This window comes from Mesobacillus sp. ABV4_180 (assembly GCF_056158485.1).
Genome location: NZ_JBSWTJ010000001.1, coordinates 1,013,013 through 1,070,683, shown reverse-complemented (window position 1 = coordinate 1,070,683; position 57,671 = coordinate 1,013,013). Strand labels below are relative to the sequence as shown.

Here is a 57,671-nt window from a genome sequence, read left to right as displayed (position 1 = left end):
TGTCAGGGTGCCGGACCCGGTTTGTGTGAAATTTTTAAATTACTAAAAGAAAAGGGAAGGTGCTTTTCAGGCACCTTCCCTCTCTTTTATTTATCACTCGGGAAGCTTACTCCCATTTGCTTTCTTGCTTCATCTAAAATCTTCATCGTGATTCTTGAGTTTTCGAGCGAGTTGTTCATTGATTCCATTTTCCCCTGCTGAATCAATGAGATAAATTCTTCTGCTTCATAAAACATGTTATCAGTAATCTGCTCTCTTGATATGTCTTCTTTCCTGCCGTCTCGATAAAGGATTTCCACTTTTTCAGGCGTACTGATTTTATCGACCCTGATATTCCCGTCTTCGCCATGGATTTCAGATGGAAGTGCAGAGTCGGTAATTTTCGAGAACATGATGACTGCATCCATCTCATCGTATTTCAATAACAGGCTTCCTTCCCCGTCAACCCCGGATTCGAGTACATAGCCGTTCGCCTGAATCGATTTTGGTTCCCCAAACATGACGACAAGCGGATAGATACAATAGATTCCAATATCCATCAGTGAACCTGCTGAAAACTCAGGATTGAAGGCATTCAGCACTGCGCCCTCTTTATATTTATCATAGCGTGAGGAATACTGGCAATAGCTTGCGAAATACCTTCTGACTGTGCCTATTTTATTCAGATTTTCCTGAACAGCCCTGAAGTTCGGCATCAAGGTGGATTTTAATGCTTCCATCAGGACGACATTATTTTCTTTAGCCACCTGGATCATTCTGTCTAATTCTCCGCTGTTAGAGGCAATCGCCTTTTCACAAATTACATGCTTGCCATTTTCCATAAACGTGATTGCCTGGCTTGCATGCATTGAATTTGGGCTGGCAATATACACTGCATCTATCACATCGCTCTTCGCCATCTCTTCCAGGTCGGTAAAAATCGTGCTGACACCAAATTTATTCCCGAATTCTGCAGCTCGCTCTTCTGTGCGTGAATAAACTGCAGCCAGCCTGAAATCGTTATGATGGCTTGCTCCTTTTAAAAATGCTTCTGTGATCCAATTCGTACCTACTACTCCGAAACGTACCATTTTGCTCATCCTTTCAAGTGCAACAATCATTGCAAAAACAGCAAATAACAAAAGCTGAAGGCAATGCCTGCAGCTTCTCTATTCATATTATCGAAATGGGAGCTCAATCACAAACTTTGTCCCTTTTGCATGTTCACTCTCGACATAAATTTCACCATCATGCATCTGGACGAGCTGTTTAACGATGGATAATCCGAGTCCAAATTCGCCGAATGGATTACTCGTCCTTGAAATATCGGCTTTATAAAAGCGATGCCAGATCTTTTCGATTTCCGATGGTTCTATCCCGATTCCTGTATCCTCGATTTCGATCAGCGTTTTGTTGCCTTCGATTTTTCCGCGGAGCCAAATCGTTCCGTTTTCGGTGAACTGGATGCTGTTTTTTGTGATATTGATCAGAATCTGAACGAGCCGGTCATAGTCAGCATGCACCATTGCCGATTCTTGTGCTTCAATCTCAATTTGATTATGGCGTTCCACCGCCTGCAGGTCGAGCTGGTCTTTGATGATTTCAAATACCTCAAGCACTTCAATGTCTTCTTTGAGAAGCTGGACCTGGTTTGAGCGGATTTTATCATAATCAAGATTTTCATTCACAAGCCTGATCAGGCGTTTTGTTTCCTGGCTGACAAGCTGGATGCCTCTGTCTTTTTCAGCTTCCGGAATCATATCATTTTTCAGCCCCTCGATCACTCCACTTATGGTAGTGAGCGGTGTCCGCAGTTCATGGGAAACATCCGACATAAACTGGCGTCGGCGGTTTTCAAGGCTCTCGATTTCAGACTTTGATTCATTCAGCTTGCTGACCATGCTGTTAAAATCGTTCGCCAGTTCGCCGATTTCATCAAAGTCAGAGGATGGAACTTTTACCGTATAATCACCTGCTGATACCATCGAGGTCGCTTCCTGAAGCTTCTTGATCCTGTTGACATGGATTCGCGATAGCAGCCAGCTCAGCAGGAAGGAGACCGCAAGCGCGATCAGGACAGTATAGAAAAGATACTTATTAATTTCGCCAATCATCTCCCGGGTACCGCTGATTGGCGAAGTAAGAAGGATTCCGCCAACGAAACGCCCCTGGTCCAAATAGGGCAATGCAACGAGGGTTACTGCCTTATCATAACGATCCAAGTCGTATTTCATGACAATCGGCTCACCATTTGTTAGCTTTGTCCATTCCTTTTCCGTGAACTCAATGGCCGGTCCCCTCCACCGGATTGGATTCAGCAGCTGAATATTCTCATCAAACACGCTGAACTGGATGTCCCTGCCGAACAGAACCCGTGCATACTGATTGATCACCTGGTCTGGGCGTTCATTTCCACGGTCAAGATCCCGAAGGATATTCTCGCCGTAAGAAATAAGCTCCTCTGTTTTATTTTCATATACCAGGGTTTCAACATACTGAGTGAACACCAGACTGAGAACAAGGAATGCCACGATGATGATGCTGATATGGCTGATGAATTGCTGATAAATATATTTAATCTTCATGCCCATCGACCGATTCATCATATTTATAGCCAACGCCCCAAACGGTATGGAAGAAAGGCTGTTCAGGAGTGCCAAGCTTCTTTCTCAGCCTCTTGATATGGACATCCACCGTCCGTTCATCACCGTAGTATTGATATCCCCATACTCGTTCCAGCAGCTGCTCTCTAGTAAAAACCTGGCGGGGATGCTGGGCAAAAAACAGCAGAAGGTCAAATTCCTTAGGAGTAAGGTTCGTGACGGGATTCCCGTCCAGCATGACTTCACGTGTTTCTTTGCTGATTTTGAGATGGCTTGTGCCGACCAGGCCTTTCTCTTCAGGCTGCTTCTTTTGATATCGCCGGGCAACCGCTTTGATCCTCGCCATCAATGCAAGGGGACTGAATGGTTTTGTCACATAATCATCCGCCCCCATTTCAAGGCCCAGAACCTGATCAGATTCGCTGTCCTTTGCTGTCAGCATGATAATCGGAACTTCACTCCCTTCCTGCCTGATTTTCCTGCAAAGTGTGACCCCATCCATTCCAGGCAGCATCCAGTCAACAATCAGCAGATCCCAGCCGCCATTCTTAAAAGCTGCGTACCCTTTTAGGCCATCGTGAACAAACTCCCCTTCGATCCCTTCTTTCAAAAAGAACATCTCGATCATTGAGCAGACACTTTCATTATCTTCAATCACTAATATTTTCACGTCTATCCCCTCTAATCCGACTTCTGTTATATCTAAATTATAGCGGAATGGAACCAGAATCAACTATTTCAGCCATTCTTACAGATTAATTAATCATTTGGCCATAGTTTGTTCATCTTTTGTAAAAATAGCTTAAAAGTCTCTCTATATAACAAAAAAACGCCAAGCAAAACTTGGCGAGTTTCCTAAAATCGATTGATTAATCCTTTTTAACCGGCAGTCCCTCTTCTTCCCAGGCGGAGAAGCCGCCTTCGAGATTGAGTACGTCCTTGAAGCCATTTTTCAGCAGCAGGCTTGTTCCGATTGCGGAGCGTGCGCCTGACTGGCAATGGGCGATGATTTTCTTGTCCTTCGGAATTTCATCAAGATGATCTGCCAGATTCCCGAGCATCATATGATGTGCTCCCGGTATATGGCCGCTGTCCCATTCGCTCTGGTTGCGCACGTCGATGACAAAGTAATCATCGTCTTCCATCAATTCTTTTGCCTTGCCTGCTGTGACATTCTTGTATCCCTCCAGGTTTCCTGTGAGTTCATTCTGGTCAATGTACCCTGTTACCTGGTCAAGACCGATGGACTGCAGAGATTTTTTCACGGCAGCCAGCTTATCAGGATCTGAGATCAAAACGATGTCCTGGTCGTAGCTTAACAGCCAGCCTGCCCAGTTCGTAAATGACTTGTTGTGTGGAATGTTGATCGTTCCTTCAGCATGTCCCTCCGCAAATTCCTTTGCCGGGCGTGTGTCAACGATCACTGCATCGCCGGAATCCGCTAAAGATACACGAGGAGTTTCTTCGCGGCGAAGCAGTTCCGGACCCTTTTTATTCAGCTTCTTCATCTGGGCGAAATACTTCGGAGGCTCAGGCTGCCCTGCAAGCAGCTCATCAACAAACTGGTCCTCCTCTTTAATTTGGAAAGCCCAGTTGAATTTCTTTTCATATCCCAATGTCGACATCGGGACTGCTCCAAGAGACTTTCCGCATGCACTCCCCGCACCGTGTGCCGGCCAAACCTGCAGGAAGTCCGACAGCTTTTCGACCTTGCGGAGAGACTCGAACATCTGACGCGCCCCTGATTCAGAAGTATTTTTAATTCCTGCCGCTTTTTCAAGCAGGTCTGGACGGCCGACGTCCCCTACAAACAAGAAGTCGCCCGTAAAAATCCCCATTGGTTCATTTGCGCCTCCTCCCTTGTCGGTCAGCAGAAATGAAATGCTTTCAGGTGTATGCCCAGGTGTATGAAGAACCTCAAAGTAAACATTCCCGATATTAAAAGTTGAACCCTCTGTCAACAATTCATGCTCATATTGCTCAACATATTCATACTTCCAGTCCTTGTCGCCTTCATCTGAAACAAATAGCTTTGCACCATGGTGATGGGCGAGCTCTCTCGCCCCTGAAAGATAGTCCGCGTGGATATGAGTTTCAGTTGCACTAGAAATTTTAAATCCTTCCTTTTTGGCAACATCCAGATAAGGCTGGATATTCCTCGCCGGATCAATCACAATTGCCTCGCCCGTTCTCTGGCAGCCAATCAAGTAAGACATATGGGCCAGCTCTTCGTCAAAAAAAGACTTGAAATACATACCAATTCCTCCTCCATTTTCCTAGCTATTGTACAGTTACTATTTACAAGATTACCCCTTCTATACCCCGTACCATATTTTTAAAAAACATTAATTATTGCCAGTACAGGAGGGCTGCCAACTTCCATTTTATACCTATAAGTGTATTTTACTCTGTTAAAGATTTCCTATCAAATATTAAACATGCTCCATATGGAACTGATGGATTCAGTTCTTAAATACAAAATTTTAAAATAACTGTGCTTTTTGCACTGTAATTCGCATTAGAATTAGCAAAATTGGTAACTAAATTAGCAATAAAAAATGCTTGGAGCATATCAATGTCCCCAAGCATGTATTTATATATTATTTTTCAACATTAGCACCCGTTACTTTAAGTGTAATTCTTCACAATCTTATTGTGGTTCTCATTTTAAATAATTTAGGGAATACTGCTCCTTTATAACAAAAACAAAAAAAGCTGAAGCTCAATCAATCTTCAGCTCTTGGACTAGTTCTAATTTGGTTCTATATAGTTTATATGTTTTATTAATAAGAACGATATGAATAAATAATCTAGATTGGAAATATTTTTACTCGATTTTAAGAATAACCTTCCCCTTTGTCCGTCCACTTTCAACGTGCCTATGAGCCTCTACAATTTCATTTAAAGTAAAGCACTTTTCAATTACAGGTCTTAATGTTTCTTTTTCTACTAGCACTCGTAAAAGATCCAAATCACTATCATTTGGTCTTGTAAGATGAATCTTAGCCTTCTTACTACCTAAGATAGAGCCTATCATTAATTGAATTGGATGATACTTGGGGTAGAGTGCGTGTTCTGTTATATAAATACCGTTCTCAGTAAGAGATCGCAAGCAACTGAAAAAGGTCCTCTTTCCAATAGCATCAAGTATGATATTGTATTTTTTTCCGTTGTGAGCAAAATCTTCTTGAGTATAATCAATGACATGGTGAGCCCCTAAATCTCTAATCCACCCAATATTCGATGTACTACAAACGGCTGTTACTTCAGCACCGTAGTATCTGGCTAGCTGAACAGCAAAGTGTCCTACTCCACCTGATGCTCCATAGACTAATATTTTATCGCCAGCTTTTATCTGTGCGACATCTCGCAATGCTTGTAAAGCTGTCTGAGCAGCACATGGTATTGCAGCTGCCTCCTCAAAAGTTGAGTTTTTTGGCATAAGGCTTAAAACATTTTGTCGCGGGCAAACATATTCCGCATGGGAGCCTACACAACTTCCAAAAACATGATCTCCAACCTTGAACTTTTGTACATTTTTACCTACTACTTCGACTATACCTGCAACGTCTATTCCCAGAATTTGAGTTTTTGGTTTTGTAAAGCCATTCTCTAATCTAGTAGGAATATAACCTTTTCGAAATAAATTATCATATTGATTTATTGAGGCGGCAACAACTTTAATTAATACCCTATCTTCTTCTTTGATAGACGGCTTAACAACATCTCTTATCTCCATAACGTCCGGGGAACCATAGGATTCATAAATAGCTGCTTTCATACTGTACAACCTCCCATTAATTATCAATTAATTAGATATCTTTCATTTTTTCAAAATATTGTATTCGCCTCATAAACGTGTTCATTTGATATCTAGTTGATAACTTTTACAGGAAGTAGAGGGAAGCGCATATTCGTTAATAAAATTTACAATCACAAAAATCTCTAATTCTACCGCATGGAGTTGTCTTCATCATCTAAGCGTAAATACAGAGAAGAGGTCTATTTCCAACAAAAGAGAATGAGAGTAAGGAAGAATCGCCCCAGTCCCTATCGCACAAGGTAAAAACATCTGTGTTACGTCAAAGTTATTATGACATTTCCCTTTTTGTGCCCCTTTTCTACATATCCGTGAGCCTCTGCAACTTCTTCCAATGGATATCGTCGATCGATGACCGCCTTGATTTTTCCAGCCTCATAAAGGTTTTTAAGATAGTTCAGATTTGCTTGGTTCTGCATAAGTCCTGCAGTTATAAAACTGGCTTTCTTTCTCCCAAACATCGTAGTCTGTAACATGTCAAATAGAATGGATAATGAAAGTACTGTGGAAAGGTAAGTTCCTCTTTGCGAGAGAGAGCCTTTACATTGTGAAAAGGAGCGTTTACCCACTGCATCAAAAATAACATCATATGTCTGACCGTTTTTCGTAAAATCCTCCTTGGTATAGTCAATGACCTTATCTGCTCCATGCGATTTTACCAACTCAATATTTGTTGTACTGCATACTCCAGTAACTTCTGCACCCAAGTATTTAGCTATTTGTACCGCATATATCCCTACTGCTCCAGACGCACCATTAATCAGAACATGTTGTCCGCGCTGTAACTTTGCTTTATCACGAAGGAACGTCAGTGCGGTAGGTGCACCATCACAGACAGCAACAGCTTCTTCATGAGTCATAGCAGACGATTTGATCGTCAGCGGAGTGTTTTCGTGCAGACACTTGTATTCGGCTTGTGCTCCAAGCGTCCTTGCACTTAACCCAAATACTTGATCGCCTACTTGATATCGAGTTACTTTTTTTCCAACAGCATCAATTTCCCCGGAAAGCTCCGCACCTAGTATTGAGTTTTTGGGTCTATTTAGACCGTAAACAAGCTTAACAATGGGAGATCCTTTTCGAAAGGTACAGTCTGCTGGTCCAACTGAAGCCGCGTGAATTTTAATCCGGACTTCATGATCTTTTGGGATTGGTATATCAATCTCTTGAAGTTGAAAAACATCAGGTGTTCCATATTTGGTGCATACGATTGCTTTCATATGGCCTCTCTCTCCTTCTTTACATCTTTTTACTTATAAGAATTTTTAGAGGTAAACTAATAACTAAAGGAATCTGGAAATCCAGCAGTCAATTGTTGTTGGATTATTTCAAGATGAGGGTAACGTCCGTTATGGGTATGATTAGTGGTTTTATTTTTTATTTAGTAATTGCCTTACATTGAAGTAAACTCATGTTTAGTAATTTCCCTCTTTTAGAGATGGTAGTAACCGCTGTTTCATCAAATCCCTTAATGAGGAGCCAAACTGCTAAAATCATTTCATTAGCTGCTACTGGCACAGCTAAAATAGCACCCCATAAGGAGATTTGAGGAAATACGCCGAACATGACGAACAAAGAACAAGCAAAAACACAAGTTGCCCCTGTCATTCCGAGAATGGATATGAATCTTGGTACAAGTTTGGTTTTATAGAATATATAACTATACATCAACGTATTTATACCTAGCATAAAAAGGGGACCAAGCATGAATGTCCAGTCATGAATTGCTTTTAAGATGATACCTGAAGAATGAAAAGATACGTGATCTGGGGCTTCTGCTGCTACAAATTCCTGGCTTAAGGTTAAGAGGGACAATACACTGATTAAACCAATCGTAATAATAATCGCTTCAAGAAATCTAAAGCAAACATGCCATAGTGCGATTGTTTCATTATACTTTCTTAACAATGGAAACATAGTAGTAGCTGTTCCTATAGCCGAAACGACAAGAATTAACTCCATAAGCGCTCCTACTATCACTTGGTTGGCGTGTTTAGAACCTTTTATTAGGTAATCGGGACCATTTAAGATAGGATCGTATAAATTAAGACCTATCACAGCCGATACAGCAGCTAGTATAAACAGTACACCCACAATTTTTGCAGCTTTTTTGTTTGAATTCATATTTTTATCCCCTCGCTTTACAAATTCAAAAACAATATTTTATCCTTACTGCTTTAGGTCTTCCCCATAATAAAATACCTCTTCTAACGGTAAGTTAAAGGTGTGTGCAATGCGAAAAGCTAGCTCTAGAGATGGGGAATAGTTCCCTTTTTCAAGTGCCACAATCGTTTGTCTTGTTACGCCCACCTTGTCAGCCAACTGCTGCTGCGTCATTTCATCATGGTTGAATCGTAATTTTCGAATGTGATTGCCGACAAGATTTTTACCCATTTTTTATACTCCTCTCCGATAGTGATAAAGTTTTGTTACCGAGCCAATTACATCTGAAATAAATCCTGAAGTAATCAAAATAATGAACATCATATGTGAGGGCTGAGAAACGACCAGTGACCCCATCGAGATAAGAAACCCAATGATAAACACAAAAAATGAATTCCGGTTTGCTTTCAATTCAATTAACTTATCTAATTCATCCGCAAATGTGGGTTCTTTTTCGTTGGTCGTCATTCTAAATACAATGTTGAAAATAATGTTAATGATGATATGTGCAACTATTGAAAACAAAGTCAGGAAGAGGACAAAGGTACCCCAATAACGAAAAGCTTCCATTGACTCCAGTCCGCCTCCTGGAAAACGCGGATACATGTACAAACAATAAGAGACGAAAATGAGTATAGCACTAATTACAGATACGATGCTTTTCTTTTCTTGGTATGTCATAATACACCTCCTTGTTTGATAAATTTTATAAAATGTAAATTTTGTTATACATAATGTAAAATAAACTATACACGAAGTCAAGTATAAATTACAAAAATAGGCAGGAACATTACCTAGTGGGTAATGTTCCTGCCTTCACAAAGAGTTAAGTGTAGAAAATCTTATGAAATTACTAAATCCGATAGACTAATAATAGATCTTATTGCTATTTATTGATGTGGTCCTTCAAATTAAATGACACATTGTAATTACGTTTAGAACTATCCTCTATGTTAGTAATTTAACTAAAAAGAAGACTAATCCTCTAAATTTAATGCTCTCTTAAATACTCTTATTCAACTAACCTGCTCCGTTCGTGCAATAAAAAATTCTACAAAAAAAGGCGGTTAATCCTACCTGGATCACCCCACCCGATAGTTTAAGAAAAAATCTTTAAAGTTGGAAATCTAATCATTTAAAGATTTATCCGAGTTTCTCCGCCAACTCTAAAATAATTCCCTCTGGACCACGAACATAGCATAACTTATAACTTTCTTCATATTGCTGTATCTCACTAAAGATTTCGGTGCCCCTCTTTTTCAATTTTGCAACAATAGCTTCAATATCTTCAACAGCAAAGCAAATATGTCGGATACCCAGCGTATTTGCAAAAAGTTGCTGAATACCTTTTTCATCGGATGGCGTATAAAATTTGACTAGCTCTATCCATGCCTGACCATTTGGCATCCCCAATCCTACACATGCCGTTTTAACATCATTAAGCCCAACTATTCTGTCCAACTGTTCTCCTTCCATTTCCCATTCCGCTTGCACTTCAAGTCCTAAATCAAGAAAAAACGCTTTAGCCTCTGAAAGATCATTTACGTTTATACTTACATGATCTATTCTATTGATCTTCATATCTCATACCTCCTATATTCCTGATATTTTCAATACCTGTATTCTTATTCGCTTAAACTGAAAATATCCTTCTTTATCAAATCTGCACCGTTTTTTCAATAAGGAATTCAACAATAGTATTCATTTATTTCACTCCTTATCCTCACTTGGATACTTTGTAATAGAAATCATCAATACTTACAGGAATGCTGCCCCGATGGTTGAATAAGCTCACCTTGAATATTAACATAAATATCCAATTAACCTTTTATCAATTTCAACAAATCATTTAGGATTGCAAACACATGCGAATAAGCACACGGACAATAACTTCTGTCACCAAGTCAAAATGTATGAGAATCAAGGTGCTAATTTACCCTTACTTTAATTCAAATCTTGATATCTCAACAAAAAGGTGCAGTCCCATTCTGGTGCGAATTGGACTGCGATCTTTTTTGTACTCGAAAACAGAACACGTTAATATTGAACAGGTTTCGGCCTTTATTTAATCGATGGTTTTTTTATCAAATAAAGATAAAGAATGATTGAAACTGAAACAGACAACGCAGCTGAAATATAAATGCTGCCATACCCAAATATGTGTCCGATTTGCCCAAAAGCCATCGCCCCAATCCCTACGCCTAAATCGAAGAAAGAAAAGAACGTGGCGTTCGCCATGCCTTTACGATTCAAAGGAGCATCCTGGACCGCCCATGCCTGCAGTGCCGGCTGGACAGAGCCGAAGCCAAACCCATATAATCCGGCAGCGATGAACATGACGAGGCTATTCGGCAGCCATGCCAGCAGGATCATAGCCGTCATGATCAGGACTGCACCAGGAATGAAAATCGCTCTATGGCCTCTTTTATCATAGAGCTTGCCAGCAAATGAACGTGATAACATAAGGGTCATCGCAAAAATGAAAAAATACCACTGAATCCCCTCGATGCCTTTTTGGGCGGAATAGAGCGGAAGGAATGAGGCAATGCCGCCAAATGTGACGGTAATGAACAATAATAATAAGGATGGATGCAAAGCTGTTTTTTCGTATACATCCCATTTTCTCCGATCAATTCCCTGATTACTTTTTTCCATTTGTTTATAGGAGATTCTCGATGCCAAAAGGAAGGCAGCCAAACCCATTAAAGCACTGAATAAAAATAACTGTTTGAACGTAATCACTTCAGCCAGCGCAAGGCCAAGTGTCGGACCAATTGCCAGGGCAATGTTTCCGGACAGACCAAAATAGCCCATGCCTTCTCCCCTGCGCCGCGCCGGTATTAAATCGGTGGCAATCGTACCAGACGCTGTAGTCGAAAACCCCCAGCCAACTCCCTGGACGATCCTCATCAGAAACAGGAAGGCAATTCCCATTGCGAATCCAAATGAACCCACCGAAATGACGAAAATCATCAACCCAATTAAGTAAACAAATCCTCTTCCCTTTGTTTCAAGCATTCGGCCAGCAATGGGGCGGACCAGCAGTGCTGAAAAAGTAAAAATCCCGACAACAAAACCGATCAATTGATCATTTCCACCCAAGTACTCCACAAACAAAGGAATGGTTGGCAATGTCATTTGAAACCCAAGGAAGATAAAGAAATTGGCGAGGAAAATGAACACAAAATCCTTGCTCCAGATTTTTTCAGTGCCTGGCTTTTGTTGTGCAGCTTCTGATTGATGATTCATTGTATTTCCTTCCCTTCTAAATCAATTTCCTAAACAGGCACTCTGAAAAACTACTTGTTTACCTCTTTTGTGTTAGCGTGTTCAAAAATCTGTCAATTTGTTGTTTCTGTTTTGTGAACTATTTCACATAATCATTATTTTTATTTCGGATTCTGATATATTGTAAGTGTAATAAATAATTACTTATTTTTGAAGGGAAGCGATTTGTATGTTCGCAAAATGGTTAAGAGAAAACAATATTGCTGCTGGCCTATTGACTGTCATTAGGGTTTGGCTTGGATATAATTGGATGACTGCTGGATGGGGAAAATTGACCGGGGAAGGATTCGACGCTTCTGGCTATTTGAAAAATGCTGTTGCCAATCCGGTTAAGGGTCCAGATGGAAACATGGTGTACGGCTGGTACGTGAACTTCCTTGAAAGCTTCGCGATTCCGAACGTCGAATTGTTCAACTTCATCGTTCCGCTTGGTGAATTCCTTGTCGGACTTGGTTTGATCCTTGGTACACTGACAACTGCTGCAATGTTCTTCGGCCTTGTGATGAACTTCAGTTTCTTCCTTGCTGGAACAGTATCTCACAACCCAACTGACATCTTCTTAGGCTTCATCATCCTGGCTGCTGGCTACAACGCAGGCAAGTACGGCTTAGACCGCTGGGTAGTTCCATTCATCCGCAAAACTGTATTCAAAAAGGAAAACGAAGTTGTGCATAGAGCTGTTTAACTAATATCACTTTTATTAGAGCCTGTTCCCAGGCTCTTTTTTTGTTGGGATCATTCTCTGAACCTATTAAAACCTTGCCGGCTCCACTTCCTCTCCGTGTTCAAAATCCTGACAATATGTTATTGCTATTTTGTGAACATCATCTTTAATCCTTCATCTAAACTGAGAAAATAAATATATTGTAGTGTAATCAATAATTACTCATTCTTGAAGGGAAGCGATTGATATGTTCGCAAATTGGTTAAGGGAAAACAATGTTGCTGCCGGACTTTTAACGGTTATACGTTTATGGCTTGGATACAACTGGATGGTTGCTGGGTGGCACAAAATGACCGGAGATGGCTTTGACGCATCTGGTTATTTGAAAAATGCTATTGCCAATCCTGTAAAAGGACCAGATGGAAAAATGGTTTATGGTTGGTATGTATCTTTCCTTGAAAACTTCGCGCTGCCGAACGTCGAGCTGTTTAACTTCATCGTTCCTGTCGGCGAATTCCTGGTCGGTGTCGGACTCATTCTTGGATGCCTGACAACCGCAGCAATGTTCTTCGGCTTGATAATGAACTTCTCATTCTTCCTTGCCGGAACAGTATCACACAACCCAACAGACATCTTCTTCGGCTTCATCCTCCTGTTCGCAGGCTATAACGCAGGAAAATATGGCTTGGACCGCTGGGTGATTCCTTACATCAGGAAAGCTATATTTAGACAAAACGCAACAAACAGAAAGTGAAGACCTATCATAAATAACCTATTGAAGATAAGCCCGGCACCTTTCATAAAATAACCCGCTCGGTCGAGAGAGAGAAAAGAGAAAATTAGAATTAATTTTGCACATGAAAAAACAGTACATTTGCACCCTAAGTAGTAGTAGAAATTGTATATAGAAATGCGCAAGACAATAAGGCATTGCGAATTGCAATGCCTTAAACGTTATTTAGCTTCTTTAACTAAAGCCCACGATCGTTTAAGAAGAATTCTTCACGACCTTTTCTACACCTTATAAATTCCAGTTCACTAAATATGTTGTCTATACAAAAAGCTGCCTTCTTATAAAAGAAAAGCGCACGTTTCCTGAAGAAAGTCCTTGCATTATTTAAGTGTCTTTAATACGTTCAAAATAAAAATACTGCACCTTAAATTGTTAATTTTTTCAAACAATTCGAGTGCAGTTCAAAAGCAGCGTTTATAACTTTTTAACAAATTCAGATTTTAATTTCATTGGTCCAAAACCCTCAATTTTACAATCAATATTATGATCCTCATCAACTAACCGGATATTTTTAACTTTTGTCCCTATTTTTAAGACTGATGAACTTCCTTTAACTTTTAGATCTTTGATCACTGATACAGTATCACCATCGATTAAGACATTTCCATTTGCATCTTTGATAACCTTATGACCTTCACTATTTCCTGTTTCTAATTCTTTAGTCCATTCATAAGAACATTCAGGGCAAATAAAAAGACTTCTATCTTCATAAGTATATGCTGAATTACATTTTTGGCAATTTGGCAAATTTGACATAATACATATCCCCAGTCGGTTATTGTTTATTCTTATACAAACTTGAAATCCATAAAAAAGTAAAATAGTTCTTGATCATTACAAAAATCCGTTCATTTAATCATTTTTGACACTATTTTTTATCCTACCATTTTCACTTACATTTGGATTGTTTTCTAAGGGGTCTACCGTATGCTCATAGGTATATGCTTTGGAAGTTGTTATAACACTTAAGAATAATACAATTAAAACAATTAATACCCCAACAATTATGAAACCCATTAACACATTTTCCACCTAATTTCATCCATTTTTCTCTAAAACCTGTGATTAATGCTATTCAGAACTTTCATTATCATCATTAAACTTGTCTAACATTGTAATCGTATCAACAAGGTGATTATTAAAAATTTGGCGAGCAACACTAAGCAGTTCAATAATCATTGGATCTCTTAACGAATAAATTACACGATTACCATCTTTTGTACCGGTAACGATATTCTTTGCTCTCAAAACGGTTAATTGTTGTGATACTGCAGAACCTTCACTTCCCACTAGATTTTGAATTTCATTTACATTTTTGTCTCCGTCAGCTAAAAGTTCAAGAATTCTTATCCTAAGAGGATGAGCAAGAGCTTTAAAGAATTCAGCTTTAAACCGTTGCATTTCAAGGTTCAAATCATTTACCTCACTTTCTATATAAAATTATTGATAGGATGTAATGAATGTATTTCTTTTTCCTTCTACGTCCTCATGCACACCTGAAAAGACTGCACATTCCCTAAAGGCAAAATGTTTGCACCCAAGACATTTATCCTTATTAAGATGTTTAAGTGCAAAATTTATGGCATCTCCAGTATGTTTGAAAAAATGTTCTTCTCCTATTATGTTAGATAAACCCGTCTTATTTAAAACTGATTTGGGTTGATTTTTAATACCAGATATCAATACGATTCCATGTTTTGAAAAATCTGTAATGATACTTGATAAATAAGATTCGCCAGTCGTATCCATAAAAGGAACTTTCCCCATTCTTAACAGTAAAACCCTCGGTTTGTAATTAATCGTAGTCATGATTGACTGTTCAAATGATTGAGCAGCCCCAAAAAACAAAGGTCCTTCTACGTTATAAATACTAATTTGGGGACAATCATGAGTATCTGTTACCATGTGAGATTCTATCTTTTCATTCTTATTGTTCGGGTTAGGTAGTGCCTTTGCTGTTACCGTAATCTCACTCATGCGTTTTACAAATAAAACAACAGCTAGCAGAAGCCCTACTTCAACAGCGACTGTAAGATTCACAAAAACGGTTAATAAAAAGGTAACCATTAGAACAAGAGAATCACCCGTTTTGGTTTTTAACAAATGATAAAAGCCATGTCTCTCACTCATATTCCAAGCCACTACCATTAAAATTGGAGCCATACTAGCTAATGGAATCGTTGAAGCATAAGGAGCGAACAGCACTAATATGATTAAAACGATGATTCCGTGTATGATTCCAGAAAGTGGAGAGGCTGCCCCATTTTTAATATTTGTAGCGGTTCTTGCAATTGCCCCTGTCGCTGGAATTCCACCGAATAAAGGAGTAATCATATTCGCAATACCTTGCCCCATCAGTTCTCGATTACTATTATGCTTACTACTCGTCATCCCATCAGCGACTACTGCAGATAATAAAGACTCGATACTTCCAAGCACAGCAATCACAAAGGCCGGAACAATTAATTGTCTGATACGTTCAATTGTAATCTCAGGGAACTCAAAATGTGGTAAGGTACTTGGAATCTCACCAAATGTTGAGCCAATTGTAGCTACTTGATTTGGATAAAATAAACTGGCTATTAATGTAGAAAAAAGTAACCCGATAAGAGGTCCAGGAATCTTAGGAAAAAGTTTTGGCGTTAATAAGACTAAAATAAGGCATATTCCAGATGTTAAGACACTATAAAAATTAATGGAATGAATGTGAATGATAATTTCTCGAATGTTACTAAAAAATGATTCATGTTTTTCTACATCTGTAAGACCTAAAAAATTCGCAATCTGACCAACAAAAATGATGACTGCTATTCCTGCTGTAAAGCCTATCGTCACTGGCCTTGGAATAAATTTAATCAATGAACCGAGTCTAAAGATTCCCATAAAAAGAAGGATAATTCCTGCTAAAAATCCAGAAATCAATAAGTTTTCATATCCATAAGTCATAACAATTCCAAATAAAATGGGAATAAATGCTCCTGTAGGTCCACCAATCTGATATTTTGAGCCACCGAAGAGTGAAATTAGAATACCAGCAATGATTGTTGTATATATTCCATATTCCGGTTTCACTCCAGACGCAATTGCAAATGCCATTCCCAAAGGAATAGCAATTACACCAACGACAAGACCAGACAAAAGGTCTTTTTGAAAGTTTTGAAAAGAATACCCGCTAAATCTCCCCGTAAAAACCAATTTATGTTGCATAACCAACCCTTCTCCATTTATTTTACATATTTTTATATCTGATTATTTGAATATACTATTATATAAATTTACTCCGTTTTCTCATTTATGTCAAAGACAACTTTGGAGATTAAAATCAATAATATTTTGGGAATCATCCGTTACGGAGGAGCGAGTAAGTGAATATAGAAATAAAAGGGAGGAAATGATCTGAGGTTTATCTTCTATGAAGCAGAATTACTCGAGGAATAGGAACAATTTTGGGAACAAGTACCGGAGGAGTCTCTAGAACAGATTATACGCCTGTATTTTTCCTATAAAAAGGTGGTGCGGATTCCGATATTCGATCATAAGGTCAAGCTCTTGCAAAAGATTTAGCACGTTTGACTATGAATACTAATTCGGACTATATCCTTACATAACAACAGCGAGTTAGATTGAAATGTAACAAAACTTTCCATAATGCCGGCAATGCTATGTACGTTTTTACTTTTCAATGTTGCCTTCAAAATTCAAATCGGTATCAATTTCCCAGTATCTTGTGAGTGTATTCCCGTTTTTGATTATGAAGCCTATTTCAACTTTTTCCGTATCGTTTTCAAAAGATAAAATGCCATGGTGTAGATAATCGTAGGTAAATCCGTTATCAATTTTGAGGGACCTGGGGCTTTGGTTAATCTCTGCTATGACTCTTTCAATCTCTGTTTGGTCATTAATCGTAACATCCGTCTCTTCCGTGCTGGTAATTGTTAATTTCTCATACTTGCCAGAAATAATTTTGTGGTTAAAGGCCCAATAGAGAATCAGAAGACTGAAAACCGTAATAAGCAAAGTTGCCGACAGCAATTTTTCCCTTTTACCCATGAACTTTCTCCTCCTTTTTACAAAAGACCAATCCATAAACGTGGATTGGTCTTCACTTTAAGAATCACAATATGACAAGCTTGATGATCGTCAGGCCGATGCCAATCAGGAAGCCGCAAACGGCCCCGTTGACTCTGATCCACTGCAGGTCTTTTCCCACATTGTTTTCCATCATGTCAATCAGTGTTTCGGTATCGAGTTTATCCAGGTTTTCTTTTACAAGTTTGCCGATCTTGGAGTGATTCCTTTCAATCAGCCCTGCAAGCTTGGCATGAAGCCAGCTCTCAATTCCGGCCACTTTCTCTTCATCTTGCTTTATTTCTTGGATGAATTTTTTCACGATTGGGATGACGGTATCGTCAACAAAGCTGTCTTGTTCAATGAAGGCAACGGCACGGGCCTTGGCCTTTGCTAATACTTCCTTTATTTGTCCTGACAGGTCCAGCTCGTCGACCATTTTATTTTTCCAGCTTTGGATTTCAAGCATCAATGCTTCCTGCTCGCTAACCTGGCCAAGTTCTTTGCGTATCTTCTCAAGAATCATATGGCGGTAACGATTATCATCCTGTTTGAGGTTTTTCATTCTTTTTAAAATAAAGGATTGCAGCATATTGCCGATTTTTTCTTCGGTGATCATATTGCTGAAGGACTGGATGGCAAATTTCAGCAGCCCGTCTGCCTGTGTCGTTTCGATTGCCTGCTTGCCAAGTTTGCCAAGAACCAATTTCGCTTCATCCTTAGAAGCCCATTTTTCTGTTTCATCTAAGACGTAATTAAACGCAGCGACGTCGTATTCCTTTGCTAAGACATGGTCCGAAGCCTTTTGCAGCAATACGGAGGTATCCGCCGAAAGCAGGAAGCCTTTGATTTCCTGTTCAATTGCCGGAGCAAATCGATCTGTATCGATTTTTTTTACAATATCCAGGCTGAAGGACTGGATGCTCTTTTTTACAGAATCGGAGTGCAGCTCTTTTTCAACCGTGTCGAAGATTTTATCCAGAATATGAATCTGCTTGAACTTATCCATGATGCTCTCTTTCGTGAGCCAATCATTTTCAAGCATATTGATTAACGCGTGAGTGACTTTTTCCCGATTTTTTGGCAAAAGTGCGGTATGCGGAATCGGAATGCCGAGTGGATGCCTGAATAGCGCCGTAACGGCAAACCAGTCTGCCAGTCCCCCTACGAGTCCGGCTTCAAAGCCGCCCATCAGCAGTTTGCCAATCAATGAATCATGAAATGGCATTGTCGCGATAAATCCCGCTCCCATGATCGCCAGCGAAATTGCAGCAAGATGTCTAGATTTCTGATCTCGTTTATTCATATTACTCCCTCTGTTACTGTTTGATTGGTCCTTTTTTGGCGCAGCGTTGCAACGCTTCCTGTGATTAGCCTGAAAAAGAATTCTCTTCTAATATATTAACCAATTTATAGGGGGTAAAGCTATAAAAAAGAAAAGTCCCAGGAGATCATGTCTCCTGGGACTTGTTCGTGCTGCTATTTCATCCACTCTGGCTTTCCAAATCCTTTGAATTCTTCATCGATGACTTTTTCAAATTCATCGGATTCCACTACCTCTTTGATGTCCTTTGCAAATTGTGCATTTTCATCTTTCGTATTGATGACAACGCGGTTGCGGTACTGATCTGGCATGTTTTCAAGCTGCAGCGCATCAAGTAGATCCATTTTTGCTGCAAGCGCAAAGTTTCCTGGTACTGCTGAAAGGTCGACACTTTCCACTGCTCTTGGAAGCTGAGCTGCTTCGATTGGCTTGAACTGAAGGTTCTTGACGTTGTCTTTTACATCCTTCTCAGAAACAGTGAGCGGGTCTGCATTCGTATCAAGAGTGATCAGCCCTGCATCTTCAAGAATCAGGAAAGCACGTGCTGCATTTGTCGGATCATTTGGGATCGCGATGGCAGAACCTTCTGCTACTTCATCCAATGACTTGAATTTCTTAGAGTAGATGCCCATTGGCGCTGTCGGCACGACGATGACTTCTGATAGCTCAAGATTATGTTCTTTCGCGAAGTTTTCCATATAGACTTTGTGCTGGAAAAGGTTTGCGTCAAGGTCTCCTTTGGACAATGCCAGGTTCGGCTGGATGTAGTCACTGAATTCGACGACTTTTACTTCATAGCCTTTTTTCTCAAGGAGAGGCTTGATGCCTTTCGTGACCATATCGCTGTAAGGTCCGGATGTCGCCCCTAATGTTACCTGTTTTTTGTCTGCGCTTGCCTCACCATTTGAGGCAGAGTCACTGCCGCATGCAGCAAGCAGACCGATTGATAATAACAATACTAATGCGAAGAATAATTTTTTCATTTTAACATAACCCCCAATTTTTTTTATCTTTTATCTTTTATCTACTACTCTTGCAATTCTGTCCCCGCCGAACTGAATCAGCTGAACGAGGCAAATCAAAATGATGACGGTCGTGATCATAATGGTATTGTCGTACCTGTAATAACCGAAACGGATCGCCAGGTCACCCACTCCGCCACCTCCGACGATACCAGCCATAGCTGAGTACGCAACCAGGCTGATGATTGTAATCGTGACTCCCTGTACAATGCCCGGCTTTGCTTCAGGTATCAGGACATCCTTGATGATCATCCATGGAGTCGCGCCTGTTGCCACTGCTGCTTCGATGACACCTTTATCGATTTCCCGCAAGCTTTGCTCTACGATTCTCGCAAAAAATGGGATCGCCGCGACCGATAGAGATACAGATGCAGCAGTCGGCCCGATTGTCGTGCCGGCAATCAAATTCGCCAATGGCAGCAATGCAATTAACAGGATGATAAAAGGAACGGAGCGGATCATATTGACGATGAAACCGGCAATGTTTTTGAAAATCTGATTTTCCAGGAAAAGGCCTTTGTCAGTGACAAAGAGCAGCACTCCTGTAGGGAGGCCCACGATAATCGCCACAAGGATGGAGATTCCGACCATGTAGATTGTTTCGAAGAATGCTTTGTTCAATTCCGGCAGCATTGAAATAATGTTATCAAGCAGCATCGTGAATCACCTCCAAGTTTTTCGTCCTTGCTGCGATATACGCAATGGCACGGTCTATCTCATCGTGATCTCCAGAAACCTCCATTATGAAGATTCCTAATGGGATGTCTTGAATATACTCAATCTTCCCGTGGAGGATATTTCCCCTCACCTTGAATTTTTGGAATACATCCGAGATCACGCCCTGCTCGGCAATCTCACCCTCGAAATAAATCTTGATCAGTTTGCCATCCCGTTCTCCAAGAAGCCTTTCCGGAAGCTCGAATTGGAGGATGGAGTTGACGAAGTCCTTTGTGAGCGGCTGCTGCGGATTGGCAAAAACATCATAGACATTGCCCTCTTCAATGATTTTGCCATCCTGCATGACGGCCATCCTGTCGCAGATTGTTTTGACCACTTCCATCTCATGAGTGATCAAGACAATCGTGATGCCAAACTCTCTATTAATCTTTTTCAGTAAAGCTAAAATAGAGCGGGTGGTGCTTGGATCAAGAGCCGAGGTCGCTTCATCGCATAACAGGACGGATGGATTATTCGCCAATGCTCTGGCAATGCCGACACGCTGTTTTTGGCCGCCTGACAACTGAGCGGGATAGACATCTTTCTTATCCGAAAGGCCGACCATATGTAAAAGCTCTAGTACTCTTTCATTTATTTCTGCTTTCGGAGTGCCGGCAGCTTTTAACGCAAAAGCTATGTTTTCACTCACTGTCCTGGCGCTAACAAGATGAAAATGCTGAAAAATCATTCCAATTTTCAAGCGGGCTTTCCTTAATTTACTCTTGTTCAAAGATGTAAGCTCGACACCGTCAATGATAATTTCACCCGATGTCGGCTTTTCAAGGAGATTGAGGCATCTGATCAAAGAACTTTTCCCCGCACCGCTATATCCGACAATTCCATAGATTTCTCCCTTTTCAATTCTCAATGAAACATTGTCAACGCCTGTGACTTTCCCCTTTTTTGTTTCATATAACTTGACCAGCTTCTTTACTTCGATCATGCTTCACACCCCCGGCTCATGATTTCTGAAAAATAAAAAATGCCTCTTTCATTCATAGAAAGAGGCATCGTAAGCATCTATACGACTTATCTTTCAGAATGAAAACATTCTGCAGGAAGTGGCACCTTTCCTAAAAAGGAGGTTGCCGGACGTCATAGGGCCTAATCCCTCGGTCACTCTTGATAAGTTTCTTATTAAATTAATTTCGATAATTGAAATATTAAAACCATCTGATTAGTTTGTCAACATTGTTTTTTCAGTAAATAACAATTGGTATCGCTTACATCATTGGGAGAGTAAGAGGAAAATTTTTTCAGTTGATTGTCATTTGACTGAATAGAACAGCCGGTGATAAAACAAAAAAACCTTGTTCATGATAGAACAAGGGCTCCATAAAGAAGTGCTCCGGCGACGACATAGGCTGGATGAACTTTCATTTTTTCCATCAGGACGAAGCTGATTCCGCCGATGAGGATTGTCTGCAGCATGCCGACTCCTTCATAGGAGGAGAAGAAGAAATCATAGGTCATTATTCCAAGCAGCACGGCAATGACTGGCCTGACAACAATGGTCAGCCTTTTTACCTTTGGCGAATCCTTGAACTTCATCAGCAGGCCAAGCAGGCTGATCATTAAAATCAGGGATGGGGCCACAGTGGCAAAAACACCGACTGCGGCGCCGATCATTCCACCCTCGACATAACCAATATAGCCGGCCATCTTTGTAGCAATTGGTCCTGGCAATGCATTGCCCATTGCTAGAACTTCACTGAATTCATTGACTGTCATCCATTTATAACGGTCTACTACTTCATTTTCTATTAGCGGAATGGAGGCCGGTCCGCCGCCATACCCCAAAATCCCAGGGATGAAAAAGGCCAGAAAGATCTGGAAATAAATCATTGCTGTCCGTCTCCCTCTTGTTTATTTTCAGGTGTGGAAGCGTCTTTTTTAAACAAGGCACCCAGCAGCAGGACGAAGATCAATATTGCAGGATGCAAATGCAGGAACTGCACCAGAACCAGACTCCCAATCAGCGCAACAGCCGTCCATCCCCAGCCAAGCTTTGAGGTACCTGATTTCTTGATGAAATCCCATGTAAGCACAGCCAGCATGACCGCAACCACTGGCACAACAGCGTCTGCCATTCCTTTAACCCAGGGCTCGTCCTTATATGAATTCAGGCCCGTCAATAGCAGGATCATCAGGATAATCGTCGGGATCATCGTGGCTGACAAGGCAGTGATCATTCCCAGGAAACCACCTACACGATAACCAATATAACCGGCCATCTTGGTCGCGATCGGTCCTGGCAATGCATTTCCGAGGGCAAGAATGTCACCGAACTCATCAGAGTCCATCCATTTATATTTTTCTACCACTTCCTTATGCACAAGGGGAATCGACGAAGGACCACCGCCATATCCGAGGATTCCAACACGAAAAAACGCAAAGAATAAATCTGCCTGTTTCAATTCTTCACCTACTCATCTAATAGTCCGTCAAAACAGTCACTAGTTTATGCTTCTTTTTTCTTATTATAGACTCATAAGAGCCCTGCTGCATGACATAAAGCAAACACGACTTTAATAATATTTCCCTGATAGAAAAGTTTCCGTAAAAAAGTACCATAGCGACAAGCTATGATACTTTTTCAAATTACTGATTAAATTTGAAAACAGACACTGAGTCGTTTAAATCATTTGTCAGCTTTCGTAAATCTGTAACCTTGCGAGATAAGTTGCCGAAAGCGGATAATTGCTCAGCAGTGGATGCGGAAATTTCTTCACTTCCTGCAGCTGTCTCTTCAACGACTGCACTGATCGATTCAACATTATAAAGGACCTTAGCGCCAAGTTCTTTTGATGCCTCCATGCCCTTAACCAAGTGTGATATTTTTTCCGAGATGCCGGTCACCTTTGATTCAATGTTTTCAAATGCTGTCATCGTTAAGTTCATAGAATTCATCTGTTCATCTGCGATGATTCCACCCTTATTCACTGCGTCAGCGATTTCATCGAGTCCATTTTTGAGCAAGTTGACCACATCAAATATTTGAGTGGTGGCAGTGTTCGATTCCTCTGCCAGTTTCCTGACTTCTGAAGCAACGACCGCAAACCCTTTCCCTGCTTCACCAGCCCTCGCTGCTTCGATCGCCGCATTTAAGGCCAATAGGTTTGTCTGCGCCGCAATTGCCGAAACGGCTGAAGCCATGTCTTCAATTTTGGCTGCATAGCCGAAGAATTGATCGGTCGCAGCCTGTATTGAATATGAAGCATTCTTATTTTCAGTAATCAAAACCTTCTGCTGCTCGATCGCTTCTCTGCCTTCACCAATAGCATCCACCGTTTCCTTGCTATAGGAAGAGGATTCCTGGGTATGATCCAGGTTAAGCATTATTTCTTTATCCATATCTTCAATCAGCTGGACAGATTGCTGTAAATCCTCTGAAACATTTTGCGCTCCCGCAGACAGTTCATCCGTTGAGACAGCGACCTGATTAGAGATTTCAGTAAGCGAAACATTTTCCTGTTCGATCTCCTCAGCAAAGTTCTCCACTTCCTTGCTCGCTATATTGACCTTTTGCAGCAAAGCAGTCAATTGTTTAGCCATCAATTCGAAGGACTCATTCAATATTCCCAGCTCATCTTTGTATTTATACGAAACTTTATCGATCATTAAATTCCCTTTGGCAATTTCCTGTGCATTCACAGCGATTTGTTTCAGCGGTTTTGTGATTGAACTAGTCAGCCTGATTCCTATTCCCCCAGCAACTACGATCAGCAGAATACTGCCAATGATAGCAGAGAGAATGATGAACTGGATTTGATTCTTCAAGTCCTCTTGTAAGAAATCATAATGTTCATTTACCTGGATATTCAGGAGATGAAGATCATTCAGCACACCCTCGCTGCGAAGTGACTGCCTCTTCACTTCTGCGCTGCTTTTCTCATCAAGAGCTTTTTCTGCTTCTGATTGAAGAGAAGTGAATTTTTCAAATGCCTTGTCCAGCACCTTTTTGCTTTCGCCTTGTTTAATAAGACTTTGTGCCTTAGTAAAAATCTGAGTCGTTTTCTCCATTTTTGCCAGGGCTTCCTGTCTATTGCCTTCTGTAGGGTTAAAAGAAAAATTACTAAGTGATTGCTTCGCAGCTGATGTTTCCGCCTGAAGGTTCTGCACTGTCAGCAATACTTGTACATAATCCTGGTTCGATGCCTGAACCATCAGCATCCTGTAAATGATGAACGAAATCATCACAACCGATAAACCAATGGCCAGTAATAAGTTAAGCAGCAACTTCTTCTTGATTGTCATGTTGGTTCCTCCAGTAGCAGCTGTTAATCCAGCTGGATTGAAACTTCATTCCTTGATAGTTTAGCTTCCAAATCCTTTAAGTTTTTTTCCTGCTCAGGAGTAAGCTTTATCACCCTGATTGGTGCAAGGCCAACTCCTTTTTCGTTTATGCCCAGCTCGATTTGTTTTGCAGCAAGCTTCTTTTCTGACTGAAATTCCTTGACTGTTTCATAGAGCGCGACATCCACATTTTTCAGCATGGAGGTAATGATTGCTTTTTCAGCAAAAAAGTACTGATCGCTATCCACACCAATTGCAAATTTCTTCTTTGCTTGAGCTTCCTTCAATACACCAACGCCTGTAAAACCAGCCGCAGCATAGAGAACGTCCGCTCCTTCATCAATCATCCCCGAAGCGATTTTTCCGCCAAGTTCTGCGTTTCCAAAATCATTTGCATAGACAACCTTCACCTCTGCAGCTGGGTTCACGGATTTCACTCCCTGTTCAAACCCTGCCTTGAACTTATGGATCAGCGGTACATCAGCTCCCCCTATGAAACCGACCTTATTGGACTTTGATGTCATCCCCGCAACTGCACCTACAAGGAAACTTCCCTGTTCTTCTTTAAAAGTGATGGAAGTGATATTATCCAGTTCAGAAACTGAATCAACTAATATAAATTGTTGTTCAGGATACTTCTTTGCTACCTTCTCAAGGTCCTCAAGAACCATGAATCCTAAGCCGATGACAAGATCGTTTCCTTCTTCCACAAGCTCTGAAAATCCTTTTTCATAAGTGCCTACGGCTTGTAATTCTCTATAATCAAAGAGGATGTCAAGTTCATCTCTAGCCTTGGTAAGACCCGCAAATGCAGCATCACTAAACGACTGATCACCTAGTCCGACGTCAGACAACATAATGCCGATTTTAACCCTCTCTTTGGCTTTCATTTCAGTAGTTGTGCATCCACCAAGGGTGCCAATCAATAAAAATAATACTAAAAATTTGCTTATAATCCGTTTCATCTTGTTGTCATGCTCCTCCTATTAATTAAGGCGTGTTCATTAGCTTGTTTCTATTAACTGATAAGCAACAATCAATAATGAATACAGCCTTTAATAAAATTCCCGCATTTATTTAATCGACCATATAAACTTTTTGTTTATGCTGGAATGCAAAGTCTATCTATTGTCAATTTTCTAAATTCCGGAAAATTACAGCTGTGTTTTTACAAAAAGGCTGTGTTAAATTAGACTGTTGATTTCCGTTCCAGGCGCTTCGCTTTCCGCGGGGCTGACGCTGAGCCTCTTCGTCGCAAGCTCCTGCGGGGTCTCATCTGTCCAGCTGATCCCGCAGGACATTGATTTTGCTTCTTTGAATCCGCCCACGCACGATGGAAATGCGTTAGCATTTTCGGAGGAGTCTGCGCGCCTTCCACTCCAATCAACAGGACTTAAAAACAACATTTAGATTTAACACAACCTACATAAAAAAACAGACTGTTGATAAACAGTCTGCCAGATTGGATTATTTAATTTTCGTGAACCGGTTCAAGTCGCCGTTTTCTCCGAGTACAATCAGAATATCCTCTGCTCTCAGGGTTTTCTCCGGATCTGGTGAAATATCGACCTTGTTAGCCGTTTTCACGCCGATAACCGTGATATTGTACTTTGCCCGCAGATTGATTTCAATCAGGTTTTTGCCAGCCATGCTCATTGGGAGTTTGATTTCCTCAATGCTGTAGTCATCTGAAAGTTCGATGAAATTCAATACATTCGGCGATGCCATCAGCTGGTGCGCGACCCTTTCACCCATGTCCCGTTCAGGGAAAATGACTTTGTCTGCACCGACTTTGAACAATACCTGCGCATGGTGCTTATTAAGCGCTTTGGCTACGACGTTGGAAACTCCCATTTCTTTTAGAATTAGAACGGTAAGGATACTTGCCTGGATGTCATCGCCGATCGCAACGATGACTGTATCAAAGTTCCTGATTCCAACCGCTTTCAACGTCTGCTCATCTGTGGAATCCCCGATTACCGCATGGGTCACATGTTCCTTGTATTCCTCGATATATTGTTCCTTCTTATCGATTGCCAGTACTTCATGTCCTTCATTATAGAGGGTCGTTGCTACACTTGAGCCAAAACGTCCCATCCCGATTACTGCGAATTGCCTTGCCATAATTACATCCTCCTACCCAATCATCACTTTTCCAGCAGGATATCGGTAATGATCTTCTTTTCTTTTTCTCGCTACTGCAAAAGCTAGTGTCAGCGGTCCAACACGGCCCGCGAACATTGTAATGGTTATCAATATTTTTCCGTATGATGACAATTCTGGCGTCAACCCCATCGATAGACCGACAGTCGAAAATGCTGATACTGCCTCAAAGAATATCATCAAGAAATCTTTTCCCGGTTCTGTAATGGTCAACACCATTGTAATCGTTATGATTAAAAAAATTGCAATGAGTGTAACCGTCAAAGATTTTGAAACAATGGTGTAATCCAGCCTTCTGCCAAAGAAGGTGACATCTTCCCTGCCGCGGATCTGCGACTTAACGGCACCAATCAGGACAGCAAAAGTCGTTGTCTTGATTCCTCCGCCTGTCGACCCTGGAGAAGCACCAATGAACATCAGGAAGATGATCAAAAATAATGTAGACTGCTTCAAATCAGGGATATTTAATGTATTGGATCCCGCAGTCCTTGGAGTGACCGCCTGGTATAGCGCACCGAATATTTTGCCGGACCAGGACATTGGCTTCAATGTAGATGGATTATTGAATTCAAGAATAAAAATCAGGAGTGCTCCACCAACTACAAGAATGCCTGAAACAGCCAGCGCCATTTTGGAGTGCAATGACAAGCGCCTTGTGCTGCGATATTCAACTAATTCGTTCATGACGATAAAACCGATACCGCCGAGGCTGATCAAGGAGACCAGCGTAATATTGACGATAGGATCATCAGCATAGGCAGTAAGTCCGCGGAAACCGCCCATTAAATCAAACCCGGCATTGTTGAAGTTTGAAACGGCATGGAAAAAGCCAAAATAGATTGCCTTTCCAGCAGCCATATCCTGCGAGAACCTCAATGATAAAAGGATTCCCCCGGCAATCTCGACTACCGCTGTAAAAATCAGCAGTCTCTTTACAAGCCTCACCACACCTTCAACAGTGGTGTTGTTCAACGACTCCTGGATAACCAGACGCTCTTTGAATGAGATCCTTTTCCCCAGAATGAATGCGAGCAAGGTGGCAAAGCTCATAAATCCCAGCCCGCCAATCTGAATCATCGAAAGGATGACCATTTCACCAAACCGTGTGAAGGTATCTCCGGTATCCACTACAACCAGTCCAGTCACACATGTAGCAGAGGTTGCAGTGAATAGTGCATCCAGGAAAGTCAATCCGTTTCCATCGGTTGTAGCTGAAGGCAATGACAGCAGCAATGCACCCATCAGGATGATCGTCCCAAAACCCAGGACGAGTACTTTGGGAGGGTCCAGCCGAAAAAACAATTTCCTGCGCATGATGTTTCCTTCTTTCCTTAGTATGAGGAATTATGCGTTTAATATTTCCTTGCAGGGACTTTGTCTTAACTGGATTCTAAAATAGTCGACATATTTAAAATCAAAGCAAAACAAAAAAGCCCCCAGAGGCTAAAGATAATAGCCTTGTGGACTTTTGAACAGACTCGTCACACAAGCTCCATCTTCCTCTTCTGCAACGCTTGCGAAGTTAGCTGTCGGATTAGGACTGAGAATAGCCCCGCCTTTTTAAAGGCTTCACCCCAAGTGGATTGTATCCACAAAGTTGGTTCCCCCGCTCCAATTGGATTCAGCGATTTAGAAATATGAAACTCATTAAATTTGGCTCTTCCCGTAAACATTAATGCTTTCACATTTTAACGATTTCGGTTACGAAAAGAGTTTTTGTTTCAGCAGAAATCTGAAACTGTTGTAATCATACTCCTCTCCCATTCCAGTTGTAAAGCATGAAAAGTACGCTAAAAATAACCCTTTTTACCCAATTTTAACGGATACCATTGGCTTATCACAGGTTATCTCACTGAATCGCAGTTTTTCTTCGTTTTTTGTTTATTTTACTAAGTATGCAGGACTGAACATCTTGCGCGGTTTATAGTCCATCAATTAAAGGTAAATAATAGGGTTGATAAAAGCTTGAGAATCGAAATGCTGGAGGTTGTCGATGATGAAAGCCATGATCATTATGAATCCATCATCCGGAAAAGAAAAAGCGAACGAGTATGTACAGAAAATAGAGGAAACCCTTCGAGGGAAATATGATGATATAGAAATCAGGAAGACAGAAAAAGAAGGCGATGCTGCCGCTTTTGCAACAGAGGCTTGCATTGCTTTATATGATGCTGTCATTGCAATGGGAGGCGACGGGACGATTAATGAAGCGATCAACGGGCTCTCTGAACAGGAACATCGCCCTGCTTTGGGAATCATTCCACTGGGAACGATCAATGATTTTGCTCGGGCACTTAATGTACCTCTTAATCCATATGAAGCTATTTCGATATTGGAGAACCAAAACCTGCGCCCTGTGGATGTCGGCAAGACCAATGAGGCTTATTTTGCGAATGTATTGGCTGTGGGCTCAATTGCTGAAGCGTCCTATAATGTCACTCCAGAACAAAAAACAAGGCTCGGGTCACTTGCTTATTTCATGGAGGGTGCCAAATCGTTTTTGAGCGGTGATTCTATGGAGTTATCGGTTGAGCATGATACAGGCAAGTGGGATGGCGAGGCCTTTCTATTACTTGCGGCACTGACAAATTCTGTTGGGGGCTTTGAAGCCCTTGCTCCGGACGCAAGTGTGGATGATGGAAAATTCCATGCTTTTATCATTAAAAAAGTATCCATCCCGAAAATTGCCACTCTCATTCCTTCGTTGCTGAAAGGTGAACTGAATGAAAGTGAAGAAGTGGAATATATCCGGACAGCCTTTCTTAATGTGACTTCCCCAAAAGCGCATATAGTGAATATCGATGGTGAAGAAGGGGAGCCATTGCCATTCGAGGCCAAAGTCCTTCCAGGCCATTTGAATGTGTTCGTTTCATAAAATAAAAACCTGAGCAGGGACATACCTCGCTCAGGTTTTTTTGAATTATTTTACGCTTGAGTTAAAGTTATAGAAGAATTTAGCTGTAATTGAACCGTCTTTGTTTTCAACGATGTTCGTTACGTGAATTCCAGAGTCAGCAGGTGTATTACTAAAGCCTTTCCAGAAGTAGTAAGAACCCGTGTGTACATTTCCTGATACAGGAGTGATTTTGCTGCCAGTCTTGAAGAAGTCGCCTGCATCTCCGCGGTTTAAGTTCTTTTCAAGATCGTATAAGCCATCTGCCTGAAGGACAGATAATCCATAGTGAGTTACCACGTCGCCATTGCTTGCCGTCTGTGTCTGATTGTACTGGAAGCGCTTGTTCATCCAGTTTTCAACATTGTTCGGACGGAAACCAGCAGTCTGGTACAGGTTGATGATATTTTCATCGACATGCCATGCAACCAGGCCGTGGGCATCTTCACCCTGACGAACCATCCCTTTATTAAAGCCGTCCTGCTGCATATTTTCAAATAAGAAGTATTCCGTGCCGTTTGAGCCTGGAACTTCCATTTTGACGATTCCATTATCAGCTGTCGCTAAGTTGGCAGCTGGCAAAGTGATTTCCTTAACTTCACCTGGCTTGACTTCAATTGGGTTAGCCCATCCTAAGAAAATCTTTGAGAACGGATCGAAGTGTGTCGGAGAGTTCCCGCCGTATTCAGGCTTATTAGGATAGCGCATCCATGAACCGCCAGCCATCATCGAGTAGTTTCCTACACCTTCGGAAGTATATACAGTATCATAGAAGTCTGGCAATCCTAGAGCATGTCCAAATTCGTGAGCATATACGCCAGTTTGCACTGGGAATGGTCCAGTCTTCTTATCATCACTATAAGTGTTTGTCGCTGCATCGAAGCCGGCAACGTTACCGCCAATACCAGGCTGGATGTTGTAGTTATTGACGATTACTCCATCGTACGTCATGTCTTCTTTAATCGTCTTATCAATCCACTCACCTTCGTCCATACCCTCATGCTGAGGAGTTGGAGTTCCAGTTTCATAGTATTTGCCATAGTATAATGCGCTTAAGATATTCCATTTATGAGACCAGAACTGACCTGGATCGCGGCTGTATTCAGCACCTGTTCCTTCATGGACGACAAATACGTTTGGAACTTCCCCATCAACAGCATACTGAGAGAAATCAACCTGTTCGTCAGCAGACTTTAAGAGATCGCGTACGAATTCGCCAGTATGAGCGTCTCCATTTACGTTCCCAAGCTTATATACTCCACCTTCAGCATATGTTCCCTCTTGGTCTAGATAGTAGGAAGCCCCCTTCGGCATTTCTACCCATACAAATTCGGTGTTTTCTTTGCGGACCAAATTAACTTTCCCATAGCTTGATTCCTTATAGGCATTTTGCATTGTACGGTCTTTAGGTACATCTGGACCATCATATTTCTTGAATTGTTCAAGTTCGTACGGGTTATATTCAGTACCAAAAATTAAATCTTCATAATACTTTGGTGGTACCTGGCCTGGCATATCTCCAATCGGCTCATCACCATTAGGATATTTAGCCAAAAGAACTAGAACAGGAACATCTCCGGTAGCTTCACGGTATGCCACATGGTTGTCGCCAGGCTGCTGAAACTTTGCTCCAGCCTGGGCAGCCTTTTCAGCTGGATCGACTTTTGAAATATCAATTCCTAATTCCTTTGCTCGATCAACAAGCTCAGGAGCTGCACCGATATGGTGCGCAAGGCTTATTTCATATTTACTGTGGTAATTTGTTGCAGAATCATTTGCACTGACACCAGCGAATACTGCACTGCCCGCCAAAGCAAGAGACAAAGCTGAAGTAGAAAGGACTTTTAACAATTCACTCACTCCCTATTAAAATATTTCTATTGCCTAAATAATATTAAATATTCAGTAAATTCTAAATAGGGAAAAGGTATTGTTTGATATTTTTTAATGTAAGTAAAAAGACTTATATTTCTTAATTTTCTATTATTTTTTAGTATTTTGCCATAATAATCCATTTAATTCCGTTTCTTATTCTTCTCCAAAAATAAAAAGAAGCTTCGCATCAGAGCGAAGCCTTCACTTCAAAAAGATTTTAAAGAATATCCATCCAAATCTTGATAGCAGTCCCTAGAATCAATGCTGCCAGGATGTATTGAAGAATTTTCGTGTTCACTTTTTTACCAGCATTTGCACCGAGTGGCGAAGCAATAAGACTCGCTACTACCATGATCAGTGCTGGCCAGAATTCTACCTGTCCAGTGGCAAGTTTCCCAACTGTTGAACCGATTGAAGAGATGAATGTAATGGCCAGTGAAGTTGCGATTGTCATTCTTGTAGGGATTTTCAGGACAACAAGCATGATTGGCACAAGCAGGAATGCTCCAGCTGCACCTACGATACCTGCACCTACACCTACGATGAATGCGAAGAATGCTGCGAGCCATTTATTGAATGTTACCTGGTCAAGAGGGATGTCATCGACATTCTTTTTCGGAACAAACATCATGACAGCCGCAATCAAAGCAAGAATACCGTAAACAACGTTAATGCCGCCTTCGGACATGAATCGTGAACCATAGCTTCCGATCAGTGAACCGACTAGAATGCTGGCACCCATATAAATGATCAAAGTCTTGTTCAAGTATCCGCCTTTGCGGTAAGCCCAAACACCGCCGATTGTTGCGAAGAACACCTGGACTGCACTGATACCTGATACTTCATGGGCACTGAAAGCTGCAATTCCAAACAATGGCGGAATGTATAATAGCATAGGATATTTAATGATGGAACCGCCGATTCCAACCATCCCGGAAATATAAGAACCGATAAAACCAATTAAAAAGATGACGATCAAATAAGTAAAATCCATTCTGGCTTCCTCCCTCTCAATAACTGAAATTTATTTAAACATAAGAAAAGGGAGACAAGCTCCCCCTTTTTCAATTACGCTTTCTTCATCCAGAACTTGAGCACACCGTTATCTTCTTCGTGCTTCAGAAGTTCGTTACCAGTGGATTGTGCCCAGGCAGCTAGATCTTTTACAGCGCCTTTGTCAGTTGTATGAATTTCTAATACATCACCTGATTGGAGATCAGCGATTGCTTTCTTTGTCTTCACGATTGGCATTGGACATGCTAATCCTTTTGCGTCTAATACTTTTGCTACGTTCATGTTAAAATCCTCCTTGGTTGTGTGAACTCGTAAAATTTTGCAGGTTAATAGTAGAACTATCTCTCCTGAATGTTATTTGATTTATCTTACCGCACAGCGGTTTGGCCCAATTTCCATTTCTCTTTGCTTCTCATCATCAGGGCTGATTTTCCCCATGTTAGTTTCACGGATTTCCTGGTATGCATTCGGCTGTGGAGGCAGATTTTCAGTGACAAGCTTTCTGAATTCTGCTTCGTCTTCGATGTTCAAGCCGTGGTTCTTAGCGAACAATGTACCTAGCTTTTCAGATACGCTTCCATCTTCATTCAACTCTTCAATGATCATGAAATGAGCTGGCAGAACAACTAGATCATCTGAAAGCTGCTTGTAGCGAGTGTATAGTGAGTTTCTTAAGTCTGTAACCCAGTCCTCAGCTTTACCAGCCAAATCTGGTCGCCCAATTGAGTCAATGAATAGTATGTCTCCAGATAAAAGGAATTTTTCATCCACTACAAATGATGTTGAGCCGATCGTGTGGCCTGGAGTGTACAATGCGTTAATATCAATGTTCGTTTCACCGATTTTCACATTATTTCCATCTTCGAGAGCCTGGTAGCTGAAAGTAACTTCCTCAGCATCTTTTGGTGGCAGCCAGTATGCTGCTCCAGTTGCTTCAGCAATTTTTCTGCCGCCTGAAATGTGGTCAGCATGAAGGTGCGTATCAAATACATGCTTGATTTCAACGCCAAGCTCCTTAGCAAAGTCAAGGTACACATCTGTCATTCTTGTAGCATCGATCAATGCAGCTTCACCGTTGGAAACGACCGCGTAAGAAAGGCAGCCTTTACCGATACGGACGAATTGGTACATAGCTCCGCCATCTTTAAGATCTCCAACCTTAACTGGTTCAAGGTGCTCGCTCCAAGCTTTCATGCCGCCCTGAAGATAAGAAACTTCACGGCCTGCTTCTTCAAGCATTTCAGCAACCATAACAGAAGAACCTTCTTTCGCACATACTACAAGGACTTCTTTGTCAGTTGGGACTTTATCAAGGATTTCTTCTACACCATCAAGAAGATCAAAGTAAGGAATGTTCAGGTATTCGAACTTCTCACCTTCGATTTTCCAATCATTGAAGTCGCTCTCGTTGCGGACATCAAGGATGAAAAATGGTTCTTTATTGAAAACTTTTTTAGTAACTTCTTTAGACGTCATTGCTTTCATATTTACACTTACCTCCCAGGGTATAATTTTATCAAAAAAATATTATTTTACTTTTGATTCAACAGGGCCGTTCCATTCAGACATTCCCGGCACCACGTTCCAGACATTCTCGAAGCCATTGCTTGATAGTGTTTGGGAAGCCATATCGCTTCTGTTGCCTGTACGGCAAACAACCAGGATTGTTTTTGATTTATCAAGTTCACCCAGTCGGTTTTCCAAATCACCAAAAGGAATCGAAACAGCGTTAGGAATATGTCCGAAAGTATATTCTGCTGGTTCCCTTACATCAAGGACAACAACATCCTCATTAGCTTCAAGTTTCTTGATGAGATCATCATTTGAAACTACATTCGGATATTTTGTTTCTTCCGTTTCTTCACCTGAACCGCCTTTGCGGATGTAGTGCTTTAAAACGTCCCCTTCTTCAATCGTTCCAAGATATTGGTTTCCAGAGCTCTTTGACCAAGCCTGAATATCCGCTCTGGAACCTTTATCCGTTGCAAGCACTTCTAAAACCTCGCCTGGATTTAAATTATTGATCGCTTTCTTCGTTCTGACGATCGGCATCGGGCAAGCAAGCCCTTTTGCGTCGATCGTAGCATTCGTTTTTACAGTTTCCATTTGTAGACCTCCATTTAAAAAGTATCTATTAGATGAACAGGTTAACGTTGCCGTCTTCAGCGTCAGCAAGATATGCTGCTACACCGGCGAATTCAACGCCTTCCATGATCTCTTCGTGTTTAAGACCAAGCAAATCCACTGTCATTTGGCATGCAACAAGCTTAACATCCTGTTCCTTTGCCATTTCAATCAAGTCTGGAAGCGGCATCGCATTGTGCTTCTTCATGACATCCTTGATCATTTTAGGACCAAATCCTGCAAAGTTCATTTTAGAAAGGCCCATTTTGTTCGCGCCTCTTGGCATCATTTTGCCGAACATCTTTTCAATAAACGTTTTGTCAGCCTGGATCGGCTCATCTTTCCTCAAAGCATTCAATCCCCAGAATGTATGGAAGATTGTCACCTCGTGATCGTATGCAGCTGCACCATTGGCAATGATGTAAGCAGCCATAACCTTGTCATAATCCCCACTGAATAAAACGATCGTTGTTTTTTTCTGTTCTCCCATTGTCTTTCTCCCCCTTTTAATATTTACGGTAACGGGTATTTTTCTTTGTAAAAAAATATCTATCTTTTATAACGTGATTACGTTGTTAAATACCTTACAGGGTATATATTATATAAAATCAATATCTTTGTCAACAGTAATAATGAACTTTTTATGACTTTTTTTCTTTTCTATATTTCTAAAAGGCTGTGTTGAACTTTGGCTGTTGATTTCCGTTCCAGGCGTTTCGCTTTCCGTGGGGCTGGCGCTGAGCCCACTGGAGTCTGCGCGCCTTCCACTGCAATCAACAGGACTTAAAAACAACAATATGCTTTAAAACAGCCTTTTTAAAAAACTGACCTATTAAGTTATCTTATGTTAAATGTTTTGTATCTTTGATTAGAAATATCAATTTGATGGATTTTTCTATTTGAAAAATGAATGTTGAATGTATTGAGAAGCTAAATATATTTAATAGAAGAAAAAGAGTTATGCGAAGATAATTTCAACTGGAATGAGTGTGAGAGTATTAGGAACAAATAGCCTAACAAATGGATCTTTATAATTAGCAGATTGTAAAGATTGTACCAGGCTGACTTAGTCCTCATCAAGCATTCTATATTTGATGCTTTCATCGTAAAGACCGTTTTTCTTGCTCCAATACCAGATGATGCCTGCTGATGCTGTGAATGCGAACATGACCATTAATAAGATCCAAGCTCCTGCCGCCATTATTGCACCTCCTTTATAGAATAGTCTCATACTCCCGAATTACTCTAACAGAAATCCCGGAAACCGTCCAGCGTATATTTTTGGGGTTGTCAAAAAAAATCAATGGGATTAAAATGTGGTGAAATTAATTGAGGAGGTAAAATCATGGAGCATCAATCATTGGGATTGTATTTTGATTTCCTTTACTACATCGGAGTCCCTATCCTTATCATCTTTATCCTTGATACAATCCGCAAAAAGTACAATAAAAAAGAAGAACAGAACTAAGCATTACCTTCCAGAGCGGTTTAATCACGCTCTGTTTTTTTTTGCCAAAAATGTTAAAAAAGGCTCGTTTTTTCCATTAGGACCGGATACATAAAACAATTGGATAACACTATAAAAAAGTTGAATAACTTAATTCATTTATCGGATGTATCATTTAACATAGCAGATTGTGAAGAATATGTGAAATATATGTGTTTATTTTATGAACAAGGGAGTGTCAAAATGTTTACAGACGAAAAGTGGAGTTCTTCTAAGAATTGGTTCATTGCCGCTGTATTTTGGATTATCATCGGCATGACTATGGGACTTCTAACTGCAACAAAACAAATCTGGCCTGAGTTATTAAACAATCGCTGGACAACTTATGGGCATGTTCGTTCTGCCCACGTAATGCTTGTCATCTATGCATGGTTATCGATGGCATATGTAGGATCCATGTTCTACATGATTCCCAAGCTTGCTAAAACGAAAGTATACAGTGAAAAGCTGGGGAATTTCGCACTAGTATTTTATAACGTAGTCATTTTAGAAGGTTTCTTCGCTTTGCTGTTCGGCCAAACCGAAGTAATCGAGTATGGTGAATTCCCTCTCTGGGTGGACGTACAGCTTCTTGTCGCTATTGGACTTGTCGCTTATAACTTATTCAAGACAGTCGGCCAGAGAACAGAAAAAATGCTTTATGTCAGCCTATGGTATTTCCTAGGTTCACTCCTATGGCTGCCGCTTACCTGGATTGTCGGAAACTTCCCGGCACAATGGATTCCAAGCGGTGTACAGCAAGGGTTGATGGGCTGGTTCCTTGGACATAACGCTATTGGTCTTTGGATGACTACGGTCGGTGTTGGACAGATTTACTACCTGCTTCCTAAATTGACTGGACGCCCATTATACAGCCACCAGCTTTCAATGATTGGCTTCTGGGCAATCGCAACATTCTATGTCTGGAATGGCCCTCACCACTTGATGAACGGCCCAATCCCAGGCTGGATTTCCAAAGCGGGTGTTATCCCATCCCTCGTTCTGCTGATACCAGTTTGGGCTGTACTTGCTAACTTCTGGGGAACAATGAAGGGATCCTGGGCACAGACACGCTCAAGTGTACCGCTTCGTTTCACAATGGCTGGTACAATTTTCTACCTGTTCGCGTGCCTTCAGGGACCTTTGCAAGCCCTTCCATCTGTAAGTTCAGTCATTAAGTTCACACACTGGACAGTCGGGCATGCACATATGGGACCATTCGGTGCGTTTTCTTTCACATCTTTCGCAGCCATTTATTACATTCTGCCTAAAATCGTTGGACGCGAAATGTTCAGCAAGAGAGCAATGGAAGCACACTTCTGGTTCTCTACTGTCGGGTTCTTAGTATTTGCATTCTCATTATGGATCGCCGGGGTTGTCCAAGGCTTCGCATGGATCGAAGGTGTTCCATTCCTGCAGACTGTCTTGATGATGGAACCTTATGTACAGGGACGCGCAATCGGCGGTACCATGATGTATGTTGCCCAGTTCTTCCTGGCTTGGAATATGTATAAAACGATTAAACTTGCAAAACTTGAGAAAAAACAGCAGGCACAGCAGCAAGCTGCTACTGCTTAATGAGGAGGGAACACGTTGGAACGTAAACCATCAGCCGTATTAATCGTTGCTTTAATCCTATGGACTTTCGGTGTTGCCGGAACCGTCATCCTTCCCCTCTTCGACCAGGAAATCAACTCTGCGACTGCGAGCGGCGAGCTTCGCAATTACCCAGAGGATTCTGCTGAAGCAAGAGGTAGAGAAGTCTATGTCCAAAACGGATGCCAGACTTGCCACACCCAATTCGTTAGAGCATTGCCTGCCGATACAAACCAGAATCTTGGCCCTGTATCACAAGGCGGCGACTACAAATATGATTTACCGCATCTATTAGGCTCTAACCGCACAGGCCCTGACCTGATGTGGGTTGGATTAAAGTACAACGAAGACTGGCAGCGCCAGCACTTGATTGACCCACAGTCAACAAGCCCGGGTTCAATCATGCCGTCCTTCGATTACTTATCCAATCAAGAGCTTGATGACCTTGTCGCTTATCTGATGAGCCTAAAGCCTACAGAAGAAAGACTGGAAGAGTACAAAAACGAAATTAACCAATAAAAAACAATGGACCATAACTAAGTCTTTTAAATCCATTTCCTTAAGTCCGTAGATTTAAGGAAATGGTTTTATCTATCCATGAACAAAGGCAGGTGGAAAACATGAAAAAAGATCATAAAGAAGCAGATATCGTTTCGGATATTAAGATTGAGCATAATAAAGTGCCAAAGCTTTTGGTTGCTGTATTTTATGTTGTAGCAATCTGGGCAATCGGCTACGCCATCTTCATGCCAGGTAAATTAGCAGTCGAGCCTGCTGCCGCTCCACAGGAAAACAAAGGTGAGCTCATTTTCGAGGGTACTTGCCTAAACTGCCATGCTACAGGCGCGGCACCTGATTTAAGCGGTATTACCGACAGAATGCCTGAGGAAGACATCAAGAATGTCATCAAAAAAGGACGCAACACGATGCCAGCGATCGGCCATCTATACACAGAAAAAGAAATCGACCTGGTATATGAATATTTGAAGGATTACAGATAAAGAAAGGGGGATCCTCGTGGCTAAAACTCTAGTTAGATGGGCTTTTTTCATCATTATTTTTACTCTTCCATTTTGGAATGGGTTCAGAATGGACATCGATAACGAAAAATTATTTTTATTCGGCTATCAATTAAGCTATGAAGCTGGCTATCTATTTTTCGTCTTCCTATTCTTGTTCCTGATGGCATTCCTTGCTCTGTCCATGATCATTTACAGAGCGTTTTGCCAATACGCTTGCCCTCATAACACTTTCAGCATGCTTCTCAATAAGATTGAGGCTAAGCTAGGTGATAAAGGCAAAGCAGTAACATTCTTGTTAGCGTTCTTAGTAAGCATCTTTATGGCTTACTCAACAGTTAGTTATTTTTATAACCCAATCACGATCTTGGAATCACTTGTGAATTTTAAAATGGATAAGTACTTCTTCCTTGTAACTTCCACAGCCGTTCTTTATACAGCTTTATCTTACAAGGCAAGAAACTCATTCTGTAAAGTATGCCCTTATGGACTTGCACAGGGTATTTCCCGTGTGGATGATAAAGCTAAATGGCTGACGCATCCTGGAGTCTGGATTACATGGGGTACAACAGCTGGCCTGGTGCTGATCTTACTTGTTGGCTGGTTTTAATTGAAAAATAAAGCGAGGTGAAACCATAAATGAAGAACATCTTAAAATTATCTGCATTCGCACTTCTATCAATATCCCTTACTGCCTGCTCGGAAGCCGCAGTAAAAGACGCTTCTCTTGATGATAAGAACGAGAAGGTTCTTTCTAAAATGCACGAGGACTATTCCCCTAACTGGTGGAAAGACCAGCCTAACGGAAACGCAGATACAAATAAGGACTGGAATGGCGAGGGCTGGATCCTTTCAGCTAACGAAGTTAGTAACGGGGTTGCCATTGCCGATATTAAAACCGGTAACCCTGTAAAATATATCCAAAGTGCTGGCACTCCCCACCATGTCCATTTAAATAAGGATCAAACGTGGGCTTTTGCAACACAGCGTTACGGAACAAGTGTCCTGGCCATCAATATGGAGACACTTGAATCACATGACATTGACTTTCCTGGATTCGATAAGCCTCCTGCGCCACAGCACATGACTTTTTCTCTTGACGGCAAATACGCATTCACTTCATTGAATGGTGTAGAGGCAGTCGGCATGATTGATGCAGAAACCGCAAAACTCGTGAAAGTGTTTAAAAATGTCGGTAAAAAGCCGAGGGATTTGAACGTCACTCCTGACGGCAAAAAATTGTTTGTCAGTCTGCAGGCTGAACCATATATCACAGTAATCGACATTGATACTGGAGAAATGAGGCACCTTGAACGGACAGAAACAGACTATGGTAAAGGAACAGGTTCTGGCCTGGATATGTCCAATGATGGAAAATATGTTGCAGTTGCCAATACTGCTGACGATGAAGTAGCAATTTATGATACTAAAACAGAAAAGCTTCTGAAAAAAATTGAAGATATTCCAAAGCCAGTTAACTTAAGCTTCATGGGTAATACACATGATTTGGTTACAGGCAACCGTAATGACGGTTCCATTTCGATCATCGACACGGAAAAACTCAGATTGATCAAGACAGTGAAAACTGGGGCCGGTACTAACATCGCATACCTTGGACCTGACGGCTACTGGTATACTTCCCAAAACGGAGCAGGCTACTTAACAGTCCTTGATCCGAAGGACAATTACAAAATTGTCAGGAAAATCTGGGGCGTACAGAACATTCACTGGCTGGCTTGGAGCCCTGATGGAAGCATGATGTTCGGCTCTAACTGGGGTGATAAGACACTCACAAAGATTGATTTGACGAAAAAGAAGGACTTCAGACAGACCATTCCTGTTGGATTGAATCCAAACGGAATCGCACTTAAAACGAATGTGCCAAAAGATCAGCTTCTTGCTTACCAAAAAGGCAATGAGGAAGAAGCTAACAGAATAAAGAAAGCCTCTACCCTGGTTTTCCCAGAGGCAAAAGATGTTAATGAAGAAGCTTTCCTCGGAACATGCCTTCAGTGCCATGATATCGGCCGAATCATGAAGAATTCAAGTAAAGGTCCCGAGCAATGGACATCCGTTGTAGACCGTATGGCAGGTAATGGCGCGAAAATGACCGATGAACAAAGACAGCAAATCATCGATTATCTTGCTTCAGACCAGCACAAGGCACTTAAGATCCAAACGGAACTTGAACTGGAAATTGCTGAACAAAATAAAAATAAAGAATAAAAATGGAAAAATCCTAATGCCTCTTAACAAGAAGATGCATTAGGATTTTCATCTAAGTCTGTTATGAACTCCCAGGCTCTCTCATGGAGATTGGATTTGAATTGCTTATCTTTTCTTAGCAGATAGAATGGGCGAAATCTGTCCCTGTCTTTGAATGAGCTGACAATCAGCTGCCTGGATTTAATCTCCGGACAGATGGCCAGCTTTGAAAATAGAGCGACACCCAATCCGTTTTTCACTCCCTCTTTTATCAGCGTATTGCTGTTATAGATGAGTACGGACTTGGGTTCAATATTCAACCCTTTCCACAAATCCAAAGTTGCCTGCCGCATGGCGCAGCCCGGTTCACGTACCAGCCAGGTCATTTCCTCCAGTCTGGAAGGATCCTGGATGCCCGGATCGATTCTAATCTGGGGAGAAACGCCAAGCACAAGCAAGTCATCATAGAATTCATGAGAAATAAAATCGTATCGTCCGGCTTGTCCCTCAACAAGAGCAAGGTCAATTTCAGAAGCATATAACAAATCAGTAATATGGATTGATGTCCCAATCGTGATTTGAATCTGGCTGCTTGTGATGTCCGGATTCAGTTTGATGAAATCCTGAACCATCTTTGAAATCAGGCATTCTCCAATCGTATTGCTGCAGCCAATTTTAATCGTTTGGCTGGAATCACCTTCGGCGAGAAGGTTTTCCAGCTTCTCATTTAATGCCAGAAGCTGCTGCCCATGTTCGTATAAGGTTTTCCCGGCGTCTGATAACTTGATTTTGCGATTGGCCCTGATGAACAATTGTTTGTTATAGTAAGTCTCTAATTGGCTGATTTGATGACTGACGGCAGGCTGGGACAGGTTCAGCATCTTTCCTGCCTGGGAGAAGCTCTCATATTTTGCCGCAGCTATGAAAGTCTTTAAATGTTCTAAGTTCAATATGATCGCACCCCTTAACGACTATAGAATTGGAGGGAAAAAAATGAAAAAATTAGATATCGTCGTAACCGTAATCGTATTATCTGTATTTATTTTCGGACTCATGTACTTTACAAAAGACGATTCCATCACTTACCGTGATGTTAAATTTGAAATCGCCTCTATGACGATTTTATCCGCGGTTTCCCTTTTCACGTATTTCGGCATCAAAAGAAATCTAAACCATTAACTCGGATTATACCACACAGGGTTTAAGAATGAGTTATTCAAGGAAAACCTGGGAATCCTCCCAGGTTTTCTTTTTTTATTGGGAACAGTATACTAACTTTCAAAGAGGAAGTGTTGTAGGATTGCCCCGTTCATTATACAATAAAGTTCACAAAATACCAATTGGGGTATAAAAATTTTGTTTTTCTCTTAATCCATTCTTAACATTCTCATTTCAATATAGAGTACAGAAAAGGAGTGATCAGGAATTGACTGAAATTGGATTATTTTTTGCTTTTACAGCCGGGATTTTATCATTTTTCTCCCCTTGTGTATTCCCCCTTCTTCCAGCTTACATAACGCATTTAACAGGGGGAAAAATTGAAGGATCTAAGGTTGCAGTTGACAAGGCGACCTTATTCACACGGTCATTTGGTTTCATCATTGGATTTAGTTTAATTTTCATCGTCATGGGCGCCTCTGCGTCTTTCCTTGGCCAGGTGTTCGCGAATTACAGGACAATCGTAATGCAGATTGCGGGCTTGCTGATCATTATTTTCGGCTTGCAAATGGCTGGATTATTGAACATTAAATTTTTGATGATGGAAAAAAAGGTCCATTCTGAAACAAAGTCCAAAGGAGTATTCAGTTCTGTATTCCTTGGGATGGCGTTCGCCAGCGGCTGGTCCCCTTGTGTAGGGCTTGCACTGTCCTCCATCCTGCTCTTGGCCAGTTCTTCAGATACTTTATATCAGGGGATGTATTTGCTGACTTCCTACTCATTGGGTATGGCGGTTCCATTCCTGGTGATATCGTTTGTCATCTCTTATTCTTTGAAAGCAATCAAAAAAATCAACAAATATTTGGCTAAACTTGCGTTCGTTAACGGCATGATCATGGTTGGCATGGGATTCCTTGTCCTGTCTGGCCAAATGCAGAAAATCAGCGCATGGCTGTCGGCATATAGTCTATTCAATTTTTAAGACTGATGCCCCCCCTGTATGAAGGAGTGAGATCGTTGTGGACAAAGAACTGATCGGCAAAAGCGTCTTAGTAGTTGAAGATGACCCTAAGATCCGGACGCTGGTAAAAATATATTTAACAAAAGAGGGCTACGAGGTTCTAGAGGCAGACAATGGAAACTTAGCACAGGAAATGATTGAAAAATATGATCCCTGCATCCTGATCCTCGACCTGATGCTCCCCGGCAAGAGCGGTGAGGAAATTTGCCGCTGGTTACGGAATGATCATAAAAGCATGATGCCTATTATCATGCTGACAGCAAAAGCTTCAGAGAAGAGCAGGATTGAGGGGTTTAAGCTAGGGGCAGATGATTATGTTGTTAAGCCCTTCAGCCCTGCTGAATTGATGGTCCGGATCGAAGCGGTATTAAGAAGGACGGCAAGCCGCTGCGGTAAGCTGACTTTTACCGGACTTACACTCAAGCCAGCCAAAGGCCATGCGCTGGTCGATGGAGAACCTCTGGACCTGACGAATTTCGAGTTCCGGCTCCTTCATATGTTCATGCAGCATCCTGGACAAATTCTTTCAAGGACTCAAATTCTTGATACCATTTATGAAAACAATGAAAAAGCAGTAACGGAAAGGACCATTGATGTCCATATCAAGAACCTCCGTGAAAAAATCAAGAAAAAAACGCCAAAGGATTATATTCAGACAGTGAGAGGAATGGGGTATAAATTTGCGGCGAATTAAAAAATGGACCAGCCTGTTGTTGTCAAAGCTTGTTGCCGTGAATAGCGTCGTCATCCTGCTGGTCATCATGCTTGCCGGAATTTCCGTGAAAGACTATGCCTGCTTTCTTGTGAACCAGGAACAAGTAACAGGTCCACAGCTGGTTGATACACTGAACTCCTTCCTTATCAAGGTAAGCATCATTGCATTTATTGTTGCCGGCCTTCTGCATTATTTTTCTGTAAGACGGATTGTGAAGCCTGTTAAAACGATGGCTGAAGCAGCCCAACAGATAAAGGAAGGACAAATCCCCACACAAATCGATGTCCCCTCTACCGGTGAACTGGGGGAACTCGTATCGAACTTTAATGCCATGGCAGAAACTCTTTCAGTCGTCCAGACAAGACGGGAAGAAATGCTGAGGGATATCGCCCACGAATTGAGAACCCCGCTGACAAATATCAACGGTTACCTCGAAGCGCTGCACAACGGGGTATTGACGGGTGACCGGGAACTTTTCGGCTCCCTGCTGGAAGAGTCCAGGAGAATTACAAGGATTGTCGATTTGATCGCTGAACTTGATGCATGGAATAAAGAAGTTTATTTTCTGGAAAAAAAGTTTGAAGCGGCCGATATCAAGCAGATCATGGCTGAGTCGCTTGCTGCTTTCCAGCTTAAGCTTTCAAGCAAGTTTATTGCATTTAGCCAAGAAATTGAAACAACAACAGTCTTTGGACACAAAGACGGCCTCAAGCAAGTCATTTCTAACCTGCTGCAAAATATCATAGATTATGACACCGGAGGAAAGCTTTCAATTGTTGCACAATCCGAAGGCAGTGAATATAAGATCATCTTTGCCCACACAGGAAGATATATTGACCCAGAAAAAAAGGACCTTATTTTTGAACGGTTCTACAGGGTTGAAGAATCCAGAAGCACAAAATCAGATGGTGCAGGACTTGGCCTTGCCATCGCAAGAAGCATCGTCGACGCCCATAATGGAGAAATCGGACTTGAAACAGATGGGCATCATCATTCATTTTGGATAAGGTTCCCAATTCATGGCGCTTCTTAATCATTCCTTAACAATACGATCTCATAATGGATTTAATGTTTTCGTATTTAGATAAAGGAGCGATTGTGATGGAATTTACGTACTATAATGATAAAATAATTGGACAGATGGAATATGGATTCCTGCCAATATCTCCGAATACTGAATTGGGTTACCGTCCTTTGGAGTTGTTCATCTCATCATTGACCGGCTGCAGTACGTCAATGCTCGCAAATATTCTTACAAAGAAAAGAATAGACTACAAAAGAATTGATGTGAACGTATCGGCAGTAAGGAATCCAAACGAGGCGAATCGGATCGAAAAGCTGACGTTTGCTGTCAGCATTCAATCAGAAGAACAAGAAAAGAGTCAAACTAAGAAGCTTGCCAGTCTTGTGTTGAAAAATTGCGGCATAATCCAATCGGTGATCGGAAGCATAGATATCTATTATCAGATTGAATTCACGCCAGACCAGCCAAAAAAAGGTGATGTTGCTTGAATTATATAACATTCGGCAGATTCACGCTGCCAGCGGACTTGCTCGCAGCATTTGCCGCAATCTTTATCGGAGCTTTGATCTACAGGACAAAGGAAAAAAAGAGCATCGGCGACTGGTATTGGAACAGTTTTTTCCTGTACATAGCGATCTATAAGCTAAGCTATGCAGTCTTTAATTTTAAGATGTTTCTTGACGCCCCCTTCTCCCTCCTTTATTTCAATGGCGGAACCGAAGGGCAGATTCTTGCTTTTGCAGGAATCGCACTCTACCTTTATTTAATAAAAAGGAAAAAGGATAATAGCGTCAATCCAACGGAAGTTTTATCTGTTTATTTTATTTTCTTCCTGCTGTATTGGACTGCTTTATTCACATTTTCAATGGATATCTTCTCAGCTGGGCTCCAGGCTGTACTATTAATCGGCTTCCTGCTGTTCTATATGCGTAATATTTTGCTTACGATGCAATTTGCCGTATTATTTTTAATGATTGAAGCCCTTATATTGAGCCTGTTTTCCGATATATTTTCGGTGGAGAACCTGCTGATCTTTGCACTCGGGATTTACTTGATTGCCTTTCAACGTTTAAATAAGGAGGAAGTACAGCATTGAATAAAAATCTTTTATCTTTTGCAATCTTAGCTCTGGCTGTCGTCATTTTAGTGGTGAATATCTGGAAACCGACAAGCACTGAAAGCGAAAAGAAAACGGAAAACCAAACTGAGGAAGCCACAGAAACAACAGAGGATATTCCCGGCGCAAAGCTATCGTCCTTGCGAGAAGGCGCTGAAGCACCTGACTTCGAATTAAACACGCTTGACGGAAAAACTATCAAGCTGTCAGATTACCGCGGCAAAAAAGTCATCCTGAACTTCTGGGCTACATGGTGCCCGCCGTGTAAAGCAGAAATGCCGCATATGCAAAATTTCTATGAAGAATACAACGACCAGGGAGTTGAAATCCTCGCTGTCAACCTGACCAATATGGACAAAGGCGTGGAAGAAGTCCAAAAATTCGTTGATGAATATGGTTTAACCTTTACGATTCCTCTGGATGAAGAGGGAGACGCAGGAACAACCTATCAGGCATTCACAATCCCAACCAGTTACATCCTTGATGAGAAAGGTGTAATTACCAAGAAAATCGTCGGCCCAATGGACGAGAAAATGATGAAAGACCTGACAGGGGTTAAATAGGAAAAAGTCGCGGACATATTTGATGATCCGCGACTTTTTTGTTTTTTCTTATGCAATGTTATAGGTTGTGAACGGTACTCAAATGGACACTTAGAGTTTGTTCTATAACTAAATGTCCATTACATCGGCTTTCTTGGACATTTTGACCTCGTTGCTGGCTTGAAATGTCCATTAACCACCTTTCTTGGACATTTTGAACCCGTTGCTGGCTTGAAATGTCCATTAAACCACCTTTCTTGGACATTTCCACCTCGTTTTTTGTTTGAAATGTCCATTAAATCACCTATCTTGGACATTTTGAACACGTTGCTGGCTTGAAATGTCTATTAAATCACCTTTCTTGGACATTTCCACCTTGGTTCTTGCTTGAAATGTCCATTAAACCACCTATATTGGACATTTCCACCTTGTTTTTTGTTTGAAATGTCCATTAAACCACCTGTATTGGACATTTCCATCTCAGTCCTTGCTTGAAATGTCCATTAAATCAACCTTCTTGGATATTTCCACCTTGTTTTTTGTTTGAAATGTCCATTAAATCACCTTTCTTGGACATTTCCACCTTGTTTTTTGTTTGAAATGTCCATTAAATCACCTTTCTTGGACATTTCCACTTCGTTTCTTGCTTGAAATGTCCATTAGCACCTCTACCCTTGGTTAAATACTGAGTATCTTTTGCTCGTCATCTGCCTTAAATGCCCCTTTATCTTTTAAACATTGCTTAATGACATCTACAGCATACACACCATGATAGGTTTTATCAGCTTCGACTCCTTTGAACAGCTGTTTGCCGCCGCCTGCCATTTTATATTTCTTTTTCAAATCGATTTCCTCCCCGCTAATAAGCAGCTTCTGTATCCGATTTCCTTCTGGATTGTAAGGCTTGAAGGCCATGAACAATCCTGATGATCTTAGAATGTAACCACCTTTTTGCTTGAAGGGATCTCTTGAAAAAACCATCTCCAGGTTTTTCTCCAATGCTTTTAGAAGGCGTTCACCACTCATTTCCACTGTGAAAATTTCAGGGTTTGTCGGAATGATGGTATGCAGATCGTATTCTGTGATATCTCCAGCAGGAATGGGTGTGCCGTACCGCCAGCCGTGTGAAAATGCCAGATCGCATTCGAAAGCATGTAAATATGCATCAGTAATTAATTGGTCCATTGGTGATTCATTCAAGGTCATTCGATGTAAAATTGAATCTGTACTGCCGACAACATTTTTCCTTTCCAGTTCATATTGTTTTAAAATATCATCGATCATCGAGGACATCTCCTCATCTTCAGGGAAGCTCTCGTCAATCGCTACCAATTCGTACTTAAAATCAGCCATTTTTCCGCCATCCACCGTCACTTCCAGTTTTCCTAAGAATGAAGAGCTGGATCCTGCCTGAACAACCAATGCTCCATTTACAGTAATCGGCTTTTCGATTCTGTCATGACTATGCCCTGATAAAATGATATCAATGCCATCAACCAGTGTCGCGAGCTCTACATCGAGAGGCAAACCCATATGGCTTAACAAGAGGATGATATCGACCTTTCCCCTTAACTCATTTACACTATCCCGGGTCTCTTCTATCCCCTTCGAAAAAGATAGTCCTTGAGAGAAGCTGTCTGGCATTGTCTCATCTACATAAGGATAGGTCAGGCCAATAATTCCCACTTTAATTCCCTGAAACTCTTTTACGATATACGCTTTTAAAAAGGGTTCATTCGTTTCCTTCTCTTTCACATTACTTGCGATAGTGGGAAATGGCAGCTCTTTAGCCAGCGAAGCCAGCTGCTCCTTTCCATAAGCAAAATCCCAGTTTCCTGGAACCCATCCATCTAACGGCATTTTCTGCAAGACAGGCAAGATCGCCTCGCCTTTTGATTTAACAAGAGGCAATGTCCCGTGGAATAAATCCCCTCCATCAAGAAATAAAACATTCTCATCATGGGATTTTAAATCTTTAATGAACTTAGCAATCCGCGGGAACCCTCCTGTTTTTCTCAGTTCTGAAGTTTTTCCATTCCAAAATAATTCCCAATGGAGGTCAAGACTTCCATGTGTATCGTTTTGCTGGATAATGGTTAATTTTCGCATCGTTTCTCCTCCAAATCTTTAAAGCTGCTTACATAAGCCTCCTCAACTGCTTATGGAGACAGCCTTTATAGTTAAAAGGAGTACCTTTGAAGGTACTCCTTTTGTTTTATCTGACCGCGCATCGGTTAGGTCCGATTTCCATTTCCCGTTGTTCTTCGGTATCCGGGTTGATTTTACCCATATTCGTCTGCCTTATTTCCTGATAGGAGTTTGGCTGTGGCGGGAGATTCTCGGTCACCGTTTTGCGGAAGGTCTCTTCGCTGTCAATTTGCAAACCATGGTTCTCGGCATATAGAACGCCGAGTTTTTCTGATATGCTTCCGTCATCATTCATTTCATTGATGCCCATATAATGAGCCGGGAGTACGATCAATTCGTCTGCAAGCTCTTTATAACGCTTGTACAGAGTATCTCTCAAGTCTCCTACCCAGTCCTGTGCCAATCCGGCAAGGTCCGGCCGGCCGATTGAGTCGATGAAGAGAATGTCGCCGGTCAATAAATATTGGTCATCCACGATGAAAGATGTGCTTCCGATTGTGTGCCCCGGTGAGTACAGAGCATGGATCACTGTGCTGCCAACCTTGATTTCATCGCCATCCTGAAGCGGTTCATAATGGAAGGTTACTTCCTCTGCGTCTTTTGGAGGGAGATAATATTTTGCTCCCGCTTTGTCTGCAAGCTTCTTTCCTCCTGAAATATGGTCTGCATGAAGATGGGTATCAAGCAGAGCAACAAGCTTGAAATTCTTTCCTGACATGAACTCTTCGTAGTGCTCAATCATCCTGTTCGTGTCAATAATGGCTGCCTCGCCATTAGATTCAACAAGGTATGACAGACAGCCTTTGCCGATACGGACAAACTGGTAGATCGAGCCGCCGCCTTTAAGGTCGCCTATTTTAACAGGCTCCAGGTGTTCACTCCAGGCTTTCATACCGCCTTCAATGGAGTAGACATCCGTATATCCGGCTTCTTCAATCTGATCCGCTACGAATTCGGACGATCCGCCTTTTGCACAGACCACATATATGTCCTTATCCTTTGGCAGGACGTTCATGACGGGGTCAATACCTTCCAGGAGATCAAAATAAGGGGTGTTATGGACTTTTACATTACGTCCTTCAATTTTCCAGTCATCAAAGTCATCGGTATTTCTTGCGTCCAGGATGAATACATCTTCATGATTGATTACTTTCCTGGCCAGATCCTTAACTGAGATTGTCTTTGCCATCTTGTCCCTCCTGTTCCTAGATTTTTAGAACGTCAGCGTAATATCTGCGTCACTTGCAAAATGCAGGAAGGAAGCAGCTCCGCCGACATCGATTCCATCAACAAAATGTTCCTTCTGCAGAGTCATGACATCCATTGTCATTTGGCAGGCAATCATTTTAACGCCCATTTCCTGTGCCATTTCTACAAGCTGATCAACTGGTGGAACATTCTCTCTTTTAAAGCCTTCCTGGAAATGTTCTGTTCCTGCAGGCATTGGAAGCTGCTTATGCATTTCTTTATGGATTAAATTCAAGCCTTCAAATGTGAAAAAGATTCCTACTTCCGCATCTGTTGCTGCTGCCGCTGTCGCAATATTGAATACTTTATATGCATCGAACATGCCGCCATTAGCGGCGATGATAGCTACCTTCATAATTTCAGTTCCTCCTTATTGATCAACTGATGTTTCTGTAGGGCCTGTCCAGTCCTTCATTCCAGAAACCACATTAATTGTTTTCTTAAAGCCTTTTTCAGCAAGTTTTTTTGCTGCCAGATCACTTCTTGAACCTGATCGGCAAATCACATAGACATCCTCTTCCGGATTCAGTTCATTGAACCGCTGCTCCAGTTCTCCAAGCGGGATGGATTTCGCGTTCGGAATGTGGCCGAAAGCATATTCTGCCGATTCACGGACATCCAGAACCGTAATTTTTTCATCGCCTCCCAGCTTTTCCAGTACCTCTTCTAGAGTTGCTATGTGCGGATGAGGTGAATCATTTGTTAATTCTTCCTCGCTCGCTTTACGGAGATAATGTTTCAAAACGTCTCCATCAGTGATCGTTCCAAGATATTGGTTGCCTGTACTTTGAGCCCATGCTTTCAAATCAGCCGTCGAGCCTTTGTCAGTAGCCTGAACTTCAATAACCTGGCCAGGCTCCAGTTCATTCATCATCTTCTTCGTTCTGACAATCGGCATTGGGCACGCAAGCCCTTTTGCGTCCAGTACTTTATCCGCAGAAATTGACATAGTCATCCCCTCCTATTCAATAGTATTTATGGACCAGAGGAATCCATACTGAAAAAAATTCCCTATACCTATACCTCATACGGTAAAAAATATGCCTCTTTTTTTATAAAAATAAAAACAGCAGCCATTTTTTGACTGCTGTTATCTTAGTTATTTTTTTGAATAATATGATTTAAACTTCCTCAATAAGTTATTGAATTTTCCCGTTCACTAGCAGCTGCTTCCATGTCTGGCCGCCGTCTTCTGACTCATACAAATCATTCAGGATCGTGATGAACGCTATCCGACCTTCCTGCTTTGGATCGGCAGCTAGATAGGTAATCGGATTATCATATTTAAGAAATGGGATAGGAAGCTCCTCTGCTTGCTCAAAATTCTCTGCATTTAATTTGAGCAGCTTGATTTTTTCATGGACGACTGGTGTGATATATAGCGATTCCTTTGAGAAGGCAGCAGCGGTAACCATTTCATAATTCCCTGTCTTTTTCATTGTTTTGCCATAATCAACTGTAAAGAATGCGCCTTCCCTTGTTGCCATAGCAAACGTGCCGCCTTTTTCAGGATGTGAAGCAATCATCCCTAGACTGTTCGACTCCAATCCATTGAGTTCTACTGGTTTCCATGTCTTAGCTGCGTCTTTTGAGACATATACCCCTCTTTCCAGCTTGGAATTAGGCTCTTCATTAATTAAGTATAAGACTTTGTCCTGAAAGCTGGCGGAAAGGAAATGAAAATCGCTTTCACCATAAAACGCAATCTTTTGCAGGCTCTGGCCTTTATCTGTACTTTTAATAAGTCCCAACGGATTCTTCAAAGGCGAACCTTTTTCTGGATGGCCGCTTGCGTAATATCCGTCTTTAGTAGCCTGAAAACCCATGTAATCATGGTTTTCACCAGAGGTTTCAAGCCATGCACCTGCTTTATGAATTTTAATGCCGTGATGGGAGGCTACATATAGTCCTTCATCATTCCCTGGATAGCCGATCCCGTGGATATGGTCGATTGTTTGCGGTGCAGCTTTTACAATAAAATCAGTTCCTGTCTGCTCTGTGTTTTCGGTATCTTTCTCATTTTCCTGGTCATCAATCTGTGTATTTCCTTCAGAAGGCTTTGCCTTTTCGTTTTCATCTTCGCCAGAACAGCCAGAAAGCGCCAATCCTGTTGCCGTAAGTGCAACTAGCAGCCATTTTTTAGAGTTTTTCATGACTTATATCCTCCGTTTTTTTGCTTTGTTGTCCAATAATAGTAGCAAACACCAGCCATGACTGCAAAAAACGCTGTCGCAATCTGGTATTCTGTTTTCCAGCCAAGTACAGTCTGAACCGAATAAGCTTCAATCAAAAGCGCTGGTATTTTCCCAATCGTACTTGATACCAAAAAGGTCCCAGCTCCCATCTTGCTGTATGAAGCAGCAAGTGTAACAAGGCCAGAAGGAGCAAATGGGAAAATCCTCAACAGAATGACAAGAAGAAATGCTTCCAGACCTTCCGTTTCCTTCAAGCGTTCGAGCCATTTGATATTTTTCTGCAATTTGACTTTATCATTCAGCTTTTTTAATCCTTTTCGATATAAGAAAAAACTGATTATCGCACCAAGTGCCTCGCCAATAATCGAAAGAGCAAGCCCGACTGCAAATCCAAAATAGACGATATTCGCTGCAGTTACAAAGGTACTGGGGATCAGGCCGGCAATAGCGATAAATATACTAACTGTAAGGCTGATCAGGATAGCTAGCCAAATTGGCTGGCCCGCCAGCGTGTCCACTAAAGCCATATAAAATCCTCCATCAAGTAATATTCATTACTTTGTCACTGCTTCTGCTAAGTTTTTGCATACTGCTCCGATAAGATTTGGGTATAAACGAAAGGAGCTGTTAATCTTGAAAATAATATCGATCACACTGTTCAGTGCAGCAATGATTATCGGTGCAAGCTCTGCAGCTTTTGCAGAAGACGAAAACGAGGGCAACGCTGCCTTTAACTTTGGCCAAATGAAGCCAATCATGGAAAAGATGCATCCAGACCTTTCTAATGAAGAGTTAAAGCAAATGTACAACCAATGCCATGGAACCACTGGCGCTATGCCCAGCAATAATTTTCAAATGCACCAAACCGGACACATGGACAGCATGAATTAATTCCTTCAAAGTGAAAGGCAAGCAAAAAGGTTCTGGAGAAATCCAGAGCCTTTTTCCGTGTGACACTTTTCAATTATAATGTAAAACTTTGCAGAAAATATCAAACGGAAATTTTAAATCAAAATAAAAACAGCCTGACCCTATATTTAGGTTCCGGCTGCAGTATTTATGCCAATTGATCATTGATGCTATGCTGTGAGGGAAGGTCCGCTAACTGTGTTCCGCCTTCTGAATGCTGAGATGGTAAATCAGCAGAAATTATACTTTCTTGAGAATGCTGGGATGGTAAATCAGCAGTAATTATACTTTCTTGAGAATGCTGGGATGGTAAATCAGCAGTAATTATACTTTCTTGAGAATGCTGGGATGGCAAGTCTGCAAGGTCCATTTCCAGTGTAAGGCCGACTGCAACTGAAAGTCCCGTCACTAAAGCTGCCACGAATAGAATTTTTTTCATTTCAATCCTCCTCGAACAACAATCATTTCGATTCGTTTAATAACTTTTCCATTTCAGTCACAACTAAACTAGCAAACTTTTCATTTTGCTGAAGTTTAAAAACAGTAACCGCTTTCTCCAAATAATCTTTACCTTCATCTAATTTACCCAATTTAATAAAATTCATGCCTGTTTGATAATGAAGTTCTCCAAATAAATACATATTTTCTTCATAAATGCAGTTATCGATGCCTTTGCTGCAATAAATCAGTGATTCTTCATATCTCTCAAGCTTGGATAATGCTTGTGCCAATCCATAAAGGATCTTCAGCCAAATGCTTGAATCCTTTACTTGGGGAAGATTTGCAAGATGATTCAGGGCATCCAGGAAAACATTGACTGCCTTGTCCAAATTGCCACTATCCTTTTCTATGATTGCCACACTAGTCAGTATCTCAATTTCGCGTTCCTTGAGGTCTGCTTGATCAGGATTCGTCATAGATAATGCCTCATACATAAGGGCAACAGACTTCGCTTTATTTCCTTCGAGATAGTAAGTGCATATTCCCTCATGCCAGATCAGGAATTGCCTGAAGGATGTATGTTTAAACAATGGGTTATCCTGTTCTTTCTGGATGATTTCATGGATTGCTTCATAATCCCGATCTCGTTTATATTTCTTGATTAATTCCGTCACAGCGATTGCATAATTATATGTATCGGTCGTAGCAATATCGAAAAAGTGATTAAGTTCGACATTCAGCTTCTCCGCCATTTTGTATAGTTGGTCAATTGTTGGATAGCTCTCTTCTCGCTCAAATTGAATCATATCCTCTTCAGAACAAATGCCATCGGCTAATTCTGTCACAGTCAACCCGTTATAGGTTCTAGTAGACTTTAGAATATCACCGAAGCTATATCCAACCAGGCTCATACCTACACCCCATTCAATATATATTATTTTTATATTATCACAATGTTATAAACTTTTAAAAATTCAAACAAAATTAGGATTGAAAAATTTATTTCCCAATTTCACTTATCTTAAAAAGGTAAAATAGGGCAGGACCAGACTTGTGACCGAAAGCAAGATCACCACAATGGATCCAGGTATATTTTTTTGCTTCCAAAGGGTCACGCCAAAAACAATGGAATAAATGCTTACAAGCGTGACACCTCCCCAGATAAAAAACACCACCTTAATCCCTCACCTCTTCAAGCTTAGGAAATTTAGTCTGCCGGCCAAATTCTCCAAATCGAATATCGACGTTCACATTAATTTCGGCATCAGGATAGGATTTCATCCAATCAAATTCCCTGAATTCCTTTAGTGTCTTAAATTCCTTCCTGATCGGGATCGATAAATGGAAGGTGTCGCCTTTGAATTCTTCCTGGGTATAAGTGATATACTTCGTCAAATTCTCTTCGATTTTTGTTTTCAAGGACTCCTTTAATCGCTTTACTTTCTCTTTATCCTTTGCATAGTTGATCATGCTAGGATCACTTAATAACTCAATGAACAAAGGAACAGTGATATCAATTACCGGCCTTCCTGCAATTTGCCGGAAACGGAATTGATTATTCCTTATTTTAGAAATTCTTGTTGAAATTCGATATCTCTTATCAAAAGGGTCTTGGAATGTCGTTTTAAAATCCTCCACGTCCCACGTTTCATCCAGCAGGCTTGAGATCCGGGTTTCTTCACCGGTTATCTTGCCAATCATCTTTCCTTCTTTGAAAACGGCCGATCCGATGAACTGTGCATCATTTGTTTCTCCTTCAATCTGGATTCCCCCTGCTAAAAAATCATCGTCAGACATGGTCCGGCGGCGACCTGGATCTATTTCGGTGGTTGCAAAAATGCCCAAAAATAAATCCGAATCACTTTCCGCAATCCTGAAAAAACCGTTCAGATCTGTTTGAGGAATCATCGCAGTTTCCTGGCCTCTCTCAATCATTAATTCAAAATATTTATGGGGACGGGTTTCAAGCTTTGGATTATTATTACTAATAAATTTTTTTGCGTCTTCTTTTGTAACAATCAATTCAGTGCTTCTTTTAATTTCTCTGTCTTTTGCGGCGCTATAGATCCATCTGATAAAATCAGACTTTCTTGCCAGTTCTTCCGAGACAATGATAACCCTGAGCAGATCATATGATATCTCTTTCGATACAACAGTATTAGCCGTGTTTCTTGATGAAATAAAATCGTCAGCAACCAGAGTAATAATTTCTTCAGGAGGTTCATTTGTGCCGCCGCCAGATTGCTGGGAACCAACCTCAGGATTCGCGATTAAATAGGTGACCTGGACTTTTCCTTCTATTTCATGCTCATCAAGCCCTATGCCAATTACATATGCTTTCTGGTCCAATTCCTTCTGGTCCCAGCAGCCTGTTAAAGAGAGGATCATCCCTATCATTATTGAGATTTTAGCTAAATTCTTGTATTTTCCCATTTTTAAAATCTCCCCGTATCTTGGCAATCAGCCACATTAGCGGCGGCAGGAACATAAAGGCCGGGCTGAGCAACAGCAAAATTTTTTGCCTCATCGCATACAGGACGATGGAAGGACTGTCTGGCAACAAGCCAATTATGATGACAATCGTCGTAATTAAAGGTATCAGGTATTCGAACTCCTTAATCCTAAGGATGCCTCCTAACAGGGTAGCACTGATATAAAGATAAAAAGAAAATCTGATGAACGTAGCGACAAGCCAAAATGGAAAAAACAAGGTTTCCACATTTGCCAGAAAGCCTATCTGGATATAGCGGATCGTTTCATGAAATGGATAACTAAGCATCTCTGCAGTGGTATAATCGAAAAGCATCACAAATGTCACCATCGCAAGGCTGATCTCCACGACCACAACTAAAAGCGCTAAGATTGTTCCTTTCTTATACTCCTTGAACGATGCCACTAATGGAGCCATTAACCCAATAAAGAGAAAATCAGAAAAAATAGATACGTTTTTAGCAGAGGCCTTTATGATCTCCATTTTCCCTTCGCCCCATATAGGAAAGATGAAATCTAGATGGCCCTCTTTAAAACTAAATATTAACGCAACTAACAAGGTAAGCTTCAGATACGGCAATAAGACCCATGATACGGATCCGATTTGCTCGATTCCCCGTTTGGCACCATAGGCACAGACCCCCATCAAAAGGATATAAATAATGGTGATCGGAGTTTTGGTAAAATACATTGTCCCGATGATATCGACATAAACTCCTGAATCTACAGTCAGCGCGGCTGTGCCGATCAGCAATATTCCGATAGAAATGATGTTTCCAAAGAGCTTCCCAAAAAGATGGGTGATCACCTCATGTAAATTTTTTTCTTGATGGGCCGAAAAAACTTTGATTAACAGGATGACCGGAATAAAAGCCATAGCTCCCATCAAAAGCGTAGCGATCCAACCAGCGTTTCTTGCATCCTCGTAAATGATGGATGGAGTATCGTCACTGAGCTTTGTGCCAATCGTTAAAGTGATAATGGCAACATATTCTTTTATCCCGATTTTCCCCTTGTTTTGGTCCATCTTATGCTCCATCGCTCTTTTTTTGTGAATCGGATGATTTTAAGAAACCTGGCCTCAGCTTTTCATTTTTAACTAATCTGCGAAAGATTGTATCTTTGGAAGATTTATAGGTGGGTGACAGCGGAGCAAGGTACGGAACACCGAATGATTTCAGTGATACCAAATAAAACAATCCCGCTACGAAAAATGCTGTCATTCCATAGATTCCCATCATCGCCGCACTTATGATAAATCCGAAGCGAATAAGCCGAACCGCAAAATTCAAGCTTAAATCGCTTACTGCAAAGGAACTCAGTCCTCCCAGAGCGACGACGATAATGACAATCGGGCTGATGATATTGGCCTCAACAGCAGCCTGTCCAAGAATTAGGGCACCAACGATACCTATAGTTGGTCCAATGGGACTTGGTACACGCAGCCCAGCTTCCCTGATTAATTCAAATGCGGCTTCCATGATTAAAATCTCAATAACTGCCGGGAAAGGTACTTTTTCACGGGAAGAGGCGATTGCCAGCAATAAGTCA

The 57,671-nt window shown here is 41.3% G+C and carries 63 protein-coding genes and 2 riboswitches (2 of these 65 cut by a window edge); of the genes, 18 read left to right on the top strand and 45 right to left on the bottom strand.

Features of this window, described 5'->3' with window-relative positions:
* Positions 1-46, top strand: partial view of a lactonase family protein gene (locus ACXAEA_RS05295; RefSeq protein WP_475094893.1) — the 3' portion only. Its footprint begins 1,016 nt before the window's first position; only the last 46 of its 1,062 coding nucleotides appear in the window; its start codon lies off the left edge, out of view; the stop codon is at positions 44-46.
* 40 nt (positions 47-86) lie between these two features.
* Here ACXAEA_RS05295 and ACXAEA_RS05290 read toward each other — a convergent pair whose 3' ends face one another.
* From ACXAEA_RS05290 to ACXAEA_RS05240, 11 genes are all read right to left on the bottom strand, one after another.
* A complete protein-coding gene (locus ACXAEA_RS05290) occupies positions 87-1,070 on the bottom strand; it encodes a Gfo/Idh/MocA family protein (protein ID WP_475094892.1) in 984 nt (327 codons plus the stop codon).
* 87 nt (positions 1,071-1,157) lie between these two features.
* Positions 1,158-2,564: a sensor histidine kinase gene (locus ACXAEA_RS05285; RefSeq protein ID WP_475098057.1), complete on the bottom strand. Its 1,407-nt coding sequence runs from the start codon at positions 2,562-2,564 to the stop codon at positions 1,158-1,160.
* On the bottom strand, positions 2,554-3,252 hold the full coding sequence (locus tag ACXAEA_RS05280; RefSeq protein WP_475094891.1) for a winged helix-turn-helix domain-containing protein: 699 nt from the start codon (positions 3,250-3,252) through the stop codon (positions 2,554-2,556). Before ACXAEA_RS05280 ends, ACXAEA_RS05285 begins: the two co-directional genes overlap by 11 nt.
* A 199-nt stretch (positions 3,253-3,451) precedes the next feature.
* On the bottom strand, positions 3,452-4,837 hold the full coding sequence (locus ACXAEA_RS05275; protein WP_475094890.1) for an MBL fold metallo-hydrolase: 1,386 nt from the start codon (positions 4,835-4,837) through the stop codon (positions 3,452-3,454).
* 572 nt (positions 4,838-5,409) lie between these two features.
* Complete coding sequence (locus ACXAEA_RS05270) at positions 5,410-6,363, bottom strand: NAD(P)-dependent alcohol dehydrogenase (protein ID WP_475094889.1); 954 nt, start codon at positions 6,361-6,363, stop codon at positions 5,410-5,412.
* 296 nt (positions 6,364-6,659) lie between these two features.
* On the bottom strand, positions 6,660-7,622 hold the full coding sequence (locus tag ACXAEA_RS05265) for an NAD(P)-dependent alcohol dehydrogenase (protein ID WP_475094888.1): 963 nt from the start codon (positions 7,620-7,622) through the stop codon (positions 6,660-6,662).
* 157 nt (positions 7,623-7,779) lie between these two features.
* Entirely contained in the window at positions 7,780-8,526 is a 747-nt protein-coding gene (locus ACXAEA_RS05260) for a DUF4386 domain-containing protein (RefSeq protein WP_475094887.1), read from the bottom strand.
* Between the two features lie 45 nt (positions 8,527-8,571).
* Entirely contained in the window at positions 8,572-8,796 is a 225-nt protein-coding gene (locus tag ACXAEA_RS05255) for a helix-turn-helix transcriptional regulator (RefSeq protein ID WP_475094886.1), read from the bottom strand.
* A gap of 3 nt (positions 8,797-8,799) precedes the next feature.
* A complete protein-coding gene (locus tag ACXAEA_RS05250) occupies positions 8,800-9,246 on the bottom strand; it encodes a hypothetical protein (protein ID WP_475094885.1) in 447 nt (148 codons plus the stop codon).
* 462 nt (positions 9,247-9,708) lie between these two features.
* Positions 9,709-10,146 (bottom strand): VOC family protein, encoded by a 438-nt coding sequence (locus ACXAEA_RS05245; RefSeq protein WP_475094884.1) that lies wholly within the window; start codon positions 10,144-10,146, stop codon positions 9,709-9,711.
* A 480-nt stretch (positions 10,147-10,626) separates the two neighbouring features.
* Entirely contained in the window at positions 10,627-11,814 is a 1,188-nt protein-coding gene (locus tag ACXAEA_RS05240; protein WP_475094883.1) for an MFS transporter, read from the bottom strand.
* 208 nt (positions 11,815-12,022) lie between these two features.
* Here ACXAEA_RS05240 and ACXAEA_RS05235 point away from each other — a divergent pair, with 208 nt between their 5' ends.
* Positions 12,023-12,538, top strand: a complete 516-nt coding sequence (locus ACXAEA_RS05235; RefSeq protein ID WP_475094882.1) for a DoxX family protein — start codon at positions 12,023-12,025, stop codon at positions 12,536-12,538.
* Positions 12,539-12,764: 226 nt separating this feature from the next.
* Positions 12,765-13,271 (top strand): DoxX family protein, encoded by a 507-nt coding sequence (locus ACXAEA_RS05230; protein ID WP_475094881.1) that lies wholly within the window; start codon positions 12,765-12,767, stop codon positions 13,269-13,271.
* Positions 13,272-13,724: 453 nt separating this feature from the next.
* Here the strand turns inward: ACXAEA_RS05230 and ACXAEA_RS05225 are convergent, their stop codons facing one another.
* From ACXAEA_RS05225 to ACXAEA_RS05155, 15 genes are all read right to left on the bottom strand, one after another.
* Entirely contained in the window at positions 13,725-14,066 is a 342-nt protein-coding gene (locus ACXAEA_RS05225; protein WP_475094880.1) for a zinc ribbon domain-containing protein YjdM, read from the bottom strand.
* Positions 14,067-14,162: 96 nt separating this feature from the next.
* A complete protein-coding gene (ytzI, locus tag ACXAEA_RS05220; protein WP_475094879.1) occupies positions 14,163-14,342 on the bottom strand; it encodes a YtzI protein in 180 nt (59 codons plus the stop codon).
* A gap of 39 nt (positions 14,343-14,381) precedes the next feature.
* On the bottom strand, positions 14,382-14,723 hold the full coding sequence (locus ACXAEA_RS05215) for an ArsR/SmtB family transcription factor (RefSeq protein WP_475094878.1): 342 nt from the start codon (positions 14,721-14,723) through the stop codon (positions 14,382-14,384).
* A gap of 27 nt (positions 14,724-14,750) precedes the next feature.
* On the bottom strand, positions 14,751-16,517 hold the full coding sequence (locus ACXAEA_RS05210; protein ID WP_475094877.1) for a SulP family inorganic anion transporter: 1,767 nt from the start codon (positions 16,515-16,517) through the stop codon (positions 14,751-14,753).
* Positions 16,518-16,982: 465 nt separating this feature from the next.
* Positions 16,983-17,360 (bottom strand): hypothetical protein, encoded by a 378-nt coding sequence (locus ACXAEA_RS05205; RefSeq protein ID WP_475094876.1) that lies wholly within the window; start codon positions 17,358-17,360, stop codon positions 16,983-16,985.
* A gap of 64 nt (positions 17,361-17,424) precedes the next feature.
* A complete protein-coding gene (locus ACXAEA_RS05200; RefSeq protein WP_475094875.1) occupies positions 17,425-18,684 on the bottom strand; it encodes a DUF445 domain-containing protein in 1,260 nt (419 codons plus the stop codon).
* 173 nt (positions 18,685-18,857) lie between these two features.
* Positions 18,858-19,685 (bottom strand): MetQ/NlpA family ABC transporter substrate-binding protein, encoded by an 828-nt coding sequence (locus ACXAEA_RS05195; protein WP_475094874.1) that lies wholly within the window; start codon positions 19,683-19,685, stop codon positions 18,858-18,860.
* Positions 19,686-19,715: 30 nt separating this feature from the next.
* Positions 19,716-20,381, bottom strand: coding sequence for a methionine ABC transporter permease (locus tag ACXAEA_RS05190; protein WP_475094873.1), 666 nt, complete (start codon positions 20,379-20,381; stop codon positions 19,716-19,718).
* Positions 20,371-21,384 (bottom strand): methionine ABC transporter ATP-binding protein, encoded by a 1,014-nt coding sequence (locus ACXAEA_RS05185; protein WP_475094872.1) that lies wholly within the window; start codon positions 21,382-21,384, stop codon positions 20,371-20,373. Before ACXAEA_RS05185 ends, ACXAEA_RS05190 begins: the two co-directional genes overlap by 11 nt.
* Positions 21,385-21,467: 83 nt before the next feature.
* Positions 21,468-21,573, bottom strand: a riboswitch (SAM riboswitch).
* A 182-nt stretch (positions 21,574-21,755) separates the two neighbouring features.
* Positions 21,756-22,286: a chromate transporter gene (locus ACXAEA_RS05180; RefSeq protein WP_475094871.1), complete on the bottom strand. Its 531-nt coding sequence runs from the start codon at positions 22,284-22,286 to the stop codon at positions 21,756-21,758.
* Positions 22,283-22,858, bottom strand: a complete 576-nt coding sequence (locus tag ACXAEA_RS05175) for a chromate transporter (protein ID WP_475094870.1) — start codon at positions 22,856-22,858, stop codon at positions 22,283-22,285. The genes ACXAEA_RS05180 and ACXAEA_RS05175 overlap by 4 nt, the downstream gene beginning before the upstream one ends.
* A 184-nt stretch (positions 22,859-23,042) precedes the next feature.
* Positions 23,043-24,698, bottom strand: coding sequence for a methyl-accepting chemotaxis protein (locus ACXAEA_RS05170; RefSeq protein WP_475094869.1), 1,656 nt, complete (start codon positions 24,696-24,698; stop codon positions 23,043-23,045).
* 23 nt (positions 24,699-24,721) lie between these two features.
* Positions 24,722-25,702 carry a BMP family lipoprotein gene (locus ACXAEA_RS05165; RefSeq protein WP_475094868.1) on the bottom strand — a complete coding sequence of 327 codons (981 nt, stop codon included), beginning with the start codon at positions 25,700-25,702 and terminating at the stop codon, positions 24,722-24,724.
* Positions 25,703-26,204: 502 nt separating this feature from the next.
* Complete coding sequence (locus ACXAEA_RS05160) at positions 26,205-26,861, bottom strand: potassium channel family protein (RefSeq protein WP_475094867.1); 657 nt, start codon at positions 26,859-26,861, stop codon at positions 26,205-26,207.
* Between the two features lie 12 nt (positions 26,862-26,873).
* Positions 26,874-28,214 carry a TrkH family potassium uptake protein gene (locus ACXAEA_RS05155; RefSeq protein ID WP_475094866.1) on the bottom strand — a complete coding sequence of 447 codons (1,341 nt, stop codon included), beginning with the start codon at positions 28,212-28,214 and terminating at the stop codon, positions 26,874-26,876.
* A 181-nt stretch (positions 28,215-28,395) separates the two neighbouring features.
* Positions 28,396-28,537: riboswitch (cyclic di-AMP (ydaO/yuaA leader) on the bottom strand.
* 356 nt (positions 28,538-28,893) lie between these two features.
* Here ACXAEA_RS05155 and ACXAEA_RS05150 point away from each other — a divergent pair.
* Positions 28,894-29,775: a diacylglycerol/lipid kinase family protein gene (locus tag ACXAEA_RS05150; RefSeq protein WP_475094865.1), complete on the top strand. Its 882-nt coding sequence runs from the start codon at positions 28,894-28,896 to the stop codon at positions 29,773-29,775.
* Positions 29,776-29,820: 45 nt separating this feature from the next.
* Here ACXAEA_RS05150 and ACXAEA_RS05145 read toward each other — a convergent pair whose 3' ends face one another.
* From ACXAEA_RS05145 to ACXAEA_RS05115, 7 genes are all read right to left on the bottom strand, one after another.
* The gene (locus tag ACXAEA_RS05145; protein ID WP_475094864.1) at positions 29,821-31,653 is read right to left on the bottom strand and encodes a M6 family metalloprotease domain-containing protein; all 1,833 of its coding nucleotides are present in this window, start codon (positions 31,651-31,653) and stop codon (positions 29,821-29,823) included.
* A gap of 232 nt (positions 31,654-31,885) precedes the next feature.
* Positions 31,886-32,662, bottom strand: coding sequence for a sulfite exporter TauE/SafE family protein (locus tag ACXAEA_RS05140; protein WP_475094863.1), 777 nt, complete (start codon positions 32,660-32,662; stop codon positions 31,886-31,888).
* A 74-nt stretch (positions 32,663-32,736) separates the two neighbouring features.
* Complete coding sequence (locus tag ACXAEA_RS05135; RefSeq protein WP_475094862.1) at positions 32,737-32,964, bottom strand: sulfurtransferase TusA family protein; 228 nt, start codon at positions 32,962-32,964, stop codon at positions 32,737-32,739.
* 81 nt (positions 32,965-33,045) lie between these two features.
* Positions 33,046-34,167 carry an MBL fold metallo-hydrolase gene (locus ACXAEA_RS05130; RefSeq protein ID WP_475094860.1) on the bottom strand — a complete coding sequence of 374 codons (1,122 nt, stop codon included), beginning with the start codon at positions 34,165-34,167 and terminating at the stop codon, positions 33,046-33,048.
* A gap of 42 nt (positions 34,168-34,209) precedes the next feature.
* The gene (locus tag ACXAEA_RS05125; protein ID WP_475094859.1) at positions 34,210-34,788 is read right to left on the bottom strand and encodes a sulfurtransferase TusA family protein; all 579 of its coding nucleotides are present in this window, start codon (positions 34,786-34,788) and stop codon (positions 34,210-34,212) included.
* Positions 34,789-34,816: 28 nt separating this feature from the next.
* Positions 34,817-35,296, bottom strand: a complete 480-nt coding sequence (locus ACXAEA_RS05120; RefSeq protein WP_475094858.1) for a DsrE/DsrF/DrsH-like family protein — start codon at positions 35,294-35,296, stop codon at positions 34,817-34,819.
* Between the two features lie 576 nt (positions 35,297-35,872).
* On the bottom strand, positions 35,873-36,007 hold the full coding sequence (locus ACXAEA_RS05115) for a hypothetical protein (protein WP_475094857.1): 135 nt from the start codon (positions 36,005-36,007) through the stop codon (positions 35,873-35,875).
* A 144-nt stretch (positions 36,008-36,151) separates the two neighbouring features.
* On the opposite strand from ACXAEA_RS05115, the gene ACXAEA_RS05110 reads away from it, so the two are divergent.
* From ACXAEA_RS05110 to ACXAEA_RS05085, 6 genes are all read left to right on the top strand, one after another.
* Positions 36,152-36,274, top strand: coding sequence for a hypothetical protein (locus tag ACXAEA_RS05110; protein WP_475094856.1), 123 nt, complete (start codon positions 36,152-36,154; stop codon positions 36,272-36,274).
* 222 nt (positions 36,275-36,496) lie between these two features.
* Positions 36,497-37,870: a cbb3-type cytochrome c oxidase subunit I gene (locus ACXAEA_RS05105; RefSeq protein WP_475094855.1), complete on the top strand. Its 1,374-nt coding sequence runs from the start codon at positions 36,497-36,499 to the stop codon at positions 37,868-37,870.
* A 15-nt stretch (positions 37,871-37,885) separates the two neighbouring features.
* A complete protein-coding gene (locus tag ACXAEA_RS05100; RefSeq protein ID WP_475094854.1) occupies positions 37,886-38,407 on the top strand; it encodes a cbb3-type cytochrome c oxidase subunit II in 522 nt (173 codons plus the stop codon).
* A 101-nt stretch (positions 38,408-38,508) separates the two neighbouring features.
* Positions 38,509-38,889 (top strand): c-type cytochrome, encoded by a 381-nt coding sequence (locus ACXAEA_RS05095; protein WP_475094853.1) that lies wholly within the window; start codon positions 38,509-38,511, stop codon positions 38,887-38,889.
* 16 nt (positions 38,890-38,905) lie between these two features.
* On the top strand, positions 38,906-39,517 hold the full coding sequence (locus tag ACXAEA_RS05090) for a 4Fe-4S binding protein (RefSeq protein WP_475094852.1): 612 nt from the start codon (positions 38,906-38,908) through the stop codon (positions 39,515-39,517).
* A gap of 29 nt (positions 39,518-39,546) precedes the next feature.
* Positions 39,547-41,133: a YncE family protein gene (locus ACXAEA_RS05085; RefSeq protein ID WP_475094851.1), complete on the top strand. Its 1,587-nt coding sequence runs from the start codon at positions 39,547-39,549 to the stop codon at positions 41,131-41,133.
* A gap of 23 nt (positions 41,134-41,156) precedes the next feature.
* Here ACXAEA_RS05085 and ACXAEA_RS05080 read toward each other — a convergent pair whose 3' ends face one another.
* The gene (locus tag ACXAEA_RS05080; protein WP_475094850.1) at positions 41,157-42,062 is read right to left on the bottom strand and encodes a LysR family transcriptional regulator; all 906 of its coding nucleotides are present in this window, start codon (positions 42,060-42,062) and stop codon (positions 41,157-41,159) included.
* Between the two features lie 43 nt (positions 42,063-42,105).
* Here ACXAEA_RS05080 and ACXAEA_RS05075 point away from each other — a divergent pair, with 43 nt between their 5' ends.
* The 7 genes from ACXAEA_RS05075 (at position 42,106) to ACXAEA_RS05045 (ending at position 46,710) form a co-directional block, all read left to right on the top strand.
* A complete protein-coding gene (locus ACXAEA_RS05075; protein ID WP_475094849.1) occupies positions 42,106-42,291 on the top strand; it encodes a hypothetical protein in 186 nt (61 codons plus the stop codon).
* Positions 42,292-42,538: 247 nt separating this feature from the next.
* Positions 42,539-43,252, top strand: a complete 714-nt coding sequence (locus ACXAEA_RS05070) for a cytochrome c biogenesis CcdA family protein (RefSeq protein ID WP_475094848.1) — start codon at positions 42,539-42,541, stop codon at positions 43,250-43,252.
* A gap of 37 nt (positions 43,253-43,289) precedes the next feature.
* Positions 43,290-43,985, top strand: a complete 696-nt coding sequence (locus ACXAEA_RS05065; protein WP_475094847.1) for a response regulator transcription factor — start codon at positions 43,290-43,292, stop codon at positions 43,983-43,985.
* Positions 43,972-45,039 (top strand): ATP-binding protein, encoded by a 1,068-nt coding sequence (locus ACXAEA_RS05060; protein ID WP_475094846.1) that lies wholly within the window; start codon positions 43,972-43,974, stop codon positions 45,037-45,039. Before ACXAEA_RS05065 ends, ACXAEA_RS05060 begins: the two co-directional genes overlap by 14 nt.
* Before the next feature lie 68 nt (positions 45,040-45,107).
* Entirely contained in the window at positions 45,108-45,518 is a 411-nt protein-coding gene (locus tag ACXAEA_RS05055; RefSeq protein WP_475094845.1) for an OsmC family protein, read from the top strand.
* The gene (locus ACXAEA_RS05050) at positions 45,515-46,126 is read left to right on the top strand and encodes a hypothetical protein (protein ID WP_475094844.1); all 612 of its coding nucleotides are present in this window, start codon (positions 45,515-45,517) and stop codon (positions 46,124-46,126) included. The genes ACXAEA_RS05055 and ACXAEA_RS05050 overlap by 4 nt, the downstream gene beginning before the upstream one ends.
* Positions 46,123-46,710: a peroxiredoxin family protein gene (locus ACXAEA_RS05045; RefSeq protein WP_475094843.1), complete on the top strand. Its 588-nt coding sequence runs from the start codon at positions 46,123-46,125 to the stop codon at positions 46,708-46,710. Before ACXAEA_RS05050 ends, ACXAEA_RS05045 begins: the two co-directional genes overlap by 4 nt.
* A gap of 657 nt (positions 46,711-47,367) precedes the next feature.
* On the opposite strand, the gene ACXAEA_RS05040 is transcribed toward ACXAEA_RS05045, so the two are convergent.
* The 6 genes from ACXAEA_RS05040 to ACXAEA_RS05015 form a co-directional block, all read right to left on the bottom strand.
* Complete coding sequence (locus tag ACXAEA_RS05040; protein ID WP_475094842.1) at positions 47,368-48,798, bottom strand: bifunctional metallophosphatase/5'-nucleotidase; 1,431 nt, start codon at positions 48,796-48,798, stop codon at positions 47,368-47,370.
* Positions 48,799-48,904: 106 nt separating this feature from the next.
* On the bottom strand, positions 48,905-50,026 hold the full coding sequence (locus ACXAEA_RS05035) for an MBL fold metallo-hydrolase (protein WP_475094841.1): 1,122 nt from the start codon (positions 50,024-50,026) through the stop codon (positions 48,905-48,907).
* A 24-nt stretch (positions 50,027-50,050) separates the two neighbouring features.
* On the bottom strand, positions 50,051-50,440 hold the full coding sequence (locus ACXAEA_RS05030; RefSeq protein WP_125481555.1) for a DsrE/DsrF/DrsH-like family protein: 390 nt from the start codon (positions 50,438-50,440) through the stop codon (positions 50,051-50,053).
* Between the two features lie 15 nt (positions 50,441-50,455).
* A complete protein-coding gene (locus ACXAEA_RS05025; protein ID WP_475094840.1) occupies positions 50,456-51,034 on the bottom strand; it encodes a sulfurtransferase TusA family protein in 579 nt (192 codons plus the stop codon).
* A 190-nt stretch (positions 51,035-51,224) separates the two neighbouring features.
* Complete coding sequence (locus ACXAEA_RS05020) at positions 51,225-52,238, bottom strand: F510_1955 family glycosylhydrolase (protein WP_475094839.1); 1,014 nt, start codon at positions 52,236-52,238, stop codon at positions 51,225-51,227.
* Positions 52,235-52,807: a TVP38/TMEM64 family protein gene (locus ACXAEA_RS05015; protein ID WP_475094838.1), complete on the bottom strand. Its 573-nt coding sequence runs from the start codon at positions 52,805-52,807 to the stop codon at positions 52,235-52,237. Before ACXAEA_RS05015 ends, ACXAEA_RS05020 begins: the two co-directional genes overlap by 4 nt.
* 106 nt (positions 52,808-52,913) lie before the next feature.
* Between ACXAEA_RS05015 and ACXAEA_RS05010 the strand changes: the two genes are divergently transcribed.
* On the top strand, positions 52,914-53,171 hold the full coding sequence (locus tag ACXAEA_RS05010; protein ID WP_475094837.1) for a hypothetical protein: 258 nt from the start codon (positions 52,914-52,916) through the stop codon (positions 53,169-53,171).
* A 166-nt stretch (positions 53,172-53,337) separates the two neighbouring features.
* Here ACXAEA_RS05010 and ACXAEA_RS05005 read toward each other — a convergent pair whose 3' ends face one another.
* The 5 genes from ACXAEA_RS05005 to ACXAEA_RS04985 all read right to left on the bottom strand — a co-directional run.
* Entirely contained in the window at positions 53,338-53,628 is a 291-nt protein-coding gene (locus ACXAEA_RS05005; protein ID WP_475094836.1) for a hypothetical protein, read from the bottom strand.
* A gap of 22 nt (positions 53,629-53,650) precedes the next feature.
* Positions 53,651-54,541, bottom strand: coding sequence for a helix-turn-helix domain-containing protein (locus ACXAEA_RS05000; protein ID WP_475094835.1), 891 nt, complete (start codon positions 54,539-54,541; stop codon positions 53,651-53,653).
* Positions 54,542-54,806: 265 nt separating this feature from the next.
* Complete coding sequence (locus ACXAEA_RS04995; RefSeq protein ID WP_475094834.1) at positions 54,807-56,063, bottom strand: Ger(x)C family spore germination protein; 1,257 nt, start codon at positions 56,061-56,063, stop codon at positions 54,807-54,809.
* Positions 56,038-57,147 carry a GerAB/ArcD/ProY family transporter gene (locus ACXAEA_RS04990; protein ID WP_475094833.1) on the bottom strand — a complete coding sequence of 370 codons (1,110 nt, stop codon included), beginning with the start codon at positions 57,145-57,147 and terminating at the stop codon, positions 56,038-56,040. Before ACXAEA_RS04990 ends, ACXAEA_RS04995 begins: the two co-directional genes overlap by 26 nt.
* A gap of 1 nt (position 57,148) precedes the next feature.
* Positions 57,149-57,671: the 3' end of a spore germination protein gene (locus ACXAEA_RS04985; protein ID WP_475094832.1), read on the bottom strand. 1,022 nt of this gene lie beyond the right edge of the window; only the last 523 of its 1,545 coding nucleotides appear in the window; the start codon falls outside the window, past its right edge; the stop codon is at positions 57,149-57,151.

What these genes read in the sequence shown, in the direction of transcription:
- ACXAEA_RS05290 (WP_475094892.1), bottom strand. Translation starts at nt 1,070, where the DNA reads ATGGTACGTTTCGGAGTAGTAGGTACGAATTGGATCACAGAAGCATTT.
- ACXAEA_RS05285 (WP_475098057.1), bottom strand. Translation starts at nt 2,564, where the DNA reads ATGAAGATTAAATATATTTATCAGCAATTCATCAGCCATATCAGCATC.
- ACXAEA_RS05275 (WP_475094890.1), bottom strand. Translation starts at nt 4,837, where the DNA reads ATGTATTTCAAGTCTTTTTTTGACGAAGAGCTGGCCCATATGTCTTAC.
- ACXAEA_RS05270 (WP_475094889.1), bottom strand. Translation starts at nt 6,363, where the DNA reads ATGAAAGCAGCTATTTATGAATCCTATGGTTCCCCGGACGTTATGGAG.
- ACXAEA_RS05265 (WP_475094888.1), bottom strand. Translation starts at nt 7,622, where the DNA reads ATGAAAGCAATCGTATGCACCAAATATGGAACACCTGATGTTTTTCAA.
- ACXAEA_RS05260 (WP_475094887.1), bottom strand. Translation starts at nt 8,526, where the DNA reads ATGAATTCAAACAAAAAAGCTGCAAAAATTGTGGGTGTACTGTTTATA.
- ACXAEA_RS05255 (WP_475094886.1), bottom strand. Translation starts at nt 8,796, where the DNA reads ATGGGTAAAAATCTTGTCGGCAATCACATTCGAAAATTACGATTCAAC.
- ACXAEA_RS05250 (WP_475094885.1), bottom strand. Translation starts at nt 9,246, where the DNA reads ATGACATACCAAGAAAAGAAAAGCATCGTATCTGTAATTAGTGCTATA.
- ACXAEA_RS05245 (WP_475094884.1), bottom strand. Translation starts at nt 10,146, where the DNA reads ATGAAGATCAATAGAATAGATCATGTAAGTATAAACGTAAATGATCTT.
- ACXAEA_RS05240 (WP_475094883.1), bottom strand. Translation starts at nt 11,814, where the DNA reads ATGAATCATCAATCAGAAGCTGCACAACAAAAGCCAGGCACTGAAAAA.
- ACXAEA_RS05235 (WP_475094882.1), top strand. Translation starts at nt 12,023, where the DNA reads ATGTTCGCAAAATGGTTAAGAGAAAACAATATTGCTGCTGGCCTATTG.
- ACXAEA_RS05230 (WP_475094881.1), top strand. Translation starts at nt 12,765, where the DNA reads ATGTTCGCAAATTGGTTAAGGGAAAACAATGTTGCTGCCGGACTTTTA.
- ACXAEA_RS05225 (WP_475094880.1), bottom strand. Translation starts at nt 14,066, where the DNA reads ATGTCAAATTTGCCAAATTGCCAAAAATGTAATTCAGCATATACTTAT.
- ACXAEA_RS05210 (WP_475094877.1), bottom strand. Translation starts at nt 16,517, where the DNA reads ATGCAACATAAATTGGTTTTTACGGGGAGATTTAGCGGGTATTCTTTT.
- ACXAEA_RS05205 (WP_475094876.1), bottom strand. Translation starts at nt 17,360, where the DNA reads ATGGGTAAAAGGGAAAAATTGCTGTCGGCAACTTTGCTTATTACGGTT.
- ACXAEA_RS05200 (WP_475094875.1), bottom strand. Translation starts at nt 18,684, where the DNA reads ATGAATAAACGAGATCAGAAATCTAGACATCTTGCTGCAATTTCGCTG.
- ACXAEA_RS05195 (WP_475094874.1), bottom strand. Translation starts at nt 19,685, where the DNA reads ATGAAAAAATTATTCTTCGCATTAGTATTGTTATTATCAATCGGTCTG.
- ACXAEA_RS05190 (WP_475094873.1), bottom strand. Translation starts at nt 20,381, where the DNA reads ATGCTGCTTGATAACATTATTTCAATGCTGCCGGAATTGAACAAAGCA.
- ACXAEA_RS05185 (WP_475094872.1), bottom strand. Translation starts at nt 21,384, where the DNA reads ATGATCGAAGTAAAGAAGCTGGTCAAGTTATATGAAACAAAAAAGGGG.
- ACXAEA_RS05180 (WP_475094871.1), bottom strand. Translation starts at nt 22,286, where the DNA reads ATGATTTATTTCCAGATCTTTCTGGCCTTTTTCATCCCTGGGATTTTG.
- ACXAEA_RS05170 (WP_475094869.1), bottom strand. Translation starts at nt 24,698, where the DNA reads ATGACAATCAAGAAGAAGTTGCTGCTTAACTTATTACTGGCCATTGGT.
- ACXAEA_RS05165 (WP_475094868.1), bottom strand. Translation starts at nt 25,702, where the DNA reads ATGAAACGGATTATAAGCAAATTTTTAGTATTATTTTTATTGATTGGC.
- ACXAEA_RS05160 (WP_475094867.1), bottom strand. Translation starts at nt 26,861, where the DNA reads ATGGCAAGGCAATTCGCAGTAATCGGGATGGGACGTTTTGGCTCAAGT.
- ACXAEA_RS05155 (WP_475094866.1), bottom strand. Translation starts at nt 28,214, where the DNA reads ATGCGCAGGAAATTGTTTTTTCGGCTGGACCCTCCCAAAGTACTCGTC.
- ACXAEA_RS05150 (WP_475094865.1), top strand. Translation starts at nt 28,894, where the DNA reads ATGATGAAAGCCATGATCATTATGAATCCATCATCCGGAAAAGAAAAA.
- ACXAEA_RS05140 (WP_475094863.1), bottom strand. Translation starts at nt 32,662, where the DNA reads ATGGATTTTACTTATTTGATCGTCATCTTTTTAATTGGTTTTATCGGT.
- ACXAEA_RS05135 (WP_475094862.1), bottom strand. Translation starts at nt 32,964, where the DNA reads ATGAACGTAGCAAAAGTATTAGACGCAAAAGGATTAGCATGTCCAATG.
- ACXAEA_RS05130 (WP_475094860.1), bottom strand. Translation starts at nt 34,167, where the DNA reads ATGAAAGCAATGACGTCTAAAGAAGTTACTAAAAAAGTTTTCAATAAA.
- ACXAEA_RS05125 (WP_475094859.1), bottom strand. Translation starts at nt 34,788, where the DNA reads ATGGAAACTGTAAAAACGAATGCTACGATCGACGCAAAAGGGCTTGCT.
- ACXAEA_RS05120 (WP_475094858.1), bottom strand. Translation starts at nt 35,296, where the DNA reads ATGGGAGAACAGAAAAAAACAACGATCGTTTTATTCAGTGGGGATTAT.
- ACXAEA_RS05115 (WP_475094857.1), bottom strand. Translation starts at nt 36,007, where the DNA reads ATGGCGGCAGGAGCTTGGATCTTATTAATGGTCATGTTCGCATTCACA.
- ACXAEA_RS05110 (WP_475094856.1), top strand. Translation starts at nt 36,152, where the DNA reads ATGGAGCATCAATCATTGGGATTGTATTTTGATTTCCTTTACTACATC.
- ACXAEA_RS05105 (WP_475094855.1), top strand. Translation starts at nt 36,497, where the DNA reads ATGTTTACAGACGAAAAGTGGAGTTCTTCTAAGAATTGGTTCATTGCC.
- ACXAEA_RS05095 (WP_475094853.1), top strand. Translation starts at nt 38,509, where the DNA reads ATGAAAAAAGATCATAAAGAAGCAGATATCGTTTCGGATATTAAGATT.
- ACXAEA_RS05085 (WP_475094851.1), top strand. Translation starts at nt 39,547, where the DNA reads ATGAAGAACATCTTAAAATTATCTGCATTCGCACTTCTATCAATATCC.
- ACXAEA_RS05075 (WP_475094849.1), top strand. Translation starts at nt 42,106, where the DNA reads ATGAAAAAATTAGATATCGTCGTAACCGTAATCGTATTATCTGTATTT.
- ACXAEA_RS05055 (WP_475094845.1), top strand. Translation starts at nt 45,108, where the DNA reads ATGGAATTTACGTACTATAATGATAAAATAATTGGACAGATGGAATAT.
- ACXAEA_RS05040 (WP_475094842.1), bottom strand. Translation starts at nt 48,798, where the DNA reads ATGCGAAAATTAACCATTATCCAGCAAAACGATACACATGGAAGTCTT.
- ACXAEA_RS05035 (WP_475094841.1), bottom strand. Translation starts at nt 50,026, where the DNA reads ATGGCAAAGACAATCTCAGTTAAGGATCTGGCCAGGAAAGTAATCAAT.
- ACXAEA_RS05030 (WP_125481555.1), bottom strand. Translation starts at nt 50,440, where the DNA reads ATGAAGGTAGCTATCATCGCCGCTAATGGCGGCATGTTCGATGCATAT.
- ACXAEA_RS05025 (WP_475094840.1), bottom strand. Translation starts at nt 51,034, where the DNA reads ATGTCAATTTCTGCGGATAAAGTACTGGACGCAAAAGGGCTTGCGTGC.
- ACXAEA_RS05020 (WP_475094839.1), bottom strand. Translation starts at nt 52,238, where the DNA reads ATGAAAAACTCTAAAAAATGGCTGCTAGTTGCACTTACGGCAACAGGA.
- ACXAEA_RS05015 (WP_475094838.1), bottom strand. Translation starts at nt 52,807, where the DNA reads ATGGCTTTAGTGGACACGCTGGCGGGCCAGCCAATTTGGCTAGCTATC.
- ACXAEA_RS05005 (WP_475094836.1), bottom strand. Translation starts at nt 53,628, where the DNA reads ATGAAAAAAATTCTATTCGTGGCAGCTTTAGTGACGGGACTTTCAGTT.
- ACXAEA_RS05000 (WP_475094835.1), bottom strand. Translation starts at nt 54,541, where the DNA reads ATGAGCCTGGTTGGATATAGCTTCGGTGATATTCTAAAGTCTACTAGA.
- ACXAEA_RS04995 (WP_475094834.1), bottom strand. Translation starts at nt 56,063, where the DNA reads ATGGGAAAATACAAGAATTTAGCTAAAATCTCAATAATGATAGGGATG.
- ACXAEA_RS04990 (WP_475094833.1), bottom strand. Translation starts at nt 57,147, where the DNA reads ATGGACCAAAACAAGGGGAAAATCGGGATAAAAGAATATGTTGCCATT.